The following is a 57671-nucleotide window of genomic DNA, read 5'->3' as shown; positions in this document are numbered from 1 at the left end:
CATTCGTGCCGGGCGGCATCCACCTGGGAGCGCACCCGCTGCACATGCCGGTGGTACTGGCCGGATGACAGAATCTGCTGAATCACGCGTTCGGGCAGTTCAGGGGTCGTGAGACCGGACAGCAGCTTGAGATCGGTGAGGTTGGCAATCAACTCCGGGGCGGCGGCCATGTAGGCCACCCGCATTCCGGCGGCCAGGGTCTTGGAGAAGCCGCCTGCGTGCAGCACGCGTTGCAGGCCATCCAGTGCGGCCAGCCGAATGGCTCCGCCGGGGTGCAGCTCGCCATAGGTATCGTCCTCGAAAACATGGAAGTCCAGCTCTTCGGCCAGCTTGAGTACCGCATAGGCCGAGCGGGCCGAGAGGCTGTGGCCGGTGGGGTTGTGCACCGCGCTGTTGATGATGAACAGGCGCGGGCGGTGCAGCCGTGCCAGGTTTTCCAGCACCTGCAAGTCCGGCCCTTCGGGGGTGCGCGGCACGCCCAGCACCCGCACTCCGGCAGCGGCCAGGCGGCCAAAAACCAGAAACCAGGCCGGGTCTTCGACCAGCACGGCATCGCCCGGACTGGTGAGCACGCGCAGCACCAGATCGACGGCGTGGGTGACACCGCTGGTCAGCAGCAGGTTGCGCTGGGGGTCAGCGGGAATGCCCAGGCTTTGCAGGTGCGCGGCCATGCTGGCACGCAGTGGCGCGTAGCCTTGCGGCTGGCCATAACCCAGCACCGAAGTGCAGGAGGAGCGTCCTACGCTGCGCATGGCAGCGGCCAGCAGGTCGGCATCCAGCCACTGGTGCGGCAGCAGGGCCGAGGAACCCGGCACGAAACCGCTGCTCTCAGTGCGGGGCGTGTGGTGGGTGCACACGGTCTGACAGGAGGCAGAGAGTCCCCCGCTGCCCACATCCCGCAGCGTATTGTTCAACAGCCATGCCACGTTCAACTGCTGGGGCATGTCCGGCACCAGCCGGTGCGAGCCAGCGCGGGGGTCCAGCACGCCCTGGTCGCTGGGCACGGCACGGGAACAGACGAAGTAGCCCGCACCCTGGCGCGCCTGCAACCAGCCCTGGGTCACCAGTTGTTCATAGGCTTCGATGACCGTGAAGCGGCTGACGCCCAGATGCTGTGCCATCGCCCGAATGGAAGGCAGGCGGCTGCCGGGGCGCAGACCCAATGTGCGCAGGCGGTGGATCATCATGGCGACGATCTGCTCGGTCAGGGTGCGGTCGCTGTCGCGTTGGGGTGGCTCAAAGGCATCGACCAGAAGACTTTTCATGAATTTTCACCAGTACAGTGCGGCAACTATCGCACAAATTGTATCGGTACTGTACTGGTTGTTTGCTCTACAGTGCGCAGAACGTTTCGCTTTCTGCCACTCTTTTTTCGGTCTTTACCATGAGCAGCACTTCCCTTCTGGTTCCGCTGGCCCTGTTTGCCTTCGCTTCCTCCATCACGCCCGGCCCCAACAACATCATGCTGGCCAGCTCCGGCCTGAACCACGGGTTTCGGCGCAGTGTGCCGCACATGCTGGGCATCAGCGTCGGGTTCATGCTGATGCTGGTAGTGATCGGGCTGGGGCTGGGCGCACTGTTTCGCACCTGGCCGGCACTGCACCAGATTCTGAAGATTGCCAGCGCGCTGTACCTGCTCTATCTGGCATGGCGCATTGCCACGGCCAGCCCGGTGAATGTCGATGCGCGGCCGCGCCGCCCATTCAGCTTCTGGGAGGCCGCGTTCTTCCAGTGGATCAACCCGAAGGCGTGGACGATGGCCCTGGGCGTGATTGCCGTGTACGTGCCACAGACGGATTTCCTGTTCAATTTGCTGCTGGGCGCGCTGATCTGCGGGCTGGTCAATCTGCCCAGCATTTCGGTCTGGACGCTGTTCGGCGTGGCACTGCGCCGCTACCTGCGCCAGCCCGCCGTGGTACGCGCCTTCAACATCGGCATGGCCCTGCTGCTGGTGGCCTCGCTGGTTCCGCTGGTCTGGCCGTGAGGGGCTAGGGCGTGTCCTCCATTAGATTCGCCCCCGCGTTGGAGTCCAAAAAGGCTGTGAGCAAGGCGCAAAACACAGCAAGGCTTTATGCCTTGCGAGGCTTTGCAACGCCGCGCACGGCCTTTTTGGGCCCAACCCTTCGGGCCAGTGTGCCCCGGCAGGCCACTCGTCGTTGCACACCTTGCCCGTATCGACATACGGGCGGCGGCGTGCGCCTAGATTGGCCTGCCGGGGCGCACTGGCGCGGGGGTGAATCTAATGGATGACACGCCCTAGCATCAGCCCATGTTCACTACGGCTGGCGTTCCAGCACCAGCAGCGGGTCGATGCGCACGTCCAGCCAGTTCATGCCCCAGTGCAGGTGCGGGCCGGTGGCGCGGCCGGTCGCGCCGACGGCGGCAATCACCTGCCCCTGTTCCACGCGGTCGCCCACTTTCACGTCGATGCGCGAGAGGTGCAGGAAGTTGGAGCTGATGCCGAAGCCGTGGTCGATCAGCAGGGTTCCGCCGGTCAGATAGAGGTTGGCGTTGGCAAAGGTGACGATGCCGCCAGCCGGTGCCTTGACCGGCGTGCCGGTGGGCGCGGCAATGTCCATGCCGGAGTGGCCGCTGCCGCTGGGCAGGCCGTTATAGACCCTGGCGTTGCCGAAGCGGCCACTGATGCGCCCCTTGACCGGCCAGATGAAGGGCTGGGCGAAGTCGGCACGGTCATCATCACGCTCGCGGGCGCGGGTGACTTGGGCCTGTTCGCGGCGGATGCGCTCGGCAATGGCTCCCTTGGGGCTGGCGGTCTGGGGTGGCACGCCATTGACGTATTCGGTGGGCCAGTCGCGCGGGCGCACGGCAATGCTGGCCTGGGTCTGCGTGCCATCCGGGCGGCGTACCTGCACGATGGCAGATTCGGTTTCGTTGCGCCCCACGCCGAAGACCACGGTGCCATAGTCGGTGGTGCGCAGGGTGCGGCCCCGGTACTGCACAGTGCTGCCCGGTGGCACGCGGCCAATAATCATCGAGCCTTGTTCCACGCTGGCCGGAAAGCGCACGGCGGCACTGTCGCTGGCCTGCTGCACCGGTTGCGCCAGAACGGCTGCGCTGCACAGCAGGCTGGCCGCGCCCCACAGACTCCACCGGCAGAGCTGGCGGCGCATGGCAGAGGCAGGCAGGGCGAGGGAGAGAACGGGGGAAGCGGTCATGGGCAGGGAGTCCATCGCGGGGATCAGGTCAGGGAGGCAAGCGGGTGGCCGCTGGCAGGCCAGGGGCTTTGGAAGAAGGCTTGCACTTCGGCGGCATCCACGTCTTCGATGCGGGCGGGCTTCCAGTGCGGGCTGTGGTCTTTGTCGATGGCCAGCGCGCGGATGCCTTCGAGGGTTTCGCTGTTGCACTGGCGGTCGGCACGGCCATGAAAACAGTGGCGCACGAGGTCGCGCTCCATGCGCAGGTCGTCAGCGAGGCTGAGGTTGCGGGCACGGCGCACCTGCTCCAGCACGATGTGCAGCATCAGCGGGGAGCGTTTGCGCAGGGTCTGCGCGGTGCTCTGGCTCCAGTCGTCGGTGGCGGCTTCGAGGGTGTCGATGATGGCCTGCACACTGGACAGGGAGAACACGCGGTCGATAGCCTCGCGCTGGGCAGTGGCCGGGGCGGGCGCGTCCTCGAAATGCGAACGCACGAAGGCGTCGAGTGCGGCGGCATCGGCAAAGTCACCGGCCAGTGCGTCCCACAGCGCGGCCTGCTGCGCCGAAGCGACCACGCCATCGGCCAGTCCGAAGGCCACGGCCTCGCCACCGCCGATGGTCTGGCCGGTCAGGCCCAGCCATTCGCCCACGGCACCGGGGCTGCGGCTGAGGAAGTAGCCGCCGCCCACGTCGGGGAACAGGCCGATGGCGGTTTCGGGCATGGCCATCTTGGTGCGTTCGGTCACCAGGCGCAGGCTGGCTCCCTGGGAGATGCCCATGCCACCGCCCATGACGATGCCATCCATGAAGGCAATGTAGGGCTTGCCCAGATGGTGGGTGAGGTGGTTGAGCTGGTATTCCTCGGTGAAGAAGTCTTCCAGTTGCGGGTCGCCGTCGCTGCCAGTCTGGTGCAGGAAGCGGATGTCGCCCCCGGCGCAGAACGCACCGAATACGCCATCCTTGTTGCTGCCCCGGATGGCAATGCCCAGAATGGCCGCATCGTCCTTCCACTGTTGCAAGGTGGCGGTGAGGGCACGCACCATCGGCAGGGACAGGGCATTGAGTGCCCGGGGGCGGTTGAGGGTGATGAAGCCCACGCGCCCGCGCACTTCGGCCAGCACGTCGGGGCTGCTGGAGAAGGCGGCGGGATTCGGTGGGGCAGCGGTCTGGTTCTGGGTCATGGCAGTCGTCTCCTGTGTGTAATGCTGCCGGGCATTATGCCAAGAACCAGCGGCGCATCCAGCTAGGGCGTGTCATCCATTAGATTCACCCCCGCGCCAGCGTGCCCCGACAGGCCACTCGTCGTTGCACACCTTGCCCGTATCGACATACGGGCGGCGGCGTGCGCCTAGATTGGCCTGCCGGGGCACACTGGCCCGAAGGGTTGGGCCCAAAAAGGCCGTGCGCGGCGTTGCAAAGCCTCGCAAGGCATAAAGCCTTGCTGCGTTTTGCGCCTTGCTCACAGCCTTTTTGGACTCCAACGCGGGGGTGAATCTAAATGATGACATGCCCTGCTCCCATCCCCTTGCCACCCCGAATTCGATGCCTTTTCTCAACGCCCAGCCCTATTCCAACCCCAGTCAGGATTCTCAAATTGTGCGCGCCTGGCGGGCGTTCCTGCGTGGTGAATACCATGCGGGTCTGGGCAACCTGAGGCCGGTGGTGGGGTTTTCGTGGCAGCGTTGCCACGATGCCCACGTCAATCCCAACCAGCAGAATGCCCCGATTCTGGGTGAGGGGGCAGACATGCTGTCGTCCATCCAGAAAGAGTTGCTGGATGCCAGCCTGCCGGTCATGAAGGAGGCGCGTGCCTATCTGGCCGAATCCGGCTCCATCATGGCTTTGGCCGATGCGCAGGCCCGGATATTGCGCACCGAAGGCGATACCCGCACATTGGGACTGGCAGAGAACATCCATTTCTTGCCGGGAGCCGGTTGGGGGGAACAGGATTGCGGCACCAATGCGATTGGCACGGCATTGGCGATTGGCCAGCCGATTCAGGTGCATTCGGCCGAGCATTATTGCGAAGGCATTCAACGCTGGACCTGTTCGGCAGCGGTGATTCGCAACCCGGTGGACAACGCGATTGCCGGGGCGGTGGATCTGTCCGGGCTGTCATCCAGCTACGTCAGACAGAATCTGGCCCTGGCGGTGCAGATGGCCGGGCGCATCGAAAGCCGCCTGATGGAAGCCGAACTCCAATGGCGTTATCGCCTGCTGGATGCGGCCATGGATCGACTCTCCGATGCAGGACGCGATGGTGTGTTGCTGTTCGACCGCCGAGGCCGTTTGCTCAAGGCGAATGACAAGGCCGGCCAGGTGCTCATGGACAGCAGTCTGACGGGGCGGCGGCTGGCTTCCCTGACGCTGGAGGCGGTGGCCCGGTTCGAGGGGCGCATCGATACGAGCTGCTCCAGCGTCCGGCTCGATTTCGATGCAGTCCGCCAGGAGGCTGTGGTGGTCAATGGCCATACGCTGGGCACCGTGGTGATTGTGCCTGCACGTTCGCGTTACCAGGCCGCAGAGGCCGTGCCCCATGCGGCACCAGCCATGCCGCGTGCCACGGCTTGGAATGCGCAGGCCAATCATGGCCCACAGGAACAGCAGCAGACAGGGGCGGGCAAGGGGGCTTTTGCCAGCGTGGTGGGCCGCAGTGCCGCCATTGCCCAGGCGATTGCCACGGCGCGGCAACTGGCTCCTTCGCGGGTCTCGGTGTTGCTGCTGGGCGATACAGGCGTTGGCAAGGAGGTGTTTGCCAAGGCATTGCACGATGAACACATGCTGGCCAGCGGCAAGACCGCTCCCTTTGTGGCCATCAACTGCGGCGGCATGTCCAGAGAGTTGCTCAGCAGTGAGTTGTTCGGCTATGCCGAGGGGGCATTCACCGGGGCACGGCGCGGCGGCATGGTTGGCAAGATCGAGGCGGCCGATGGTGGCACGCTGTTCCTCGATGAGATTGGCGAAATGCCGCTGGACTTGCAGCCGCATTTTCTGCGCGTGCTGGAAGAAAGCGAAGTGCATCGTCTGGGCGAAACCCGACCCCGCAAGGTGAATTTTCGGCTGGTGGCCGCCACGCACCGCAATTTGCAGGAAGAAGTGCGGGCGGGGCGTTTTCGCATGGATTTGTTCTATCGCATTGCCGTGACCACCATCCGTCTGCCTTCGTTGTGCGATCGACAGGGGGACATCTCCTTGCTGGTGATGCATTATTTGCAGCAACTGGCAGACATTCACCAAGTGGCCCGACCCGCCATCGCTCCGCAGGTTCTGGACGCGCTGCAAGCCTATGCCTGGCCGGGCAATGTGCGCGAACTGCGCAACGCCCTGGAAGCCATGGTGCTGACCTGCAAGGGCGGCATGATTGAACTGCCCGATCTGCCCCATACCCTGTTGCAGGCACTGGAGACATGCCAACTGCCCCGGCACGCAGAGGTTGCGGCCATGCCGCCTGTGGTTTCAGTGGCACCTGCTGCCACTCTGGCGGACGGGGAGCGCGATGCCTTGATGCGCTCCATACGCCTGTGCCATGGCAATCTCACCGCAGTGGCCAAGCAGTTGGGCATTGCCAAAAGCACCGTGTACCTCAAAGTGCAGCGTTATCAATTGCAAGGCGCGATTGATGCGATACGCCGCATTCCTGCCCGCAGGGAAGTGGGGTGATGGTTTGCGCATGATGCTGGCAACCATGCGGCAGGTTCAAGTCTGGGCTTCGCGTCGCAGCAGTTCGCGTTTGCGCTCCACGCCCCAGCGGTAGCCCGAAATGTCGCCGTCGCGCCGCACCACCCGATGGCAGGGAATGGCAACGGCAATCGGGTTGGCGGCACAGGCCTGGGCTACGGCACGCACGGCCTTGGGCGAGCCGATGCGTTCGGCGATCTCGGCATAGCTGACCGTCTGACCTGGTGGAATTTCGCGCAGGGCTTGCCATACGCGTTGCTGGAAGGCGGTGCCGCGCACGTCCAGCGGCAGGTTCAAGCCGATGCCGGGGGCTTCGACAAAGCCGATGACCTGTGCCACCAACTGCTCGAAATCGCAATCTCCGCCCCTCAACTCCGCCTGGGGGAACCGGTCTTGCAGCTCGCGCACCAGCCCATCGGGGTCGTCGCCCAGCAAGATGGTGCAGATGCCATGCTGGCTTTGCGCCACCAGAATCGCTCCCAGTGAAGATTCGGCCACTGCAAACCGAATCACGGCTCCCACACCACCTGCGCGATATTCCTTGGCCCGTATGCCCAGAACCTGCTGGGATGTTTCGTAGAAACGGCTGTTGGAATTGAAGCCGGCTCCATAGATGGCATCGGTGACAGTGCCGGGAGCGGTGTTCAATTCTTCCTGCATTCTGCGGGCGCGGCAAGCGGTGGCATAGGCCTTGGGTGTCAGGCCGGTTTCGGCCTTGAAGATGCGATGGAAGTGGTAGGGACTCATGCCTGCCTGTGCAGCCAGTTCTGCCAGATTCGGGGGCGTGTGTGCCGATTCGATCAGGCGGCAGGCCTGTGCCACCAGCGCGGTGCGGTCGCCCTGAATACGCCGACCGGGACGATAGCCTGCCGCTTCGGCTGCTTGTGCCGAGGCGAAAAATTCGATGTTCTCGCGCTGGGGTAAACGCGCCGCAGAACTGGGCTGGCAGTACCTTCCGGTGGTTCGCATGGCATAGACGAAATGGCCATCGGCTTGGGCATCCCGGTTGCGGATGGCCTTCCAGCGGGCATCGTCCGTGCCGTAGGGCGGGCAGGAGGGGGACTCGGTTGTCATGGCGTTACCCTGATTTTTCATGAGGATGAGCAGCTTACCCCTGGGTGTGATGACTGGCACTCCGTTTCTTGCGGTCGAAGTGCGCGCTCGGGTTTTCCAGAAGATTGGTTCGATATTGCGTTGCAGCACCTGCTGGGTATCGGACGTTCGAACGTCCGATTTTCAAACGGTTTGATTTGGTAATGTGTTATTGGTAAAAATATTATTAAAAATCAATGGTTTGAATTGATTTTTGATGAGCTGAAAAGTGGTATGCGATTTGCTTTGGGAAAAGGGCTGGCCACGCATTGGTGGGCCGCAGGGCATCTGTCTGTCGGGAATGCAATATCTCGATGGTGGGGCCAAGGGAACCATCCGCTGGCCTGGGCTGCGGGTGGCCTGACAACTATAGGAGACACGCATCTATGACACTGGAAATCAACATCGATAACGGTGGCACGCTCACCGATATCTGCATCCTCACCGATGAGGGGGTGCAGAAAACCAAGGTGCTCACGACCCCCTACGATCTGAGCAAATGCTTTTTTGAAGGTCTGCACAAGGCCTCTGGCGTTCTCTATGGCGAGGCGAACGTGGCACGGTTGCTGGAGGAGGTGGATTTGATCCGCTACTCCACCACACAGGGAACCAACGCCATCTGTGAACGCAAAGGCCCCAAGCTGGGCTTGATGACCGGCAAGGACAGTGCCGGATTGCCAGCGGTGCTGCGCCAGCACGATGCCGACGTGTACGACGCGCTGGTGGGCGATCGCGTGGCGGTGCTGGATCTGGCGCATTCCGACAGCGAGGCCGTCGAGATCGATATTGTCACGGCGATCAACCGCCTGACTGCGGCCGGGGCCAATCGGGTGGTGGTGAGTTTTGGTGGCAAGGATTTTGCCGCGCAGGAGGCTCTGGTGCGCAACGTGGTGCTGCGCAAGTATCCACGCCATCTGCTGGGGGCGGTGCCGGTGCTGTATGGCAGTGACCTGAGCACCGATGGTGACGTGTTGCGGCGTTCCTGGACGGCCCTGCTCAATTCGTTTCTGCACCCGGCGATGGAGCATTTCCTGTTCAATGCGGAAAACCGTCTGCGGGACTTCAAGACCAAGAATCCGCTGTTGATTTTCCGCAACGATGGCGATGCCTCCAGGGTGGCCAAGACGGTGGCGGTCAAGACCTACAGTTCCGGCCCGCGCGGGGGCATGGAAGGCATGAAGGCTTTTGCCCAACGCTATGGCATGCGGGATGTGGTGGCCATCGATGTGGGTGGCACCACCACCGACATTGGCCAGTGTCTGGATGGGCAGGTCAAGGAGGTGCGCCACGGCAATGTGGAAGGCATCCGTGTGTCCTTTCCGCTGAGCGAGATCAGTAGCGCGGGAGCCGGTGGCAGTTCGGTGTTCCGGGTGTCCGACGGGCGCATCACCATCGGCCCGGACAGCGTGGGGGCCGTGCCCGGCCCGGCGGCCTTCGGTCGTGGGGGCCAGCAGGCCACCATCACCGATGCCAGCGTGTTGGCGGGACTGTTCGATCCCAAGTCTTATTTCGGTGGAGGGCTGGCACTGGATCTGGAGCGTGCACGCCATGCGGTGGAGACGCATATTGCCAAGCCGTTGCAACTGTCGCTGGACGAGGCATTGCAAGCGATGGAAACCGGCTACGAACAGAAGATTGCATCAGAGATGCAGCGTTTCACAAAGGTGACACCAGACACCGTGCTGCTGGCCTTCGGAGGGGCCGGGCCACTCAATGCCTGTGGGGTGGCAGAGCAGGCGGGCATCACGTGCGTGGCCGTGCCGGGCATGGCGGCGGTGTTCAGTGCCTATGGGATTGGCCGTTGCGATATTTCGCAACGCTATGCGGTGGCCTTGCAGGGGGCGCAGCGCAGCAGGAACGGGCTGGAAGATGCCTTGGCCGAGCAGTTGCAGCGTGCCCGGCGCGACATGTTCGCCGAAGGGTTTGCACCGGGCGAGTACGCCATCCAGGCCCGGCTGGTGGGCACGGATGCCGACGGCCACGAGCAGGTGGTGGAGCTGGATCAGCAAGACCTGAACTTTCCCAGCGCGTTGGTGGGCCTGCCCACGGTGGAGCTGGAAGTGGCGGCCATCCGGCACCTGCGCCATCAGGACGGGCAGACCTCCGTGTTCGAGGCGCGACAGCCGGCCCAGGCCAGCACCAGCCGCCGCATCCTGACCCGCCACCATGGCCGCATCGATGTGCCGGTGTACCGCCTGGCAGAGCTGCAACCCGGCGACTTTGCACAAGGCCCGGCCATCCTGGAAGAGGACTTCTTCACCTGCCGCGTGCGCGACGGCTGGAGTTTCACGATCAGCGACCACAAAGACATTTTGCTCACCAGAAAGGATTGATGCCATGAAAGTACCCATGACCGAATACCTGCGCCTCGATCTCGATGCCGAGCAGTGGGAGTGCCGCGTGTGCAACCACACCATCGGCAGTGCGCACCGCAGCTACAAGGAAGGCATGCTGGTCTACAACCGCAACCCGCAGGAGATTCATCCGCCGGTGATCGATGCGCAGAAGTACCGCTACACGTTCAGCCCCGACCCGGAATGGGTGCGCATCCTGGAGTACTACTGCCCCTGCTGCGCGACGATGGTCGAGGCCGAATACGCCACGCCCGGCCATCCGCCCCTCTACGACATGGAAGTGAACTTGCCCGCATTGCGCCAGCAGTGGCAGGCGCGGGGGCAGGTGCCTGCCACCGCTGCCGGCCCGGCGGTCGAGCTGCGCGAGGAACACCGCCACTGAAGGCTTTTCGCGTCCCGGCGCGGCGGAGCCGCCCGGTGTGCGCACACCATTGGAAGGAAATTGACATGCGACGTGTATCTGTGGATATCGGTGGCACATTCACCGACTGTTTTGTGGTCTGGAACGGCCAGTACATCGAGACCAAGGCATTGACCACCCACCACAATCTGGCCCTGGGATTCAATGAGGCTCTGGGCAAAAGCTGCAAGACGCTGGGCATCGGGCTGGAGGACATTCTCTCCAGCGTGGACTCGGTGCGCTATGCCACCACCCTGGGGACGAATGCGCTGATCGAGCACAAGGGGCCGAAGATCGGCATGCTGGTCACGGCCGGTTACGAGGCCACCGTGCCGCTGAGCCGTGCCCGTGGCTATGGCGAGGGCCTGGACACGCTGGGGCAGACCGACCTGCCCAATGCCAGTCGCCCCGCGCCGCTGGTGGAGGCGAGCATGATTCGCGGCATTCGCGAGCGGCTGGACTTCGAGGGCAAGATGGTGATGCCGCTCGATGAGGAGGATGTGCGGCTGCAAATTCGCGAACTGGTGAACCGGGGCGCGCAGATCATCGTGGTGGCCTTGCTCAATTCGGTGGTGAACCCGGCGCACGAGCAGCGCATCGAGGAGATTCTGCTGGAGGAGTACCCTTCGCACCTGCTGGGGGCGATTCCTGTCATCCTGTCGCATCGCGTGGCCGGGCGCAAAGGCGAGTATGTGCGTGCCACGTCCGCGATTGTCGATGGCTACCTGCATTCGACCATGTACCACGCGCTTTCCACCCTGGAGCAGAACCTGCGGGCGCACCAGTACCGCCAGCCGATGCTGGTGATTCACAACTCGGGCGGCATGGCGCAGCTCAACTCTACGGACGCGCTGCAAACCATCCACTCTGGCCCGGTGTCCGGCATTGCTGCTTCCGAGCACCTGGCCGCTCAGGCCGCGCTGGGCAATGTGGTGGCCACCGATATGGGTGGCACCAGCTACGACATCGGCATCGTCGTCGAGGGTGGCATCAAGCACTACGACTTCAACCCGGTGATCGACCGCTGGCTGGTGTCCGTGCCGATGGTGCATCTGGTCACGCTGGGCGCGGGCGGTGGCTCCATTGCCAGCTACGACCGCATGTATGACACCGTCAAATGCGGCCCGCAATCGGCTGGCTCCGACCCCGGCCCGGCCTGCTACGACCGTGGGGGCATGCAGCCTACTGTCACCGATGCCGATCTGGTGCTGGGCTATCTGGATGCGGACAACTATGCGGGCGGCTCCATTCCGCTGAATCCACGCCGTGCCATCAGTGCCATCGAGAACACGCTGTGCGACGAACTGGACTGCGAAGTGACCGAAGCCGCGCTGCTGATTCGGGAAAAGGTGGATGCCAACATGGCCAACGGCCTGTTCACCGAACTGCGCGCGCGCGGCTATGACCCCAAGGACTTCACGATGCTGGCCTATGGCGGCAACGGCCCGCTGCACTGCTGCGGCATTGCGCAGAACCTGAGCATCGACCGCATTCTCGCGCCGCCGTACAGCTCGGTGTTCTCGGCTGTGGGGGCGGGCAATATCCACCAGTTGCACATTCATGAGAAGTCGCTGTACATGGTGCTCTACGACTCCAACATCAAGAAACTGATGGACGACTATGGGCGTTTCAATGGCATCGTTGAAGAACTCAAGGAGCGTGGCACACAGGACTTGCTGCGCCAGGGCGTGGCGCGCCACGAGATTCAGCACCGCCTGGAGCTGGACATGCGCTACGGCAACCAGTTGGTGCAGACCACCGCCGTGATCGACAAGCACACGATGGATGGCCCGGTGGATGTGCTGAACATGATCCAGCAGTTCTCCAGCGACTACGGCAAACGCTTTGGCGAAGGTTCACAGGCACCGGAGGCGGGCATCCGCATCAACACCATCCGCGTGGCGGCATTCGTGCACCACGAAACCGTGCAGTTCGAGAACCTCAAGCCCGTGCCTGAAGACGAACGCGCGGCTCCCCCGCCGCCCTCGGAGCACCGACGCTGCTGGTTCGTCGGGCACGAAAAACCGTTCGACACGCCGGTGTGGAGCCGGGCCGACATTCTGCCCGGAATGCAGGTTCCGGGGCCGGCCATCATTGCCTCGGAAGTGACCACCTTCCTGGTCAATCCCGGCTGGAACTTCGTGGCAGCGCGGCAGAACGCCTCCTGGTTCCTGCGCGAGCAGCCCACGCACTGATACCGGCAGCCACTGCGGCGGCGATTCCGTGGCAGTGGTTTTCCAGGCACCCATCACCATTCCTACAGACAAGAGACAAAGGACAAGCCATGAAAAACGATTTGCCCACCCAGGTTCAGAACCGCACGCCCAATGCAGAGGAAGTCACGCTCATCAAGCGTTTTATGGAAGACAACACGCTGTTTCTCGGCCCCGACCCCGAGATCATGCAGAACCACGACCTGATGCCCCGCACGGAACTCGAAGAAACCGCCATTGGCAAGGTGGCCGATTCGCACACCATTGCCCGCATCCGCGACCGTTTGCAATCGGGCTGCGACGAAGGCTACGAAATGCTGGAGCAGATGGGAGCCGCACCGGGGGCCAAATGGGGCGATGTGATTACCGGCGTGTACTCCGGCGCGGGTGATCTGGCGATTGCCTCGGCTGGTGGCGTGCTGCTGTTTTCCACCGTCGTGCATGCGCCGATCAAGTACATCAACAAATACTGGATCGACGAACCCACGGTGGGCGTGAACGAGGGCGATGGCTTCATCCACAACGACTCGCGCTATGGCAACGTCCACAACACCGACCAGAGCATGATCATGCCCATCTTCCATGAAGGCAGGCTGATCTGCTGGGTGGCCTCCACCGTACACGAGGGAGAGAACGGGGCCATTGAACCGGGCGGCATGCCCTCGATGGCCGAAAGTCGTTTTGACGAAGGGCTGAAAATGTCGCCGTTCAAAGTGGTGGAAAACTACCAGATCAAGCGCGATCTGCTCACCTTCCTGCAGAACTCGGTGCGTGAACCCAAGCTGCAACTGGAAGACATGAAGGTCAAGCTTTTTTCCTGCCTGCGCATCAAGCAGCGCATCGAGGAAGTGCTGCGCACCGACGGGCCAGATGCACTGGTGGCCACCCTGCGCCTGACGATGGAGAATGTGCGCGCCGAAGTCAAACGCCGCATCAGCGAATGGCCGGACATGAGCGTGCGCACCTACATCATTCAGGATTCCACGCTGCGCGAAAACTGCATTGCCAAGATCAACTGCACGCTCACCAAGACGGGCGACCGGCTGATTTTCGACTTCCGGGGTTCCGCACCGGAATTCACCAACCGGCCCACCAACACGATTGTGGGCAGCCTGAAGGGCATGCTTTCGCAGTTGTTCATGTGCTATGTGTGGCCCGACCTGCCGCGCGGGCAGGCGGCGTTCTCGCCCATTGAGGTGATTACCGACCCTTGTTCGATTGTCAATTCCTCCTACGACGCGCCCAACTCGCAGAGCCTGATGTCCATCTTCACCGGCTTCACGGCGGGGCAGCATGCGGTGGCCAAGTTCCTGTACTCCTGCCCGGAGAAGTACACCAAGGTGCAGGCACCGGCCTTCAACATGATCAACACGTTCATCTGGGGCGGCGTGAACCAGCACGGCGAAACACTGGGCAACCTCTGCGCCGACCTCAACGGCATGGGCGGCGGCGCGCGGGCCGACCGCGACGGCGAACCTGCGCTGGCCCCCATCTTCGCCACCATGGCGGATGTGGGCGAGCAGGAGGTCAATGAGGAGGAAGTGCCATTCCTGCAACTGGTCTCCAAGAAGATGACGCGCGATGCGATTGCCCCCGGCAAGTACCGGGGCGGCCAGGGCTATACGATGATCGTCGCCACCAAGGACAGCGAACAGTGGGGCTTCATGACCACTGCGCAGGGCGCGAAAGTGCCCCCCATTCAGGGCCTGTTCGGTGGCTATGCCTGTGGCACTTACCCGCTGGCCAAGGTACAGGGCGTGGACGTGTACGAAACCCTGCTCAACGAGCCGGAGAAATTCAGGCACTCCATCGAGGAGATCATGAACGAGCAGCCGTTCGAGGGGGCACGATACACCACCCACCACATGGGGTTGGGCTTCGAGATTTCGCGGCGCGGCGAGATGGTCATGATCTCGCAGGGGGCTGGCGGTGGCTATGGCGACCTGCTGGAGCGCGACCCGGCTGCCGTGGTGCGCGACATCGAGGACAGTCTGATCTCCCACGCCGTGGCCGAGCGTGTTTACAAGGTGAAGATCGACCCGGACACACTGGCCATCGACCATGAAACCACCAAGGCACTGCGCGATGCCGAGCGCAGGGATCGTCTCCAGCGCGGCAAGCCGTTTGCGGAATTCGTCAAGGAATGGAGCACCCCCAGGCCACCGGCCCACTTGCCATACTTCGGTGCCTGGGGCGACGATGTGGAGACGCTGTACATGGGCACACCAGACAAAACGCGCAAGGCCAGCGAGTTCCGGCCCAACTACATGCCGCATCCCAAGGATGTGCGCATTGCCGAGCTGGAGGCACGGTTGCAGGCGGCAGGCGTTCCCGACCGCGAGAAGCAGTAAGGAGTGCCGCATGACCACACCATTGACACAGCGGTTGCAGCAGGGAAGGGGGGGTGGCGGCATCCGCCTCTGGCTCAAGTCCTCTGCCTACACCCGCCAACTGCTCAAAGGCTCTGCCGATGCGGATGTATGGGACAGTGCCGCCAGCTATCTGGCCTGGTTCTCCCAGTCACAGGGCTTGCTGCGGCCTGATGTGGCCGTGATCGAAGTGGGCGAACTCTACGATGCCTGGGTGGCCCGCAGTGGCGGTCTGGAAGCCCTGCTGGGCAAGCGGCGCAACCCCACCATGGCATTGCGGCGTTTGCTGGAGGCCGATGCACCCAGGGCACTGCTGGCTGAAGTTCTGGATGCCGTGGCCGCACACTTGCGTGGACAGACCCCCATGGTGCTGGCCATGCCATCGCCCCGGCACTGGCTGCGCCATGCCAACCGGATGGCCCAGCAGCCCGATGATCCGCCCGATCCAGATACCGTGGACGATGCCAGCATGTACCTGGCCGACTTGCTGCGCAGTGTCAGTACCAAGGCGGTGGATGGCGTGCTGCTGGAGGAGGCCGCTGGAGATGCGGCATTCAGTGCCCAGGGACTGCAAGGCTATCGCTCGTTGGTGAACATTGCGCGGCATTACCGCTGGGCACTGGCACTCAGGCGGCCGCACGGAATGCCGGTTCCGCAACGCAGCGAACTGGCGGGCTTCGATGCGGTGATTGCCACTGCCACGCCCCACCATGTTGATGCGCCTGTGCCAGCGGCAATGGGAGACGATGCCAGCGAGGCTTTTGCCCGTGCCATGCCGGCACCGGCACTGGCGGCAGGGCATTTTTACTTTGCTGAAATCCCGGCGGACATGCGCCCGGAGGCGGTGCTGGAGACCTTGAAGGTCTGGCGCGAGGCGGCATGAATCCGCCATGAAATGGAGCCGGGGCGGGCGGATTCTGCCGGCCCCGGCCCGTCTTTTTTCCAATCTGTGACCTTGGAGGACAAAGCCATGCAAGCTTCCCATTTCAGCGATGCGACAGAGCGCATTCCCGTGACCGTGCTGACCGGATTTCTGGGGGCAGGAAAGACCACCTTGCTCAATCACTGGATGCAGCAGGCGGGCATGGAAGGCGTGGCCGTGCTGGTCAATGAATGGGGCGAGGTCGGCATCGACCACCATCTGGTCGAGCACAGCGAAGACAATATGGTGCTGCTGGATTCGGGCTGCCTGTGTTGCCAGACACGGGGCGATCTGGTCGGGGCATTCCAGACCCTGTTCGAGCGGTCTGCCCGAGGGGACATTGCCCCGCTGACACGGGTGATCGTCGAGACCAGCGGAATGGCCGACCCTGTGCCCGTGGTCTGCACGATCATGGATGAACGCTTTGTCCGTGCCCGCTACCACTGCGATGGCGTGGTGGCCGCCATTGCCGCCCCGCACGGGCTGGCACAACTGCAACGGCACCCCGAAACCCTGCGCCAGGTGGTGGCGGCCGACCGCCTGCTCATCACCCAGTGCGATCGGGCCAGCAGCAGCGACATACAGGCACTGGCCATGCGCTTGCAGGCCCTCAACCCACAGGCTGGCCAGGTATTGGTGCGCCACGGGCGTGCTCCCATCGATGTCGTGACAGGGGCAGGGCTGTACGCCGCACCCCATGCAAACCTTGCGGCTCCACTGCCGCGCTGGTTCGGCGCAGGGGGATTGTTCGGCAAGGTGCTGTCGGATGAGCCACAGCGCGTCCTGCCGGAGGAGGGACTGCCCTTGCATCGGGGGCATACGCTGGCGCAGTCCCGCGTGCACAGCCCATCGGTTGCCAGCTTCGTGGTGCCGCTGGAATCCGACATTCCCTGGTTTGGCCTGTCGCTGGCCATGGGCAGGATTCTGCAAGACCACGGCCATCGATTGTTGCGCGTCAAGGGGCTGGTGGGACTGGGCGAGCACGACCGCCCGCTGGCCGTGCATTGTGTGCAGAACGTTGCCTATCCTCCTGTGCGTCTGCACCGCTGGCCTGACGATCCGCGCTTTGCTCAGCGGCGAGGTTGTCTGGTTTTCATTGCACAGGGACTGGATGCCGCGCAGCAGCAAGACATCCGCGAGCGACTGGCACAGCCACCCTCCGACCGGGCGGCCTTGCGCACGGCAGCAGGCATGGCGGATTTGCCCACGCGCTGCTGGATGCAGCAGCGCGTGGCCATGCAACATGGCAGGCACATGCAGCACCAGAGCTGGGTGGTCGTGCCCCGTTGAATCTAGGGCCTTGCGCCGGAGCCTTCAATGCGACAGATCGATGCCGTACTGTTCTGCCAGATAGGCGGCAATGGCATCCTTGCCATCGATCAGGCTGCGGCCCTCGTACTCGCCGGTGACGTGGGCCGAATGGCTGATTGCGTCGAGCACCAGCAGGGGTGCGCTCTGGTTCTCGGCTCCAGCCAGGGCGATGATGGCCGCACGCGGGCGGGGAAAATCTACCCGCACGACCTGGAGTTGCTCCAGCAGTTGCGGGTAAGTGCCCAGCAGACCCTCCACATACACGCAGGATGGGCAGAAAAAGGTTTTGCCCGGTTGTGCGGCATCGGTGAAACCGGGCTTGAGCAGGAACAGGGTGGCTTGGGACATGGTGGTTTTTCCTGAAGAAATGAAGAAACGCTATCGCAGGGGAATGAAGCCGCGTCAGGCCGCCTGGCGCAGTGGCCGGGAATGTGGGTCAGTGGCTACTAAGCTGGTGCGGTGTTGATGGTCTTGCGCTGCATCGTCGTCGCGGCGGCGGGCATCGGGCTTGGGCACGGCGGCAATCAGGGACTGGGTGTAGGGGTGCTGGGGGTTTTCCCATATCTGGTGGTGGTCGCCGGACTCGACGATCTTGCCCTTGTGCATCACCAGCACATGGTCGGCGATGTAGCGCACCACCGACAGATCGTGCGAGATGAACAGGTAGGACAGGCCAAAATCCTCCTTCAGTTCCACCAGCAGGTTGAGAATCTGCGCCTGGATCGATACGTCCAGCGCGGACACCGGCTCGTCCAGAATCACCAGCGATGGCCGCACGATCAAGGCGCGTGCAATGCCGATGCGCTGGCGTTGGCCACCGGAGAATTCATGTGGAAAGCGCGCTGCCGCCGAGGCAGGCAGGCCCACGCGATCCAGTGTCGTGGCAATGCGCTGGCGGCGGCTCTGGCGGTCTTTCTCGCCATGCACGGACAGCACGGCATCCAGTGTGTCGTACACACTGCGGCGCGGATTGAGCGAGGCATAGGGGTCCTGAAACACCATCTGGATGCGCTTGCGCCAGGGCTTGAGCTGTTTCTCGTTCAGCGGGGCCAGATCGGTTCCCTCGAATTCGATGCGTCCGGCCGCTGGTTGAATCAGCTTCAGCAGCGTGCGCGACAGGGTGGATTTGCCGCAGCCCGACTCGCCCACCAGCCCCAGGGTTTCGCCCCGCGCAATGCGCAGGGACACACCATCGACGGCATGGAACAGCCCGCCTTCGCGGGTTGGGTAGCTGGTGCGCAGATCGTGCACGGCCAGCAGTGGTGGCGGGGAAGGCGCATCTGCCGTGGCTGCTACGGGCAATGGCCGCACGGGCAGGGCCGGGGTGCTGAGCTGGAAACTGCGCTCGCCACTGACCTGATCGACGATGCGGTGGATTTCCGGCAGACGGCTGCTGCTGTAGTGGACTTCCTTGCCCGCGTGCAGCGACGCGCCCAGCAGCCCCTGGGAGTAGGGGTGCTCCGGGTGGTGGAACAGTTGCAGGGCGGGGGCTTCTTCCACTTTTTCGCCATCGAACATCACCAGCACACGGTCGGCCCATTGCGACACCACACCGAGGTCGTGGGTGATGAGCAGCAGCCCCATCGAGAGGTCGCGGCGCAACTGGTCGAGCAGTTCCAGAATGCGTGCCTGTACGGTGACATCCAGTGCGGTGGTGGGTTCATCGGCAATCAGCAGCTTGGGCTGGCAGGCCACGGCCATTGCGATCATGACGCGCTGGCGTTGCCCGCCAGAGAGGTTGTGCGGGTAGTCGTGGATGCGTCGCTGCGGTTCTGGAATGCGCACCAGATCGAGCATTTCCAGAGTGCGCTGCCGTGCGGTTTCGCGCGACAGGCCCTGGTGCAGCCGCAGGGTTTCGGCAATCTGCGCCCCGATGGTGTGAACCGGGTTCAGCGAAGTCATCGGCTCCTGAAAGATCATCGAAATGTCGCTGCCGCGAAGCTGGCGCAACTGCGCGGCGGGCAACGTGGCAATATTGCGCTCGCCCAACAGAATCTGCCCGCTCACTTCGGCTTCGGGGGGCAGCAGGCGCAGCAGCGACAGCGCGGTGGTCGATTTGCCGCAGCCCGACTCGCCCACCAGAGCCAGGGTTTCGCCCTGCGCAATCGAGAAATTCAGGTTCCTGACCGCATGGTGGTTGCCATTGCGACTGCGAAAATGGATGTTGAGTCCCTGCACATCCAGCAGCGTGTTCCGGCTGGAGGGGTGGGGTGAGCGGTGTGGGGTCATGAACGGCCTCGCAGGCGGGGATTGAATGCGTCGTTGATGCCGTCGCCCACCAGATTGAGCGACAGCACCGTGAGGATGATGGCGGCACCGGGCACGGCGGTGAGGTACCAGGCGGTGCGCAGCAGTTCGCGGCCTTCGCCGATCATGCTGCCCCAGGAGACCACGTTGGGGTCGCCCATGCCCAGAAACGAGAGGGCGGATTCCATCAGGATGGCGGTGGCCACCAGCACCGAGGTGGTGACGACCACCGGCGGCAGGGCATTGGGCAGGATTTCGCGGAAGATGATCCAGCGGTCGCTGAAGCCCTGGCTGCGCGCGGCCTGCACGAATTCGGATTCGCGCAGGGTGCGGAATTCGGCCCGCACCAGCCGCGCGATCACCGGCCAGGATGCCGCACCGATGGCGAACACGATCACCTTCACCGAAGGCTGGCCAATGGCCACGATGACGATCACCAGCAGGAAGGTGGGAATGGTCTGCACCAGCTCGGTCAGGCGCACCAGCAGATCATCCAGCCAGCCGCCAAAGTACCCGGCGGTGGCTCCCACCAGCACACCAATCAGCAGGCTGATGGCCGCTGCAATGGCTCCCACCATCAGCGAGACACGCCCGCCGTGCGCCAGCCCGGCCAGCACATTGCGCCCCAGCGAGTCCGTGCCCAGCACGAACGGGGCTTCCTGCCCCGGCCAGAGCAGTGGCAGGGCCACCATGTCCAGCGGATCGCCCGGAAACAGCACATGCGCGAATACGGCCGCCAACGTCACGAATGCCAGCAGCAGCAAACCGGCGAGGGCGGAAGGGTTGCGCAAAAAGGCCTTCCAGGCGGCATGGCGGCTGGGGGCGGGCAACAGTGCGGCCTCTGCCAGTGGTTGGGGACTGAGCGCGTCGGCAGCCGTGCGCAGCGAGGGAATGCGACTGCTGGAGGCTTCGTCCAGCACCGGAGCACGGCGGGAAATGGAGGGTGCGAAGGTCATGGTGTGAATGCGCCTTGAGGGAATGTACGGGCTGAAGTCACGGGGTGGTTCATCAGCGCACCTGAATGCGTGGGTCCAGCCAGGCTTGCAGCAGATCGACCAGCATGTTCACCACGATGACCAGCAGGGACGAGAGGAACAGAATGCCCAGCAGCACGGCATAGTCGCGTGCCAGCACCGACTCCAGGGCCAGCCGCCCCAGCCCCGGCCAACTGAATACGGTCTCGATCACGGTGGCCCCGCCCAGCAGGGCACCGAAGTGCATCCCTGCCACCGTGGTGACGGGGATGAGGGCGTTGCGCAGCACATGCCGGAAGGTGACGGCGGTGGGCGAAAGCCCCTTCGACTGCGCGGTGCGCACATAGTCCTGACGGTTCACTTCCAGCATGGAAGAGCGCGTCAGGCGCGAGAAAATGGCCACGAAAAAGCCCGAGGTGGCCAGTGCGGGCAGAAAGAGGTGTCTGAGCTGGTCGGTAACGGATGCCCAGCCCGCCAGGTCTGCGCCGATGGTGTGGTTGCCCCCGGTGGGCAGCCAGCCGAGCTTGACCGAGAACAGCACGATGGCCATCAGCCCCAGCCAGAAGGTGGGCGTGGAGTACAGCAGCAATGCCAGCACCGACAGCACGCGATCCTGCCATTTGCCGGCATGCACCGACATCAGCACGCCCAGCAACACACCCGAGAGCACCGCAATGCCCAGGGCCGTGCCCATCAGCAGCAGGGTGTTGCCGAGCCGGTCGAAAATCAGCGAGGCCACGGGAGTGTTGTGGCGTGGCGAAACCCCCAGATCAAGCTGCACGATGTTCAGCAGGTAGCTGCCCAGCCGTTGCAGCATGGGCAAATCCAGCCCGAAGTGACTGCGCAACTGCGCCATGCTTTCTGCCGTGGCCGCCCCGGATTCGGCGGCAATCACATCGGCGGCATCACCCGGAACCAGCTCCATCAGGATGAAGTTCAGCACGATGATGCCCAGCACGGTGGGAACCGCCTGCCAGGCATTGCGCCGCAGCACCGCGCCGATGCGGCCCAGGTTGCTGGAAAAAGGGGAAATACGGGATGCGGACATATCGGTGCCAGATCGCAAAGAGCGGGAAAGCACCGATGGTAAGAACGCAGATGGCCTGCGTCAAAGACCGAATATTCATTTGAAAATGCGGTATTTGCAAATGAATGCCGGTTGTTTGCAGGTGCCGCTGGGCGCGGCATCTGGCGGATGGTCAGCCCGCGTCAGTCGTTGGCGACCCAGTCGATCAGCGCATCGAAGGAGGCACTGCGTGCGGCGTTGGCATTGGGGTGGTTGATGATGGCGACCAGGGCATAACGCTTGCCACTGCGGCCATGCACATAGCCGGCAATGGCCCCCACGTCGCGCAGGCTGCCGGTTTTCAGGTGGGCATCGGCCTGTGCCTTGCTGTTGCGCAGGGTGCCATCCACGCCGGCCACCGGCAGGGTGGCCAGCAGCTCGGGCATGACGGGGGAATCCCAGGCGTGGCGCAGCATGCTGCCCAGTGCCTTGGCACTGACGCGCCCGGTGCGGCTCAGGCCGGAGCCGTTGTCCACCACCAGGCTGCTGGCGGGGTTGCCCAGTCGGCTTTGCCACCATTGCTGCACGACCTGGCGCGAGCGTTCGTAGCTGGCCGTACCCTCGCGCTCGCGCCCGGTGCCGATGGCAAGGAATACATGGTCGGCCATGACGTTGTTGCTGTACTTGTTCACGTCACGCACGATTTCGGTCAGCGACTGCGAAGGCTCGGTGATGAGTGGGCGAAGGCCTGCGGGCACATTCCCTTGCCGCACGGAACCGGTGACACTGCCACCCAGTTCGCGCCAGATGCCTTCCACCACCTTGGCAGCATAGGCCTGCGGATTCGGGTACGCAATCGCCCACTGGCGTTCGCCACAACCGGCCGGATAGCTGCCCAGCAGTTGCCATGCGCCGGGCTGGTCGATTTGCAGCTTCAGGTTGTTGCGCCATTGGCCGGGGCAGCCGTTGCCTTGCTGCAAGGGCACGCTGGTGGGCAGTTGCATGTGGGCCATGGGCGGTGTGGCCAGCACGCGGGCAACGCTTTGCGCGGGGTCGGGCACGAACTGGAGCACCACGGACTTGAAGTTGATCAGCAGCGCGTCGGGCGCGGCGTTGTAGGGGCGCAGCGGTTCGCCGTCGAATTCACCGGGGTTGTGGGGCGGCAGGCTGTAGGCACTGTGGTCGAGCACGATGTCGCCCACGATGACCTGCACGCCGCGCTGGCGCAGCTCGCGCAGCAGCAGCCACAGCCGTTCCATCACCAGTTTGGGATCGCCCCCGCCTTGCAGGTACAGGTTGCCATGGAGCGTCTGGTTGGCCAGTCGGCCATCCAGGTACACGCGGGTGCGCCAAGTGTAGGCTGGCCCCAGTGTATCGAGTGCGGCATAGCTGGTGACCAGCTTCATCACCGAGGCTGGGTTGGACGGAACATCGGCACGGTGCGCCAGCCGGGGCGGCTCCTTGCCTTCCACGTCCTGCACCCATACCGAGATGGCATCCAGCGGCACCTTGGCCTGCCCCAGGGCTTGCGTCACGCGCTGGGGCAGCACCGGGTAGGCACTGGATTCACCGGTAGCGATGCGCGGCGAAGGGTCGGATGGTGTGCTGGGCAGTGCAGCGGTGAGGGTGGGCAAGGCGGCGGTGGCCACCGTTTGCGTCACGGGCGCAGGTTCGGGACTGCGGGGCTGTGCGGTGCTCTGGGTGCTGGTGCAGGCACACAGCAGCACCCCCAGACCGGCCGATGCCAGCCAGCCTGTGCGTGGACGGGCGCGAAAAGAACGAAGCAGGGAAGACCGGGAGGAGGGCATGGCAGAACCGCAGAAAAGAGGTGCAGGGAAAGAAGCAGGATGGGCAGGTGTTCAGACCGTGCCGCCCACGGTCAGGCCGTCGATGCGGAAGGTGGGCTGGCCCACGCCCACGGGCACGCTCTGGCCTTCCTTGCCGCAGGTGCCCACGCCGCTGTCGAGTTTCAGGTCGTGGCCGATCATGCTGATCTGCTTGAGGGATTCGGGGCCGTTGCCGACAATGGTCGCACCCTTGACCGGGTAGAGCAGCTTGCCGTTTTCCACCCACCATGCCTGGCTGGCACTGAAGACGAACTTGCCAGAGGTGATGTCCACCTGACCGCCGCCAAAGTTGGTCGCGTACAGGCCACGCTCGATGCTGGCGACGATTTCTTCCGGCTCATGGCTGCCGCCCAGCATGTAGGTGTTGGTCATGCGCGGCATCGGAATGTGCGCGTAGCTTTCGCGGCGACCATTGCCGGTGGGGGTGGTGTTCATCAGGCGGGCGTTGAGCGAATCCTGGATGTAGCCCACCAGAATGCCGTCCTCGATCAGCACATTGCGCTGGCTGGCATGGCCTTCATCGTCCACGTTGAGGGAGCCACGGCGGTCGGCCAGCGTGCCGTCGTCCAGCACCGTCACGCCCTTGGCTGCGACGCGCTCACCGATGCGGCCACTGAAGGCACTGGAGCCTTTGCGGTTGAAGTCGCCTTCCAGCCCGTGGCCGACGGCTTCGTGCAGCAGCACGCCGGGCCAGCCGGGGCCAAGCACCACGGTCATCTCGCCCGCAGGAGCCGGGCGCGACTCCAGGTTCAGCAGTGCAGCATCGACGGCCTCACTGATGTAGCCATCCAGCAGCGCGTCGTCGAAGTAGGCCAGCCCGAAACGGCCACCACCGCCCGCCGATCCCATCTCGCGTCTGCCATTCTGCTCGGCAATCACGGTCACCGACAGGCGCACCAGCGGGCGTACATCGGCGGCCAGCGTGCCATCGGCGCGGGAGACCAGCACCACATCGTATTCGCTCGCCAGCCCGGCCATCACCTGCACGATGCGCGGGTCGCGCGCGCGGGCATTGCGCTCCACCCGCCCCAGCAGTTCCACTTTCTCCTGGCTGTCCAGCGTGCCGATGGGATCCAGTGTCGGGTAGAGGCTGCGGCTGGCGGCCACGCGCCGCTGCGGCAGGGCCACGGTGCCCGCACCTGCGGCTGCACCAATGCTGCGCACGGTGCGGGCGGCATCCAGCAGCGATGCCTGGGAGATGTCGTCCGAGTAGGCGAAGGCGGTTTTCTCGCCAGCCACGGCACGCACGCCAAAACCCTGGTCGATGCTGAAGGAGCCGGTCTTCACGATGCCTTCTTCCAGACTCCAGCCCTCGCTGCGGGTGTACTGAAAGTAGATATCGGCATCGTCCACCTGGTGGGCACGGATTTCCGCCAGTGCCTGGTTCAGGTGCTGTTCCGTCAGGCCATAGGGGGTCAGCAGCAGGTCGCTGGCCAGCGTCAGCCGCGCCTGGGTATCCAGCAGGCTGGGCGCAATGGTGGAGGATTCAAGGTGAAGCGTGGAGGTAGAAATGGTCATATCGTGCGATTTTAATGATTTCCCTCTCGCACGGGTTCTGCACGGGCCTGCTTTGCCCAGAAAAAGCCCCGTGCCTGACCCCGCCCGCAATCATTGGCAGCCAAGGAGTGTGTGCTTTTGCGGGAGCAAAACGCATTCCTGTGGTTTTTTTGCAGAACTTGACGGAAAAAGGCAGCAGTTTCGAGATATTGCGCATCCCAATCCAGAACCAGATCGGTCGTCAAGGGGTTATCCATAGGGTCGAACCGGGGCAGCCAGCGTTATATTTTTTGCAGAAAAAAAGGTCGTTTCCCCGCATTGCTTTTCCATTCAAACACCACAGGAGGTTGTATGTCCGAATCGACGGTGATGGCGTTGCCGCCAAGGCAGAGGTTCCCTGGTCTGCGCTCCATGCTGGGCTGGGGCTTGCTGTGCTCTGGCTCGGCCCTTTGGGCGCAGGGTTATCTTCCGCCTGCCGATGTGTCGGTGGTGGGGCGCGACGGCTCCATCCGTGCGACGGCCGAAGCCGCCCTGATGGGGCTGGGGCAGGCCAGGGAGCCTGGGCATGAGGTGGATTTCAAGTTGCGTGTGGAGTTTCGCTGTGGCGACATCTTCAACCCGCGTACCGGTGCCTATGATCGCGTCTGGCTGCGCGCCTACAGCAATGCCAGCGATGTACGGCAGGTCGGCAGCAAGAGCGACTGTGCCACCTGGCGCGGGCCACAGGCTTCCAGCGGCAGCACCACCAGTGCCGGTGTGGCCACGCCGCACAGCCCTTTTGCCGCGCCCTGGGTGGAGATATGGCCCGGAGAGACCTTCCGCCTGCAATTGCAGAACCGCATGGTCAGCGAAGGCGGTGCAACGGTGGACGACAGTTGTCCGGCCGTCATTGACGACCACAACAGCCCACACTGCTTCAACAGCACGAATATGCACTTCCACGGCGGCTGGGTCAGCCCGTCGGGCAACAGCGACAATGTGCTGCTGAAGATCGATCCCGGCAAGGATTTCGAGTACGAATACAACATTCCGCTGGACCACCCGGCTGGCACGTTCTGGTACCACACCCACCTGCATGGCTCCACGGCCTTGCAGGTGTCCAGTGGCATGGCCGGGGCCATCGTGATTCGCGGTGACCGCCAGCCCCGGAAAGCGGCGGATGGAACCATCGGTGGCGGTGACATCGACATCCTGACCGTGAATGTCGAGCCAGGGACAGGCGGCCAGCCTGCGCAACTGGGAGAGCCGTTCCGCGAGCGTCTGGCACTGTTCCAGCAGATCGCCTATGCCTGCCGCGAGAATCAGGCTGCCGATGGCGCGGCACTGCCTGCCATCAAGCGCGATGGAGACAATGGCCCGTGGGTCTGTAATGCCGGTCAGGGACGCGGTGCTGCGCGCGACGTGGGCGGTGTGGAGGCCTATGGCGACCAGCTTGCGCCCAATTCCTGGGTGGATTCGGGTCGTTTCACTGGCATCAACGGTGAAGTGCACACGGTTTTCTCGGATGTGCGGGCCGGGGAAATCCAACGCTGGCGGCTGATTCATGCGGGTGTGCGCGATTCCATCCGCTTGCGCATCGTGCCATTCCGTGCGGATGCCAAACCCTTGCAGCAGGGGGCGGATGGCGTTTTCGCCAAGCCTGCTCTGGGTGGGCTGGCTCCGCGTGACTTTGCCAGCCAAACCTGTGATATGGACCATCCGGTGGCCGTGGTCAGCATTGCCGCCGATGGCCTGACCCGGCGCAATATGGTTCAGCGCACGGATGCCATGCTCCAGCCCGGTTATCGCGAGGACTGGCTGGTGGCCTTCCCGAAGGCAGGTGACTATTGCATCGTCGATGCCGACCGCTTGCTGACGCAGTCGGTGGTCACGCCAGAGGCCGATGGCAGCAATGTGGTGGGCAGCGAATCCGCCGCCACGCTGGGCGGGCAGATCGTCGGCTACATCCATGTGGACGCAGCCGGGCAGGGCGTGGAAACCGAGCGTGCGGCGGCATTGTCGGCCACCGACGCGCCTCGCACCACGCTGGATGCGGTGGTCGATGCACTGGTGGCTGCCGCCGAGCAGCGCATCAACACGTTTGCCCTGCGCGATGGCGTGCCCGTGACCGATACTGCAATCCGCGACCATGTGGTTGCCGCCCTCAAGGGTGAAGGTGAAGGCGGCGTGCGTGGCGCAATAGCCGCATTCACCAAGCACCAACCGGTGCAGGATGCCGAAATCACCGGCTACCAGTCGCTGGGTTTCCGCATTGTCTCCACTGGAGCGGGCGGGCCACTGGGAGCCGCTGCGGTGGCCGATGGAGCGAACACCCGCCAAACACCACGGCCTGCTGCCCGAGTCCTGTTTGAAGTGGGCGAAATCGGTCTGGACCTCGCCTCGCAACGCCCCATTCCGCTGCATTCGCAGGCCTACTCCGCAGACCGCATCGACCGACTGCTGACGCTGGGCGACGTGGAGGAGTGGGAGATCGGCTCGTTCTTCGCGGGGCACCCCTTCCATATTCACGTCAATCCATTCGAGGTCGTGGAAGTGCGCAAGCTGGATGCAGCGACCGGCCAGCTTGGCCCTGACCTGAGTGGCCCGGATTGGATATTCAGCCCGGACAATTCAGCGGAACTCAACCAGTACGCCAATCTGAAGGGCGTCTGGAAAGACACGCTGTTTCTGGAGCAGAACGTGTTCGCCCGAATCCGCACCCGCTATGAACGCTACATTGGCGACTTCGTATTGCACTGCCACATTCTCGATCATGAGGACAACGGCATGATGCAGAACGTGCGCATCGCCATGCCAGCCGGGGATGGGCAGGTGCCGGACGTGCCTACCGCCAGCCCGGCAACCAGCTACCGCGCCACAGGTGCACGGGCACACCGTTCGCACCATTGACCGCGCACGGGCATTCGCGGCAGAGCAAGCTGCTGCGAATGCCCTTCGCGCTGGAACCCCCTGCCATCTCAGCACAGGAGTTGTCGCCCATGCCCCACGGCAATCCATCATCCCCCGGCCTGACCCTGCTGCATGCCTTGACTGCACTGGTGGCCGACGTGGCATCCAGCCCCCAGCCAGCGTCAGGGCGTTTGCGTTTTGTGCTGGAACTGACCGACGACGCAGTGCCAGACCCCGAACCTGGGCTGCACGAAGCACTGGTGCAGATCAGCCAGTCGAAAGCATTCGATTTGACCGCCGTGCTCTGGGCCGGGAGAGAGACACAGGCGCAGGCGGACGCACCACCTTCGCGCTTCTGGCTCTACGCGCCGCATGGTCTGGGTGCCGACCTGCCGCCTTCTTTTCTGTACGACATGGCCGCTGGCTTGCGTGAGGCACTGCATCTGGCATCGTGCGAGCCCGAATCGCCCGTCACTGCCATAGGCCGTGAACCCGCACCGGATGAAGCCCCAGAAACCCCTGCCAACTTTCACCCCCGCATCACGGCGGCCACCGTGGACTGGACGCAGGCTGCCCCGACAGGCTCAGGCGAAGCGGCCATGCCGACGACCCTGCCCAGGCCCGTACACAGTCTGCATCTGCGAGGGGACACCACCACCGTGGCTTTGGCACAAGGCATTCTCTATGCCGTGGATGCAGGTGTGCAGGTGCTGGCGGTGCATGCCGAAGGGCCGTGCAGCCGGGTGCTGCACGCCGCCATCGGGCAGGCTGTGACCCGCAACCGGATTGTGCTGGCACTGGCCGGTTCCTGTACGGGGATGCCGGGCTGGCCTGCTGCCTACCCAGAGGTCATTGCCATTGGCTGTGTCGATGCGCAGGGCATTGGCGTGTGGCAACAATCGGCCAGTGGTACGGTGGTGGACGTGGCAGCGATGGCGGCTTTTTCCTGGCAGGCACAGCCGCTCGAATCTGCGAATGCCGAGCAAGGCTTCGGCCTTGCCATGCGGCTGGTTTCCCAGGCGGCCAGTCTCTGGCTGGCCCATTTCGGGCATGACGATGTCGCCGCCGAAGCGCGCCAGCGCAACACCACGGTGCAGGCCCTGTTCCGTGCCGCATTGCAGCAAACGGCCCGTCGGCCTGCCGGTTTTCCCTCTGGCTTGGGCGCGGGCATTCTGGACACGGGGTCGCTGCTGTCTTTGCCCTTGCATGCCATTCGGCAACCACTGCCACTGGCTCCCTCTGTTCCCGAGGCCATCGGCATCCGTGAGTTGTTGCACCATCTGTATGGATCACACCAGGGACAGGCAGGCGATGCCGCTGCTGCCCCGGCATTCGACTGGCAAGCCCATGCGTCGGAACTGTCGCACACCTTGCTGGAGAAAGGGCGCGCGCGCCTGGCGGCTCCCGATAACGTACACCAGTTATTCGGGCAACGCCCACTGTCGCAGACGCTCACAGCCGCACTGCAACAGGATGCGGGGCAGGCGACAGGGCTGAGCGGACTGCTTGCACCCGCCAACCCGCCAGAGCCGGAACGGCTGTTTGCCAGCCCCGCATCTTCCGTGCCATCTGCCGGAACTCCCCAGAACCTGGCGACATTGTTGCCCCGGCTGGCACGGCACACTCCCCGCGCCATCACGCTGGAGGCCAGTGGTGCGCTGCTGGATGTTCCGGGCAGCGCGGCCTTGCTGGATGCCGAGGGCAGGGCCGCAGTGCTGCACCCGTTGCGCGAACGCGCAGACCGGGTCGGCAACCGCGAGGAACTGTTGCAGGACATTGCCGGCCTCGATGCCAGCCTTGCCCTGCTGCACCGCGATGGCGCGCAGGCCGACTTGCACACGGGCGAATATCTGCTATTGGAATCGCTGGTGCGTCTGGCCGACCGTCCCGTGGTGGCAGTCACCGAACGCGATACCCCCAGCGGTCACCGGGTGCAAACCCTGGAAACCCGCCCCACCGGTCAGCCTGGCCATCCGCTGGGAGACTGGCAGGATCGCGTGGCCCTGCATCTGCGCGCCCTGGAAGGCGGCAACGGCAGTCAGGCCGGTTCCGTACTGGCCAGTGTCGGGCGCATTGATCTCAATGGCGTACACATTGGCACGGGCTTTGTCATCCGGCCCGGTGTGATTGCCACCAATCGCCATGTGCTTCAGTCCATCGGTTTCAACCCCTACAGCCCACAGCGGGAAAACGGCTGGTTTCTGCACAGCGAGATAGCGGGGCATACCCCTGCCCATCGGGTCACCATCAACTTCTCTCCTTCCGCGCAGGATGCGTCGCAGGCCTTCCGGCTGACCGGGGTGCGCTGGGCTGGCCCCAACCCGATTCTGGCGAACAGCTTTCGCCCCAGCGATCTTGACTTGGCATTCCTTATTGTGGAGCCAGTCAATGCTGCGGGCAGGCCTTTGCCTGCTCCGGTATCGTGGGGGGCATTGAATGCAGCTTCTGCCTCCTCTGCGATTGCGGGCAAGGGGTTTTTTCTGGTGGGTTACCCGGTGGCTCCCAGTGCGCAGGAGTTGCAAGGCATTGCCGCTGTCCGAAATCGCCTGCAAACCCTGTATGGCCTGCGTGGCTACGGCATCAAATATTTCAGCGTGGGAGAGATGGGCATGACCCTCACGCCGCTGACCTTTGTGCATGACATCACCAGCCTGCCTGGCAATTCCGGCTCGCCCATTGGCGTTTTCGATGACATCCCCCGGGTGGTGGGCGTGCATTTTCGGGGCCAGACCCTGGCGGCCAACTACGGCCACCATCTGGCTTCGGTATTTCAGTTGCACGCCGGTGCTGCCCGTGCCATCCAGACCTGACGCAAAGCCCCTGTAATGCCTCCCACCATCCCTACCCCGGCCCATGCTCCGATGCCTTCCACAGGATTTTCGGTGGCGGGGGCACTCCAGAACGCGGCACCGTTGCTGGCACGCCATGTCACGGCAGCCCGCCCGGCCTTTGCCGCCGTGTTCGACCCGCTGGCAGGCGGAATCCGTGCCGTGCAGTATGTGGATTTCAAGCTGCTGGCACTGGGGGCCGACAATCAGGAACAGGCACTGGAGCGCGCCTTCCAATATGCCGAGGAGACGGGTTTTCTGGAGCCATTGCTCCACGGCTTGCTGGCCATGGGAGGGCTGGACATGGAGGCGTGTCTGCGGGCAGCGCGTCCCCGCCAACTGGCTGCCACTCCTGCTACCCGCGCACCACAGGGCCAGACCCTCACGCTGGAGGCCTGGAGCCAGGACATGCCGGACTGGATTCGGATGAGCGATCTCTCTGCCGGGCTGATGCTGGCGCGCAGCCGCCTGTGCCTGATTCAGGTGGCGACCGAGCGCGGTGTGGCCAGAGGCACCGGGTTTCTGATTGGCCCGCAAACCGTCCTGACCAATTTTCACGTCATCCAGTCGCTCATCGACCCCCAGACGGGCCGGGCACTGCCCGACACTGCCCGGCGCATCTCCTGCCATTTCGAGCACGGGCTTGGGGCGGGCAAGGAGACCTGCCAGGCGGTGGATGACTGGCTGGTGGCCTATAGCCCCATGCGCCCGGATGCGTTGTCGGCCCATGACCCCTACCGTGACACCCCCAATCCGTTTGCCGCCGAAGTGCCGCTGGATTTCTGTGCCCTGCGGCTGTTGAATGCACCGGGGCGCAGGCGGGGCTGGTACGACCTGCGCGATACCGGTTCCATCCACCATGAACGCGACATCACCTTCGTGGTGCAGCACCCTGCCGATGCCGAACAGCATGTCGGCTTTGGCACCGGCAGCCGGGCTTTCGCTGCCGGTTCGCCCTATATGGAGCACCATGCCCCCACGGCCACCGGCTCCTCGGGCGGCCTGTGTCTCGATCACAGGCTCAAGCCTCTGGCTTTGCACTATGGCGCGGAACGGGATGCCGCAGGCACACTGCGTCGCAACTGTGCCACCTTTCTGCACCGTATCGTGGCCGTCGCACCGGACATCGATCAGGTCCAGCCTGCGCACGACTGGCTCTGGCGGCTCGACCCGCTGGATGGCCGTCTCGTCATTGGCCGTCGTGCCACCCAGCAGCGCGTGCTGCACATGGTGCAGAATGCCGAACGCCCCATTCTCGTCATACGCGGCGGCACGGGCAGTGGCAAGAGCTTTTCCTGCCAGATCATCCGCGCCTGCATGGCCCGCGACCGTGTGGCACTGGTGCCGCTGTCGGCGCGCACGCTGCCCACCAGCGCGCACCAACTGGCCGTCGAAATACTCACCCATGCCGGTGTCCCGCCTGCTGCCATTGCCACCCTGCCTGCCGGCAGACCCACCGATACCAGCCTGGCCGCCTGGCTCCACACCCAGTTTCTGCCGCAGTTCCAGACCCTGTTGCACACCCACCTGCACCCCATGCAGCGGCAACTCTGGCTGGTGCTGGACGACCTCGAACACATTGACATTCCGCAGACCGATGCACGGGAGCTGCTCGATGCCCTCTATGCCGCCGCCCCCCAGATGCCTTGCCTGCGCATCGTGCTCATTGGCCTGCGGCAACAGCCCATCGGCATCGACCCCGACCGTGTACAGCTTGAAACCCTGCCTGCTGCCGACAGCATCAGCCTGCAAGAACTGGTGGACAGCCTGTGCGCACTGTTCACCGAACACCGCATTGGGGTGCCGATGGAAGAAGTGACGCGCCATGCCCAACTGGCCCTGTCGCTGGCGCAAAGCCTGCCTTGGCACGGAGACTGGGGTGGACTGGCCACCAGCCACGTTCCTGCCTCCCCGCTGACGCTGCTGGGGCGGCTCTCACAACTCCTGCAGGCCGTGCATGCCAAGGTGGTACCGCAATGGCAGAACTGACACCCGATCTGGGATTGACACTGGCCCTGTGCGGGGTATTTCATCCGCTGGAAATCCCCGAACTTGCCCAGAACCCCGCCATGCTGGCCGAAGCCGCACGCCTGAGTGTGGAACAGCCCCACGAAGACCAGTGGCTCTGGACGCTGCGCCCTGAAGCGCGCCTGCTGTTTCTGGGGCATTTGCCGCCTCCGGGACTGTTGCGCAGAAGGCGGCTGGCTACCCAAGTGTCCAGCAAGGGAGACTGGCTGGCACATGCCATGCAACGCCTGCTGGCAGCAAGGCCCGACTCGGCGTTGCGCGGCATTCTGGCAGGCCGACCCAGCCCCGATACCCCTGCCGATGCCTTGCTGGCACTGTTTCAGACCATGCAGTTGCTGCTTCAGGCCCCGGTGCAACTGCCTGCCTGGAGTGCCCGCCCGCAGGTGCTCGACCGCCTCAAGGAGGCCGTGGAACACGGTCGCCAGTACCACGAACAACAGGCCCTGCTGGCCAATGCTGCCCATGCCCCTGCCGACGAACTGCTGCAAAAAATGCAGAATTTTGCCCTTGCGACCGCTGTATCCACTGCATCCGGTACGCTGAACCTGTTATGGGTCGCCGATTCCAGTCGTCCCGACCTGACCGTGCCACTGGGCCTGCTGCACCGCCAGTTGCTGGCCCAGCCCCAGGGGCAGACTCTGTGCATTCTGCTGGATTTGCAGCGCAGTGCCCTGCGAGGCGGCGCACCACGCGCCATCACCCACGAAATGCTGCGACAACTGGCCCAGCAGCAGCCCGCCATCGCTGGCCCGCTCGCAGCCATCCGCACCCAACTGCGTGCAACCGAAACCCAGGATGATGCGGCCACCGCCGATGCCCTCGCCGCCGTGCAACCCCTGCTGAAATCCCTCCCAGCCCGCACGCTGGTATTGCTTGTTCACGCATGGGAAAACGCCACAGCGCAAGGCCACGAGGGCGACATGGCTGCATGGCTGTTGAAGGCGAAGCAGATTTTCTGTGCAGCGGATGTTGCGCGCAGTGTAAGAGCGGTGGTCACAGTGCAAGCTGCCCATCAGGCCGTGGGCTGGAATTGGCCATGGGATGAGGCGCAGGTCCATGTGGAGTGCTGGGGTAGCGGCCCCTGTCCGTGAGGGAGTAAGCACACAACGCAAAACGGCTTGCAGTCTTGTGAACTGCAAGCCGTTGCTGTATTGGTCGGCGTGGCGGGATTCGAACTCGCGACCCCTTGCACCCCATGCAAGTGCGCTACCTGGCTGCGCTACACGCCGAAAGATGAAATTATATACCGGTTTTTATCCAGGATTTTAAAAATCCTGGATAAAGCATTTTTTCATGACTTCAGAAGCGCAAGGTCTGCACACCGGTTCCTGTGCCCAGCAGGCAAACCTGTGCCTTGTTGCGTGCGAAGATGCCGACGGTGACCACGCCGGGCCAGGCCGAGATTTCGCGCTCCAGTGCCAGCGGATCGGTGATTTGCAGGCCGCGTACATCCAGAATGTGCATGCCGTTGTCGGTGCTGATGGCGCGACCATCGGCGGCGTGGCGCAGGCGTGCCTGACCGCCCATGGCATCGAAGCGACGTGCCAGTTGTGCGGCTGCCATCGGGATGATTTCGACCGGCAGTGGAAAGGCTCCCAGGGTTTCCACCTGCTTGCTCTGGTCGGCAATGCAAACGAATTGTTCGGCCAGATCGGCCACGATTTTCTCGCGGGTGAGGGCACCGCCACCGCCTTTGAGCATGCAGCCCTGGGGATCGATTTCATCGGCTCCATCGATGTACACGCCCAGTTTCGTCACCTCGTGGGGTTCCAGCACGGTGATGCCAGCCTGTTGCAGCAGGCGGGTGCTGGCCACGGAGCTGGAGACGGCTCCCCGCAGTGGCAGGCGGGCTTCGGCCAGGGCTTCGATGAACTTGTTCACGGTGGAGCCGGTTCCCACGCCGACCACACTGTGGGGTTCGACAAAATCCAGCGCGGCGCGGCCTACGAGTTTTTTCAGAGCGTCCTGATCCATGACAATAACGGAGTTTTACGAGTTTTTCAGTCAAGAAAGCCGGGTTGGTCTGGCCTTGCAGCCATTGGGGCATGTCACCATGCACCATGCAGGCCGCACCGGCATCGGCGGTATGTTGGGATTATCACCATGTCCATGAACCTTTATCCGTTGATTCGCCCTTTTTTGTTTGCCATGGAGGCGGAAACCGCACATGAGCGGACGTTGGACTGGCTGCAACGCACCCAACAGGGGCAGGTGTTGAAGAAACTGTATGCACAGCCGCGTGTGGACGACCCTGTAGAGTTGGCCGGTTTGCGCTTTCCCAACCGGGTGGGTTTGGCGGCGGGGCTGGACAAGAACGCTGCTTGCATCGATGGCCTCGCAGCCATGGGGTTCGGGTTCATCGAGGTGGGTACGGTGACTCCCCTGCCGCAGCCCGGCAATGAGAAACCGCGCATGTTCCGTATCCCCGAGGCCAGTGCGGTCATCAACCGCATGGGTTTCAACAACCACGGTTTGCCGGCATTTCTGCACAATGTGCAAAATGCCAGAATTCGCCGGGAGCAGGGAAGTGGCAAGGGGATTTTGCTGGGGCTGAATATCGGCAAGAACGCGGTCACTCCCATTGAAAATGCTGCCAGTGACTATGTGGCCTGCCTGGAAGGCGTGTATCCGCATGCGGACTACATCACCATCAACATCAGTTCACCCAATACCAAGAATCTGCGGGCCTTGCAGTCTGACGAGGCTCTGGATGCCTTGCTCGATGCTGTGGCCCAGGCGCGTCGCCGATTGAATGCCCACCATCCGAACAAGCCGATTTTTCTGAAGATTGCCCCCGATCTGGAGGCAGAGCAGATTCGCGTGATTGCGGCAACCCTGCTGCGCCATGCGATTGATGGCGTGATTGCCACCAATACCACCATCAACCATGAGCGGGTGAAGGATTTTGCGCATGGTCAGGAGCAGGGGGGCGTGAGTGGTGCGCCGGTGCGCGAGGCCAGCAATGCCGTGATTCGCAGTCTGCGGGAATATCTGGGGCCGCACTATCCGATCATTGGCGCAGGCGGCATTCTGGATGCCGAGGATGCGCTGGAAAAAATCCAGGCCGGTGCCAATGTGGTACAGATTTATTCCGGTTTGGTGTATCGAGGCCCGGTGCTGGTGACGGAGGTGGCGCAAGCACTGCGGCAGACAGGCCAATATTAAAGAGAACCCCGCCATCCCTGGCTTCAGTAAACCAGGGATGGCGGGGTTCTCTTTGGGGTAAGGCTGCCTGAATGGGGCAGGCCGAGCGGCGGCTTAATTTGCAGCAGCACTGGGCTGCATACCACCCCGGTGCTCGCCACCACCGCCACGGCGACCGTCCTCTTCAGGGCCACCACCGCGCCTGCCAGAACGACCCTCTTCTTCAGGACCGCCACCACGTCTGCCATGGCGAGATCCGCCTTCGGCTGCTGTGCTGCTGTCGCCCCCAGCGGTTTCGGGTTCGGTGACGAAGCCGATCTTGCTCAGGCCAGTGCGCTGTGCCATGGCCATGGCCAGGGCGACACGCTCATAACGCACGTTTTTGTCGCCACTGATGTGGAGGCTGGGCTGCGGCTCTTTTTTTGCTTCTTCCGTCAGTTTCAATTCCAGATCGGTATCGGCGATCAGGGTGGTATCCAGGAAGTAATCGCCATTGGATGCAATGCTCAGGCTGATAGTCTCTGGCTCCACTTTTTCCTTTTCCGTGCTGACCTGGGGCAGATCGACGTTCACGGCATGCTTGATGACGGGCACGGTGATGATGAAGATAATCAGCAGCACCAGCATGATGTCGATGAGCGGAACCATGTTGATCTCGCTCATGACGTCGCCCTGTTCCTCCATATTTGAGAATGCCATGGTGCATCAGCCTTTCTTTTGCGGCAATTCCTTGGACGGTTTTGCGTTGTGGCTGACGCGCGCGCCAGTGACATAGTAGGCATGCAGGTCATGGGCGAAGCTATTGACGTGCAGCAGCAGGGATTTGTTGCCACGAATCAGCGCGTTGTAGCCCACCACGGCAGGAATGGCCACTGCCAGGCCCGCAGCGGTCATCACCAGGGCTTCGCCAATCGGGCCTGCCACGGTGTCCATGGATGCCTGACCGGATGCGCCAATGGCCAGCAGCGCGTGGATGATGCCCCAGACCGTGCCGAACAGGCCGACGAATGGCGCAATGGAGCCAACGGTGGCGAGAATCGACAGCCCCGATTGCAGGCGTGCGGTGAAGCCGTCGATGCGATAGCGCAGGTTGCGTGTGATCCAGTCGCTGATGTCCAGGCTGTCGTGCAGGTGCTCCTGGGTGTTGCGGTGGTGCGCAACGGCCTCGCGCCCTTCCAGGGTCAGCAGCAGGAACGGGTTGTCGGCACTGTGGCCCAGTTTCTGGATGCCAGACTCCAGGCTTTCGCTGTGCCAGAAGTCCTTGGATGGTTTGACCATGCGCTTGTAGCGCATCAGGCTCAGAGTTTTGATGATGATGACGATCCAGGTGGCGATGGACATCAGCAATAGCAGGATGGCTACGGTGCGGCCTATGCTGTCGGCCTGATTCCAGGCACCCAAGATTCCAAATTCAGAACCCATGAAAACTCCTCAAGATATTGAATACAAAAACATTGTCTGATGCCGAACCATGCAAATGCCGGATGGACGGTGCATGGGGGCGGGATGAAGGTGGCAAGATCAGTCGGTCAGTTTGAAGCGAACGGGGATGTCGTACCAGTCGTCAAACGGTACGCCACCGCGTTTGCTGGGGGTGAACCGCCAGGAGCGCAGGGCCGCGTCGCGGGCCGCATTGTCCAGGCGGGCATAGCCACTGGAGGTTTTGATCTGGACGTCCTTGGCGGCACCATTGGCCCCGACGAGAACCCGGAGCGTGACCAACCCTTCCTCGCGCATCCGCCGACTGATGGGCGGGTAGGGGATGCGGGGATTGTTCAGGGCTGCACGGCTGTTCGACGCTGCGCGCACCACTTCGCTGGAGCCAGATGACGATGTGCTGCTGCTGGAGCCTTGGCTGGCACTGCTGCTGGACGTTGAAGCCGAAGAACTGGTGGCCGACGTGGATGTGCTGGAGGCAGGGCCTGTCACGGGCGAGGCAACCGGTGTTGGAGCCGGAGCGGGTGCAGCTGGCTCTGGAGGCGGCTTGACAGGTTCTGGTGGTGGTTCGGGAGCCACAATCGGGGTGCGCTCGGTGATGGGGGCTGGACGCTCGATGGGCTTGGGTTGTGGCTTGGGCTTCGGTTTGGGGGGCGCAGGCTTGGGCTTGGGCTGTGGCTTGGGTTCCGGTGGCGGCGGTGGGGGGGGCGGAGCAGGCGGTGCCGGAGGCGCAGGGGCCGCAGCAGGCTCTTCGGCTTCAGCACTGGAAAAAATCAGCTCGGTCAGCAAGACGGCTGGTTCCACCTCTTCCTTGACGGGACGATTGTCCATGGCGTACTGAACCGCCCACAGGCTGGCAACGTGCAGGAGCACAACCGCACCAACGGCAGAAACCGTGCGGTGCAGCGAGGTGTCGGGCTCAAGGGGATAGTATGACGAAGACGACATGAAGAAAAGGTAGCCTGTTGCCCCAGTCGCAAGCAACCAGGTAGACAGGGGAATGTATTTATTTACGCAGTACCCACCAGGTGGATCCGAGAACCAACATCAGGCTGGCGACGAGCGTTGCGACAAGTTCCATGAAGTCACTCCTGTAGAACCGGTGGCAGGCTGGTTTGAGCAACGATGGCTTTCATGGTGCAGTGCAGCCATGGGCTGCATGGGACTGCATTGCCTCATGATTTCGTGTACACAGCTTTCACAGTTGCCGCATTGGGTGGCAACCCCGAGTTCAAACTGGATTTCGTCGAAATTCATGCCTGCATGTGCATGGCGAACGATTTCGCGATCGGAAACACGGTGGCATACACAAACAATCATTGGCGTGGCTCAATACGTGGCTGGCTGGTTGATGATTGCTGGATTATAAATACGAATTTTTCTTATTAGTAGTCTATAGGGTTAAATCCTATTTTTCTCGTGGTTTTTTCTTTCAATCGCTGCGATGCTCTCGCAAAAACAATGGCTTGATGTTGTGCGTTGTGGCACGGTGCCCAATGCAATCAGCCTCTGCAAATGCTGCGCTTGCAGAGGCTGTCGCATGGGCGCGTCAGATCACGTTACTGAGCCGGGATACGCAGTTTCTGACCGGGATAAATCTTGTCTGGATGGCTCAGCAGAGGGCGGTTGGCCTCGAAGATTCGTGGATATTCGTTGGCATTGCCGTAGTATTTCTTAGCGATGGCCGAGAGGGTTTCACCTTTGGCCACATCGTGGTATTGGGCTTCCGGTTCGGGGCGATTGACGCTCAGGCGGTTTTCCACCGCCGTGACGTTGGCGATGTTGCCGGCAGACAGTGCGGCTTTTTCCGCATCTCCCTGGGTTTCGGCCACGCCTTCGAGGATGACGGTGCTGGTAGCTCCATCGAACGTCACCTGGAGGCTGGGCAGGTTCAGCCCCTGTGTCTGGATGAACGCGGCAATGGCGGTCGCGGCCTTGGCATTGCGTTCTTCCTGGGATGGCACCGGGGCCGATGCAGCGGCTGTGGGTGCGTCGCTGGCGGGGGGGGCAGCCTGCGCTTCGCTGCCACCGAACAGTTTTTCACCCGCACCTTTGATAAAGTTGAGAATTCCCATCATGATCTCCAGAAGGTTGTAAGAAAAGCACACTGTGGCACGATCATGCTCATGCCATACCGTCTTGACATCCTCCCCTGCCTAAAGTCAGGGGATTCCTACGGTGCTCACACCAGCACCTGGCTGGGTTGAGTCGCTTCGGCGGGTTCCTGCTTCACCGAGGCTGCGCGCCTTGCCTTTGCAGGCTTGGCATGACTTACGTCCTCTCCACAGGCTTTACATCCGGCATGCCCTGCCGTAGCCCTTGCGGGACATTCACATGACCGTCATTGAGAAGCCGACAGCGTTCCCTGGTAGCCGCTATGTCAGTTTAACACCCGAACCCTGCGGGTTCCGCGCTTTCCTTCCCCGCCCTCAAGGACGGGGGGTGTCGCGCTTTCCGATCAACGGTGATGGAACCTGCACACCATCGTGCTGGTGCTGGCCGGAATATACGATGATTTCTTGCCACAGATGGATTCTTCGCTGACCATAGGCCGCCAGTCTGTGAGTTTCCTGCCCGTGCCGGATGCTTTGGACATGGCGAGGTCGCCTTGGCAACCCCATTCCCATGCCCAGCAAAATTACGGCATCGACGGTATGATGCAAAGATGTTCAGCTACATCCTCAAACGCCTCGCATTGATGCTGCCGACCCTGTTAGGGGTGCTGCTGATTACCTTCACGATTGTGCAGTTTGTGCCTGGCGGGCCAGTGGAGCAGTACCTGGCCGAATCGCGTGCCGGGCTGGGGGGGGTGGATGGGGCAGGGCTTAGCTACCGGGGGCATGAAGGCATCGATGCGCAGCGGCTGGAAACCATCAAGGCACTGTATGGTTTCGACCAGCCCGCCCATGTGCGTTTCTGGAACATGCTGACGGGTTTTGCCCGCTTCGACCTGGGCGACAGCTTCATGCACAACAAGGCGGTGTGGGAACTCATCAAGGAAAAACTGCCTGTATCCATCAGCCTGGGGCTGTGGACGTTTTTCATCAGCTACGCGATTGCCATTCCACTGGGTGTGGCCAAGGCGGTGCGGGCGGGAACCCGCTTCGATCTGCTCTCCAGCCTGCTGGTGCTGGCCGGTTATGCGGTGCCGGGCTTTGTGCTGGGAGTGGCCCTGCTGGTACTGCTGGGCGGGCAGCTGGAGTGGTTTCCGTTGCGCGGACTGGTATCGCCGGGCTGGAGCGAAATGCCGCTGGGCCAGAAAATACTGGATTACCTCTGGCACATCACGTTGCCGGTGGCCTCGATGGTGGCGGGCAGTTTTGCCGTCACCACGCTGCTGACGAAGAACGCCGTGCTGGAGGAAATCCGCAAGCAGTATGTGCTCACCGCCCATGCCAAGGGCTTGAGCCAGCGGCAGGTGCTGTGGAAGCATGTATTCCGCAACGCGCTCATTCCGATTGTCACGGGCTTTCCGGCTGCTTTCATCGGCGCGTTCTTTGCGGGTGCGCTGCTCATCGAAACCCTGTTCACACTCGATGGCCTGGGACTGCTGGGCTACGAGAGCATCATCCGGCGTGATTATCCGGTGGTGCTGGGAACCCTCTACCTGTTCACCCTGATAGGGCTGCTGACCAAGCTCATCAGCGACCTGTGCTATGTCTGGGTCGATCCACGGGTGAAATTCGACTGAATCCATGCCAGACGACCTGTCCAGCCATCTGACGAAAACCGTCGCCCTTGCATCACGGCCTTCTGGGAGCGAGGCTTGCAACGAGGGTGGGCTTCCTGCCCCACAGCGTTTCTGGTCTGTGCTGGTGATTCTGCTGGCACTGGGCATGGTGGTGCTGGATGGCTCCCTCATCACGATGGCATTGCCCACGATTGCGCGCGATCTGGGCATTGCCGAATCCTCCATCATCTGGCTCATCAGCAGCTACCAGATTGCCGTACTGTGTCTGTTGCTGCCCGCAGCCTCGCTGGGCGACCGGCTGGGGCACAAGCGGCTGTACCTGTGGGGCATTGCCGCTTTTGGGACGGCGGCGATCCTGTGTGTGCTGGCAGAAAGCCTCTGGATGCTGGTGCTGGGGCGCACGCTTCAGGGTGCTTTTTCGGCGGCGGTGATGACAGCCAACACCGTGCTGCTGCGGCGCACCTATCCGCTCAGCCAGTTGGGGCGCGGCATCTCACTCAATGCCCTGGTGGTGGGGACGGCTGCCGTGGCCGGGCCATCGTTTGCCGCGCTGATGCTCTCGGTTTTTTCTTGGCACTGGCTGTTTGGCATCACCATTCCATTGTCGGTGCTGGTGGTCTGGCTGGGGCTGCGCTTTCTGCCGCCTGATCCACCACCCCAGCCCCACGAAACCGTGCGCTGGCTGGACGTACTGCTGAACATCAGCATGTTTGCCCTGCTGTTCTGGGGCTTCAAGGTGCTGGCCGAAGAAGTGGCGGTGCAGGGCATGGGGGCGCACTGGCTCACACCGGGGCTGCTGATGCTGGTCGGCACGGTGGTCGGAATCGTGTATGTGCGCCGCCAGCGCAGTCTACACGAACCACTGCTGCCGCTGGATTTGCTGCGCATCCCGGTGTTTGCGCTGTCGGTAGGCAGTTCCCTCACAGCCTTTGCCGCGCAGATGATGGGCTTCATCGCCCTGCCATTCCTGCTGCTGGTGATTCTGGAGCGTGGCGCGCTGGAGGCGGGCATTCTGGTCAGTGTCTGGCCACTGGCCAGCGTGGCGACCGCCCCCATTTCCGGTCGCCTGATTGGCCGCTACTCCAGCGCGACCCTGGGCGGCATTGGCATGGTGCTGTTCGCGCTGGGCTTGCTGATGCTGGCACTGATGCCTGCACAGGTGAGTTTCTGGAACATGGCCTGGCGGCTTGCCTTGTGTGGTGTCGGGTTCGCGCTGTTCCAGTCGCCCAACAATCACACTATTGTCACCAGCGCACCGGCACACCGTGCTGGCGCGGCAGGTGGAATGCTCAGCGGGGCACGGCTCACAGGGCAATCCCTGGGGGCAGCTCTGGCTGCTGGCATATTCGCACTCTTTCCGCCCACCAGCAGTGCCCTGGGTTCCCCCTGGAGCTTTGCCATTGCCACGGCTTTCGCGCTGCTGGCCGCCGCATTGAGCATGGCCCGCAAATCGCAGATGCAGACGATCAAGACCATTTGATCCATCTGATGCACCGCGAGCTTCGGGGGTGTTGCTGCGCATGAAATGCTCATTTTGATTAAAAGTATCGATGCTGGTGGTATATTCCCATTCGCATTCTTTGTTTTTATCCAGAGGCACGGCCATGTCCCTTCAGACCTTCCTGAAAAAACGCGACATTGAATTTTCGTTGCGCCGCTACGGCATCGAAGCCCTGAACTACATGACGCTGGGGCTGTTTGGCTCCCTGGTGATTGGCCTGATTCTCAAAACTGTGGGCGGTTGGGTCGATGCACCGTGGCTGATCGAGGCCGGAGCCATGGCACAGGGCAGCATGGGCGCGGCCATCGGCGTGGGGGTGGCTTATGGCCTGAAGGCACCGCCCATCGTCATCTTCGCCAGTGCCGCCATTGGAGCGATGGGCGCGAAGCTGGGCGGCCCGGTGGGCTGCTTTGTGGCCGTAGCCGTGGCCACCGAAATGAGCAAACTGGTGAGCAAGACCACGCCCATCGACATCATCCTCACCCCGGCCACGGCACTGGTCAGCGGCTTTCTGGTGGCACAGTGGCTATCACCACTGATTGGCAGTGTATTTGAAATCACGGGCCAGACCATTCAATGGGCGATGGGCTTGCAGCCATTGCTGATGAGCGTGATTCTGGCCGTCGTCATGGGCATGATTCTCACCGGCCCCACTTCCAGCGCGGCACTGGCCATCTCGCTCAACCTGGGCGGGTTGGCCGGTGGAGCCGCCACCGTCGGTTGTGCCTGCCAGATGATCGGCTTTGCCGTCATGAGCTTCCGCGAGAACGGCCTGTCGGGCCTGCTCAGTCAAGGCCTGGGAACCAGCATGCTGCAACTGCCCAATATTGTGCGCAACCCACGCATCTGGATTCCACCCACACTGGCTGCGGCCATCCTGGGGCCGGTGGCCACGCTGGGCTTTGGCATGCAGAACATTCCCACCGGCTCCGGCATGGGAACCAGCGGCTTCGTCGGGCAGGTGGGCACACTGGCAGCCATGGGGGATGGGCGCGAAGTCTGGCTCTCCATCGGCCTGCTGCACTTTCTGTTGCCAGCGGCCCTGACGTTGTTATTTGCTGCGGTACTGCGCCGTTGGGGTTGGATACGCCAGGGCGACTTGAAAGTGAACGCGCGTATCTGAGCCGTTCACCGCTCCTGGTTGAGCCGGTTCTGGATGTTCTGTGCACGTTTGCCCGAAGGTGGGTGGCTGCTCAGGAAAGGCAGACCACTACCGCCTCCGCTGAGGGCCGACAGCTTCTGGAAGCCCGTCACCAGACCCTGGCGGTTCAACTGCAATTGAGTCAGCAGATCGTAGGCATAGTTGTCGGCAGCCGTCTCCTGCACCTGGGAGAACTGTGCATTGATGAACGTCTCCGCCAGATCGCCCGCCATCGACTGCGACAGTGCCGCCGCTACTGAACTACCGCTGGCTGCAATCGCCTGCCGTGCCGCCGAAGTGGCATACACCGTGCGCATCCGTGCGGTGGAATGCCCCAATGCAACGTGGCCGATCTCATGACCGACCACCCCGCGCAGCTCATCGTCATTCATCAAATCCATCAACCCGGAATACACCCGCACACAGCCATTGGCCATCGCCCAGGCATTCGGCTCCTTGTTCTGGTACACCCGATATTGCAATGCCTGTCCATTCACATCGCGGGGAAACTGCGTCACCAGCCGTTGCAGCCGCTGGCCATAGGCACTGTTGCTGGGCAGCACCTGGCTTTGTGCATCCATCGCTTCACACGACTGCGCTGACAGCACCGCCACTTCCGTCTGCGTCAGTGTTGCGGCGCGAACCAGACCGGCTCCGGCGGTCACCATATCGGGGTTTTCCAGCACATTGCAGCCTGACAGTGACAGACTCAAAGCCAAGGCCGCCGAAGCAGCCAGCCAGCGTGAGCGAAAGTGGAAGAACGGAACAAAAGGTGTGTGTGACGGGTGCGGCATGGATGTGGCCTCCTCGTGTGGCAGGGATGGGGAATCGGAACACAGCGGCTATTGTAGAACTGCATTCCAAAATGGGAGGTACGGTGTGCGGCCACTGCCGCCAATCGCATTCAAAACAGCCTCTGCGCCTCCAGCCGTCGTTCCACATCGGCCATCACATCGGTGGCGCGTACATCCAGAGCCATGCACAGCCGCACCAGCATCCGCACACTCGGGCTGTTTCGACCCAGCTCGATCAACGACAAATAATTGCGATCCATCTGAACGCGCAGGGCCAATTCCGACTGACTCCAGCCGCGTTCCGTGCGCAGCTTGCGCAACGCCTGCCCCAGTGCCTGATCGACCATATCGCCCATACAGAAATGGTGCGACAGGGCTTGTCGGAAATTCCGTATATATGCTGCAAATTGCGCATACAATCAATTTGGTACAAATTTTTCTGAATCCATCCATACCACGACAAAACCTGTCGGAAGCATTGTCTATAGTCGGCTGATCGACCCCATTCAACCCATTTCACTGACTGCTTCATGACAAAACCTTCCGATTCTTCATCCACTTCCAGAGGAGAAAAACTGGCCCAGCGGCTCTCGCACATCCTGGCCCTGCTGCACCAGGGCGACAACATCGACAAGCACCAGTTGGCGCGCCAATTCCAGGTGGATGTGCGCACCATCGAGCGCGACCTGGGCGAACGCCTGTGTGGCATCATTGAGCGCAATGCCGAAGGCCAGTGGCAACTGTTGAACAGTTCTCGCAGCACGGTTCCGACCAAATTCCTGCATGGCTATGCCCGCATGGCAGGCACCGAACACCTGTTCCCTGACACCAGCCTGCGCTACCTGCTGGAGCAACTCGACACCCCCCAGCCGCGCCGCGCCACCCAGGTACAGCCCGTACCGCACGAAGACCTGGGCGAACACAGCAACGCCTTTGCCGAACTGCAAGCCGCCATCGAACACCGACATGAATGCCGTTTTGGCTACAAGGACAAACCGCGCCACGCCCAGCCCTACCGGCTCATCCACAAAAACGGCATCTGGTACCTGACCGCACTCGAAGGCGGGCTGCTCAAGAACTTCAGCGTCGCCCTCATCACCGCACTGGAAGTGGACGAAGCCAGCCGCTTCACTCCCGACCCCCAGCACCACGCCTACATCAACAGCAAGGACGACGTGTGGTTTACCCCCAAAACCACCGAAGTGCTGCTGCGCGTGACCCCCGAAGTGGCGCATTACTTCACCCGCCGCCCGCTGCTGCCCCAACAGAGGCAAAACGCCGAAACCGACGGCTCGCTGTGGGTCAGCACCGCCATCAACCACCCCAATCAGTTGCTGCCCGTGGTGCAGTACTGGCTACCCAACGTCCGCATCGTCCAGCCCGTGGAATGGCACGAACTGCTGATGGAGCGTTTGCGGCAGGCGTTGGGGAGGTGGGAGGAAAAGTGAGTTTATATAACTTCTTACTGGGCCTATTGGATGGGCTATCACTGGGGCTTGGACTGCAATTGACCTTTCTGGAGCCGCTTATCGTGTCACCATTCCAGCAGTGATTCAAGTTGCCGTACTTCGCCAGAAGCACCTTTATGGCGACAAGGCTGAAGGAGATGTTTTCCGCTAGTATTTAAAGTGGAATTCTTGTTTTTTCGATAATTTTTCAAAGGAGTATTTTCATGCCATTACCTCTTATTCCTCTCATTCTCGGAGGAGCCTCTTTAGTTGCTGGGGCTTACGGCGTCAAGAAAGGATTTGATGCCAAAGAGAATTTTGATAAAGCTGAATCTATAGGTAATTCTGCAAAGAATCGCCATGAAAAAGCATTAAAAGAGTTGAATATTGAAAGAGAAAGATCGAATAAAAAATTATCAGACCTTGGGGAGTTGAAGGCAAATGTATTTGCGGATCAAATTAAATATTTGATTGATCAAATCAAGAAAAGAAAAGCTGCAAAATCATCCTTGAAAGGATTTGAGCAAATAATTGAAAAGCTTGATTTGCCGAAAATGGAAAAAATGGTAATCGGCAGTTTGGCCATTGAGAAAGGCCTTGCATCGGGTACTGTAAGTGGTGCTCTGATGGGTTTGGGCGCGTATGGTTCTGTAGGTATGCTTGCGACAGCTTCAACTGGAACGGCAATTGCGAGTTTGAGCGGTGTTGCAGCTAGCAATGCTACATTAGCATGGCTTGGAGGTGGTGCGTTGTCTGCTGGAGGGCTGGGAATGGCAGGAGGGACTGCTGTACTGGGGGGAGTTGTAGCTGGGCCTGCTATTGCGATTACGGGATTTGTTATAGCATCTAAAGCAGAAGAGGCTTTGACGAAAGCCAGGGAATATGAATCACAAGCAGATGAGGCCATTGCAAAAATTGATATCATGAAAATCGCCCTCCAAGGCTTGCAGACTAATACAGGAGAGATGGAGCGAACTATTATTAAATTGGCCAATGTGTTTGATAAGTGTAAGCCAGAGGTAGAGTGCGGCTGGGATGAAGCATTTGAAAGAATGCTGGTTGTTGGCAAGGCTTTGAAAGAAGTATTGGATACGCCCATTCTCGAATCTGATGGAAGTGCTGTAAAAAATTTGAAAAGCAAGCTAAATATTGTAACCTCTGGGCTAATTGAATACGAGGGATGATTTTCATGATCCTATCTGAATAATAAATTCAGATAGGATTTTTTTGAAAGGAAAATTTTATGTCTAAAAAAGATTTGGTGGTTCATTCTGTGAAAGCAACAGAAAATCTTGTTTCTGCAAATTTATCTAAAACAAGTGCTGTTTTGAATTATGCAGATGGCTTTGGATCTCTGGTTACTGCGTGGCAGGATTATCAGAATACACGTGAAGTGGAGATTACTCGCAGAGAGCAGATTGCAGCGAATCGAGATGTTAAGTTATCAGCAATAAGAGAGCAGGCGGCTATATTGCAAATGATGATAAAAGAGACTTTTAAAGAAAGAGAAAGAAATTTTGATAAATACTTTTCCTTATTGAACGATGGTTTTGTCAATGGAAATGAAATGCAAATCAATGCTGCATTAAATATGCTTGTAGAACAAACAAAAATAAACCCAATGGTACAAACTATGCAGCTAATCAATAGTATTAATGATCCAGATGTCAAAGTTATTGAAATTTAATCCGTCTTTTCAATGTACATGCTGTGGTGCATGTTGTCGCAGTGTAGCACAATCATCTTTGACTGCATGGCTTGATGATGGTGATGGAGTTTGTCGAAATCTTGATAGGAAAACTGAATTATGCCTAATTTATGAGGAACGACCAGATGTTTGTCGAGTGGATTTACAGTATGTGATGCATTATCAACAAGATATTTCCTGGAAGGATTTTTGCGAATTAAATCAAAAATGTTGTGAAGATTTGCAAAAAATTATCAATTCATAACATTTTAAATTTTGTAAAAAAGTTGTAATTTACATAATTATCGATACCATAAAGAATCCATGTCATGGCCTTTGACCAAACGCTGGGTCTGGTCAAGGGTATTGACTGGAATGCGCTAAACTTCAGTACATACACAAAAAGAGCAGCAAATACAAGAGAGACTACCAAACCAGCAAAGATACGCTGAACCTGAACTGCACTGGCATCCAGTTCTTGAGCTAGTGATGGCGTGCAGGAAAAGTAGAGAGTTTTTTGGAAGGTAATCGCTATTCCAAAATATTTATTGAAGGCCATACCGACAACCTTCCGGTCAGACATCCTGTGACGGACATTGTCAGGTTTTGCACTGTGTATGACGACAATTACACACTATCTGCTGCTCGTGCAAGGGAAGCAAGAAAAGCATTGATTGGCAACCTTGACTCGGATACTGCCCGTCGCATCATCGTCGCTGGTTATGGAGACTCCAGCCCGTTGGCAGGAATTGATCCAGCTGATGCAAGAAATCGGCGTGTCGAAGTGCAGCTGACAATTGGTCAATCTGAATAAATTCCGAATACAAGTACCTCTTTGAGAGAAGCTATTACACATAAGTGTGTCGGTATCGAATTGATCTTTATTGATTCTTGCTGCGTCGCTTGTGTATTTTCAGTTGCATTCCCACATTTTGTGAACTTACCCGGCCTCGTCATTCCGGCGCAGGCCGGAATCCAGTGACGACATTGAAAAAACACCGCTATTGCCCAATCGCACAGGGGGTTACTGGATTCCGGCCTGCGCCGGAATGACGGTAGGTTGAGGGGCAAGGGCGGTTGAAATGCTCACCTTCTCAAACACTTGATCCGGCTCCAGAGACGAGGCTGGCAATCGCCCCCGGTGGCCAAGACTGGCCTTGCAACCGGATGCTGTATCAACAAAGTCAGCCCCGTACTTGATACGGGGCTGAGAGCTGCTGCAATCGCAGCCATGCGCGCTCCTTCCCCAGTATTTCGGTCGGTATTGGGGCAATTCCAACATGAGGCTGCTTTCCCTGATGCAACTCAGGGGCAGTGACACAACATCGAGCCATTTTGCCAACGTTCAGGTAAAAATTTTTCGATTATCAAAATTATCATAAATTTTATGGATAAATCGTTATAGAAATAACGTTATACTTATGTATATGATATTTTTAAAGGATGCAGATATGGGGCGTACCAGTGATACACGTATGCGCACACGCGAGGCTGCTGCCAATCTGGTGGCAGAAGGGCGTAGTCCGCATGAGCTGACGGTGGATTTGATTCATGCCGAGATTCGGCAAGGCAGTCGCACGACCATCAATGACGAGCTAAAGCTGTGGAAAGGCGAGCAGGCCAAATTCCACGCACTGCACAGCGGGATTCCGCCGGTGATTGTTCAGGCCATGACTTCGTTGTGGACGCTGGCCGTGAAGGAGGGTGAAAAAACCTTCGAGCAGCAGCGGGAGAACATCGAAGCGGAACGCGACGCTGCGGTGCAGCAGGCGCAAACGCTGGAGTCGGCTTTAGCGAGTGAGCGCGACCGAGGGGCTGGGCTGGAGGCGCAATGGCAGGCGCAGAAGGTGGTTGGTGAGCGGCTGCGGGAGGAGTTGCTTCAGTTGCAAGGCAATCTGGAGATGGCGCAATCACGCCAGCAGACTCTGGAGCAGCAGTTGGTTCAGGCACAGGCCGAGGCGCGGCGGCAGCTTGCCGATGAGCGGGCGGCAGCGGAAGTCCGACTGGCCGCGCTTCAGGCTTCGATGGTGGCGCAGGAGAGGGAGTTCCGCACCGAGATGGGCAAGGCTACGGAACGCCTGGAGGGGGTCAGGAAGCATGTGATGCTTCAGGTTGCGGAGGCGCGGGAAGAAACCCGCCATGCCGAAGCCTTGTTGGCCAAGACACGCGAGCAGGCCGAACGTTTGCAGCGTGAGCGCGAGGATGGTATTGGGCAACTGGCCACGGTACAGGGCAGGCTGGAGGCAGAGCTTGCCCAGAGTGGGGTGCTGGAGCGCAGGGCGTTGGTGGCGGAACAGCGGCTGGAGGAGTGGCTGAAGGCAACCAATAAGCCTGCGCGCCTCATCCGAAAAACGCCCGCCAGACCGAGTGCCATCCAACACCGGTCCGGTGGCCGTGACTGACGGCCATGGTCTGACGGTTTATCAGGGCAGGTCGGCAATGGCCACGGGTTCGCCGCTTTGGCGTGGGCCGATGGTCTGGCCCAGACGGCTGGGCAGTGACTGGGGCTGGCCGGTCAGGATGGCGGAGTACACGGTGGCGTTGGCCAGTACCTTTTGCACATAGTCGCGGGTTTCGTTGAACGGGATGTTTTCCGCCCAGATGGCTGCTTCGAGTTCCGGGCCGTTGCGCCAGGCGCGGGGTCTGCCGGGGCCGGCGTTGTAGGCGGCGGCGGCCAGTGGCATGGAGCCGGAGAATTCATCGAGTGCCAGCTTCAGGTAGGCGGTGCCAATGGCGATATTGGTTTCCTTGTGGTTGATGTCGCTGGGGCGGAAGTCGGTCATGCCGATTTTGTTGGCCGTCCATTTGGCGGTGGCGGGCATGACCTGCATCAAGCCAGAGGCCCCCACGCCGGAGCGGGCATCCATGATGAAGCGGCTTTCCTGGCGGATCAGGCCATAGACGTAGGCCGGGTCGAGGTCGATGCTGCGGGTGCGTTGCACCACGGCTTCGCGGAAGGGCATGGGGTAACGCTGTGCCAGGCTGGTGGTGGTGCGGGTGCGTTCGCTGGTGTTGATGCAGCGATCCCAGACCTGGTGCTGGCAGGCGAGGTCGGCAGCGGCGAGCAGGTCGCGGTCGTTCATGCCGCCGGGAATGTGCAGGTTGATCGCGTAGTTCCATTCCCGCACACCTTCGCTGCGCAGGCCATTCTGGATGGCGGCAATGCCGCGTTGCAGGCTGGGGTTGGTGCGGGCGCGGGCTTTTTCGTCGGCGGTCAGTGGCGGGGGTTCGGGTATGACGCTGACTTTGCCGCCCAGCCAGTGCTGGGCCAGTTGTTCATAGTAGCCACTGTTTCCGGCAATGCTTTGCATGAGGTTGCGGGCCTGGAGCTGGGCGTTGGCATCGGCACTGGCCGCTTGCAGGGCACGGGCCTGCCAGTACACCCAGGTGCTGTTTTGCTGCATGGCAGGCGGCATGGCCTGGATGCTGCGGCTGACCTGCGCCCAGTCGCCGTGGCGCAGGGCGGTGCGCACTTTCCATTCCAGGTGCTCGCCGTGCAGGTTGCGTTCGTCACGCACCTGGCGGAAGTGGCTGATGGCATCGTCGGAGCGACGGATGGCCGCCCAGCGGCCAATGCTGCCCCAGACCCAGTCCTGATCGGCCCTGTCCATCTGCGCCGCCCATTGGCTGCGCAGTTGCTGGGCGGCCTGGCTGAAGTCGCTGCTGGCCAGCCGTGTCAGTGCCAGTGGCACGAGTGCGCGGCGGGCGGGATTCGTGGCGGTGTCGCGGTGGGCCAGAAAGGCTGCGGGCTTGCCGATGGCGTCATTGACAAAGGGCAGGGAGTCGGGCGCGGCCAGCAGGATGGCACTGCGCACCACGGCGGGGCGGTTGTGGTGTGCCCCGATGCGGGCGCGTTGCCAGAGGTCGGCCTGCTTGATGATGCCAGCGGCCGACAGCTCGGAGGCGGCATGCGTGCAGCCATCGTCGGCATTGCGCTGGTTGTGCCAGAGATCGCGTACTTGTGCGCCGACATCGGCAGGGGCCTTGTCTTGCACCCAGTCGATCAGCAGGCTATAGCACTGCACCTGCGGGTCGTCGTGCATGCGGTAGCCGCTGAGGTAGTGGCTGAATTCCGACCAGGCGCGGCGTTCGCCCAGCAGCAGCAGCCAGTCGTTGCGCAGGCGGTCTTCGTAGTAGGTGCCGCGCCATTGTGCGAGAAAGGCATCCACTTCATGGCGCGGGGCATCGCGCAGTCGGGCGGTGAGTTCCCAGTAGGCTCCCCAACCTTCCAGCGCGTGGCCGCGCACATTGGGCAGCAGGCGGGTGAGGGTGGCGCGATCCTTGGCGGCGAAGGCGGTTTTCATGCTCAGCAGGGCTTGCTGGGCCTGGGCGGTGGAGGGGGCATTCTGCGCCTGGGCGGGCAGACAGAACAGGCTGGCGGTCAGGCCGAGCGCGGCGCAAAGTGGTGTCAGAATGTGGGTCGGTTGCATAACAGAGGATTATGAGATGGACAAAGCCGCCCTGCGAAAATTCCTTGTGAATCAACGGGTCAATATGACCGATCGCGTGCAGAAGAACGATCAGCTCCAGCAGGTGCTGCGCATGTGGCTGGTGACGCGCCCGGAGACGGTCATCGGTGCGTACTGGCCGATCAAGGGCGAGTTCGACCCGTTGCCCGCGCTGCATCGCTGGAAGGAAGATGGCGAACTGCTGGAGGAGCCGGCACTGCGCCGCATTGGCCTGCCGGTAGTGGACAAGGTGCATCGCACACTGCGTTTTCAGGCATGGTATCCGGGTTGTCCGATGGAAGAAGATGCCTATGGTATCCCCAAACCCAAGGATACGGAACTGCTGGAGCCGACCTTGCTGTTCGTGCCGTGCGTGGGCTATGGTGCAGGCGGCTACCGGCTGGGCTATGGCGGGGGCTTTTATGATCGCACGCTGGCCGATCTGCAACCTCGGCCCTATACGGTCGGGCTGGGATATACGGATGGATTCATTGAAGATTTTGAACCGCAGCCGCACGATGTGCCGCTGGAGACGATTCTGAACAACCACGGGGTGGTCTGGCCGGTGATGTGAACCAATACGGAAAGGAACAGGGAATGCAGATTTACAAGGTGGGCGGAGCGGTGCGCGACCAGTTGCTGGGTATTCCCGTTCACGACCGTGACTGGCTGGTGGTGGGAGCCAGCCCGCAGCAGATGCTGGCGCAGGGCTTCTTGCCGGTGGGCAAGGATTTTCCGGTGTTTCTGCATCCGCAGACCCACGAAGAATATGCCCTGGCGCGCACCGAGCGCAAGAGCGGCCACGGTTACAAGGGCTTTGCCGTGTATGCCGCCCCGGATGTCACGCTGGAGCAGGACCTGGCGCGGCGCGACCTGACCATCAATGCCATGGCCATCGGCACAGATGCACAGGGGCAGGAGGTGCTGCACGACCCGTATCGGGGGCAGCAGGATTTGCAGGACAGGGTTCTGCGCCACGTCACCGGGGCGTTCCGCGAAGACCCGGTGCGGATTCTGCGCGTGGCACGTTTTGCCGCGCGTTTCGATGGCTTTTCGGTGGCTGCCGAGACCATGCTGCTGATGCAGGAGATGGTGCAGGCGGGCGAGGTGGATCATCTGGTGCCGGAGCGGGTCTGGCAGGAACTGGCACGCGGGCTGATGGAGGCGCGGCCCTCGCGCATGGTGGATGTGTTGCGTGCCTGCGGTGCCCTGAAGGTACTGCTGCCCGAGCTGGATTGTCTGTGGGGGGTGGCCCAGCGTGCCGATTACCACCCGGAAGTGGATGCGGGCATCCACACCATGCTGGTGCTGGACATGGCCGTGCAACTGGATGCTCCGCTGGCCGTGCGCTATGCTGCCCTGTTGCACGATCTGGGCAAGGGCAACACGCCTGCTGAGGTGCTGCCGCGCCACACCGGCCACGAGCAGCGCAGCCATCTGCTGGAGGCCGAGGTGTCGCAACGGCTCAAGGTGCCTGCCGATGTGCATTCCCTGGCCAGTCTGGTGGCTCTGGAGCATGCCAATATCCACCGCAGTCTGGAGACGGATGCCGAGGCCATCGTGCAGTTGCTGGAGCGTTGCGATGCGTTCCGGCGGCCGGAGCGTTTCGCGCTGGCTTTGTGGGCCTGTGAGTGCGATGTGCGCGGCAGGCTGGGTTGGCAGGACAAGTCTTATCCCCAGCGGCCCTTGCTGCAAGCGGCCTTGCAGCAGGCCCAGGGCATCGATACCGCACACGTTGCGGCGGCAGCCGCCCGGCAGGGGTTGCGGGGCGAACAGATCGGCCAGCAGATTCATGTTGCGCGGGTGGCTGCCGTGGGGCAGTGGCAGGCTGGGTCAGGGGCGCAGTAGCTGCATGTAGCGGGCATCTGCTCCATAGCCACTGATCTGGTGATGCAGGGCCGGGGCCAGAGGCAGAACAGGCTCGAAGCCGTGCTTTTGCCAGTAGGTGCGTGCCCCCTGAATGGCAATCAGGCAGGCTTTGTCGAATGGGCTGTCACGGAAGACTGCCAACATTTTTTGTACCAGCGCATGGCCTGCACCGGTGCTGCGGCGGGCGGGGGCGACGGCCAGATCATGCAGGTACAGGCAATCGGGTTCGGCAGGCAGGGTGCAGTGGGCCTGATCTAGACTGGGCGGGCTGTCGAATCGCCACGGCACTGCCAAGAAGTAGGCGCACAGATCGGCATCCGTGCCTGCACTGGCCACCAGGCAGGTGTCGGGCGAGGCCTGGATTTTCGCGCCCATCGAGGCCGCCGATTCGGGCACGATGGCCGTATAGCACTGTGCCTGAATGCGCATGATGGCAGGCAGGTCGGCCATCCGTGCTGGGCGAATGTGCAGCATGGCTGCTTTCAGGCCGCAGTCTGCCGTACAGCCGCGCTGCGTTCGGCCGATTGCAGGGTGTTGTCCAGCAGCATGGTGATGGTCATGGGGCCGACACCGCCGGGCACAGGGGTAATCCAGCCTGCGACTTCGCGCACGCCATCAAAATCCACGTCGCCGCAGAGCTTGCCTTCGGCGTTGCGGTTCATGCCGACATCGATGACGATTGCGCCGGGCTTGACCATGTCGGCTGTGATGAGGTTTTGCTTGCCTACGGCAGCGACGATGACATCGGCCTGGCGGGTGAAGGCGGCCAGGTTCTGCGTGGCACTGTGGCAGATGGTGACGGTGGCACTGCGCGAGAGCAGCATCAGGGCCATTGGCTTGCCGACGATGTTGCTGCGCCCGACCACCACGGCGTGCTTGCCGCGCAGATCGTAGCCAATGTCGTCGAGCATTTTCAGGCAGCCATGCGGGGTGCAGGGCCAGAAGCCGGGCAGGCCGGTCATCAGCGCGCCCGCACTGCTGACGTGAAAGCCGTCCACGTCTTTCTGCGCCGAGATGGCTTCCAGCACCTTCTGCTCATTGATGTGGGCGGGCAGGGGCAGTTGCACCAGGATGCCGTGGATGGCGGGGTCGTGGTTCAGGGCTTCGATGCGGGCCAGCAGATCGGCCTCGCTGAAGTCGGCTTCGTATTTCTCCAGCACCGAGTGGATGCCTGCATCCTCGCATGCCTTGATCTTGTTGCGCACATACACCTGCGAGGCGGGGTTGTCGCCCACCAGCACCACGGCCAGACCGGGCTGAATGCCCCGCTGTTTCAGGGAGGTCACTTGGTCTGCAATGGCGAGGCGGAGTTTCTTGGACAGCGCGAGGCCGTCGATGATTTGGGCTGGCATGGTGTGAGGCAGTGGGCAGGAACGCGAAAAACCACCCGAACGGTGCTCTTTTTGCGGGCCGTTCGCGTTCGGGTGGCAGGCAGGGATGCGGGGCGGTCAGAGTCCCAGTTGTTGCAGGCTGCTCTGGGCGGGCATCACGCCTTTTTCCACCTGCTTCTTGATGATTTCCGACTGGGTGGTCTGCTGGTTCTTGGTGATTTCGGTCTGGTTCTTGTTGAAATCTTTGTTGAAGCTGGTGTTTTGTTCGAACTGGGAGATTTCCAGGTCGGCATACTTTTCGATCAGGCGCGTGTAGGCCTGCACCAGCGAGGTGTTGCTGGGGTCGTCCTGAATCAGGCGTTCCAGAAACTGGCGGCTGTTTTCAAAAAAGTAGGTGTTCATGGGAGATCCTTCGGGGGTGGGTGGGGAAAGGAAACAGGAACGCTGCGGGAGACTTGGCTCAGGCGGGTTTGCCGGACATGCCACTGCTGCCCAATGCCACTTTCAGCAAGTCGGCCACGGTGTTGGCATCGAGTTTTTCCATGATGTTGGCGCGGTGGGCCTCCACGGTCTTGATGCTGATGTTCAGGTCGTCGGCGATCTGCTTGTTCAGGCGACCGGCGACGATGCGCTCCAGCACCTGCGATTCACGGGCCGTCAGGCGACCCAGCAGGGCTTCGCGGTTGGCCGCTTCCTGCTGGCCGCTGAAGGTGATTTCGGCCTGTTCCAGCATCCGGGTCACCAGCGAGGTGATGGCAGCTTCCTCGAAGGGCTTCTGGATGAAATCGACCGCGCCCTTTTTCATGGTGCTGACGGCCAGTGGCACGTCGCCGTGGCCGGTGATGATGGCAATGGGCAGGGGTGAGCCGCGCTCGATGAGCTTTTCCTGCAACTCCGGGCCGGACATGCCGTTCATGCGCACGTCGGTGATGAGACAGGCCACGACCTTGGGGTCATAGTGTCGGAGGAACGATTCCGCGCTGTCGAAACTGCGTACATGGAACTGGCGGCCTTCGAGCAGCCATTGGAGGGAGTCCCGGATGGCCTCGTCGTCATCGACGATATAGACAGTGCCTTTTTTGGAATCAGTGTTCATGGTGTGTGGTTTGTCTCTTGGATAGTGGCGGGAAAGGCGGTTCCATGTCAGGGCGTTGCCGGTGCGCTGCCGGCTCCCTCGGAACTGGCCGGAAGCCAGAAGGAGAATTCGCAGCCTGTCAATACCCCGTCATTGTAAAGGTTGCGAACCCGGATTTTCCCTTGATGGGATTCCACGATACTGCGGCACAGGTTCAGGCCGATGCCCAGGCCGTCGCTCTTGGTGGAGTAGAACGCATCGAACAGGTGGGCGATCTGGTCTTCCGCAATGCCTGGCCCGTGGTCGGCAATGGCGAACTCAATGCCGTGCTCATGCGCACTGGCAGTGAGGGTGATCTGCCGCTGCTGCTGGCGTGTCTGTGCGGTGCTCATGGCTTCGGCGGCGTTTTTCAGCAGGTTGATGAGCACCTGTTCGATCAGGATGGCATCGGCCAGCAGCGGGGGCAGGTTGTCGCCGAGGTGGATGTCCAGCCTTGTGTCGCGTCGGCGCAGTTCGATGCTGGCGATTTCCACCGCTTCGGTGACGATGCGCGTGGCATGGCAGTGTTCGCGCTTGGGCGCGCTGCGCTTGACGAATTCGCGGATGCGCAGAATCACCTGCCCAGCCCGCACCGCCTGATGGGCGGTTTTCTCCAGCGGTGGCAACAGGTTTTCCAGGCTGATGCTGCGGTTCTCGATGCGGGCAATCATGCCGTTCGTGTAGTTGCTGATGGCCGCCAGCGGCTGGTTCAGTTCGTGCGCAACGCTGGATGCCATCTCGCCCATGGTGATGAGGCGGCTGACATTCTGCACCTGCTCGGCCTGGCGGGCTGCGAGTTCCTCGGTGTGCTTGCGGGCGGTGATGTCGGTGGCGATGACCATCTGCGCGAGTCGGCCATCCACCCAGTCCAGGTAGCGCGAGCGCACTTCCACCCATTTGTCCAGCCGTTCGATGTAGATTTCCGCGTGTTCCAGGTTGGGTTTGGTGGTCGGCTCGGCGTGGGCGGCTGGCTCTGCCGGTGTGCCACTAGGGAAGGTCTGCAAAACCCGTTGCGCCGCCCGCATCCCGCCACTGGGCGCATCGCGGCGTTGGCTTTTGTGGTCAATAGCCCCGCTATTGACCACAAAATCCGCCTTGCGCTGCATCCCAGTGGCGGGCGCGGGCTTACCGCAAGAGTTTTGCAGACCTTCCCTAGGCGCAGTATCGGCCTGCCGGGCCTTGGTGACACCGGCCTTGGCAATGAGCTTGAGGTGGCCGCTGCTGTGCGTGCCGAACCATTGGCGGTAGAGGCGGTT

The 57671-nt window shown here is 61.8% G+C and carries 48 protein-coding genes, 1 tRNA gene and 1 pseudogene (1 of these 50 only partly in view); 23 read left to right on the top strand and 27 right to left on the bottom strand.

Annotated features, from left to right (window positions below):
- Positions 1–1265 carry the 5' portion of an aminotransferase-like domain-containing protein gene (locus BUE21_RS05445; protein ID WP_073355481.1) on the bottom strand. It extends 244 nt beyond the left edge of the window, so 1265 of the gene's 1509 nt are visible here — the first part of the coding sequence; its start codon is at positions 1263–1265; its stop codon lies beyond the left edge, outside the window.
- 119 nt (positions 1266–1384) lie between these two features.
- On the opposite strand from BUE21_RS05445, the gene BUE21_RS05440 reads away from it, so the two are divergent.
- Positions 1385–1984: a LysE family translocator gene (locus BUE21_RS05440; protein ID WP_073355480.1), complete on the top strand. Its 600-nt coding sequence runs from the start codon at positions 1385–1387 to the stop codon at positions 1982–1984.
- A 292-nt stretch (positions 1985–2276) separates the two neighbouring features.
- On the opposite strand, the gene BUE21_RS05435 is transcribed toward BUE21_RS05440, so the two are convergent.
- On the bottom strand, positions 2277–3176 hold the full coding sequence (locus BUE21_RS05435) for a M23 family metallopeptidase (protein WP_143164431.1): 900 nt from the start codon (positions 3174–3176) through the stop codon (positions 2277–2279).
- 23 nt (positions 3177–3199) lie between these two features.
- Positions 3200–4336, bottom strand: a complete 1137-nt coding sequence (locus tag BUE21_RS05430) for an enoyl-CoA hydratase/isomerase family protein (protein ID WP_073355479.1) — start codon at positions 4334–4336, stop codon at positions 3200–3202.
- 361 nt (positions 4337–4697) lie between these two features.
- On the opposite strand from BUE21_RS05430, the gene BUE21_RS05425 reads away from it, so the two are divergent.
- The gene (locus BUE21_RS05425) at positions 4698–6815 is read left to right on the top strand and encodes a sigma-54-dependent Fis family transcriptional regulator (protein WP_073355478.1); all 2118 of its coding nucleotides are present in this window, start codon (positions 4698–4700) and stop codon (positions 6813–6815) included.
- Between the two features lie 36 nt (positions 6816–6851).
- Here the strand turns inward: BUE21_RS05425 and ada are convergent, their stop codons facing one another.
- Entirely contained in the window at positions 6852–7907 is a 1056-nt protein-coding gene (ada, locus tag BUE21_RS05420) for a bifunctional DNA-binding transcriptional regulator/O6-methylguanine-DNA methyltransferase Ada (protein ID WP_073355476.1), read from the bottom strand.
- Positions 7908–8311: 404 nt separating this feature from the next.
- Here ada and BUE21_RS05415 point away from each other — a divergent pair, with 404 nt between their 5' ends.
- The 6 genes from BUE21_RS05415 (at position 8312) to BUE21_RS05390 (ending at position 17473) form a co-directional block, all read left to right on the top strand.
- Positions 8312–10258 carry a hydantoinase/oxoprolinase family protein gene (locus tag BUE21_RS05415; protein ID WP_073355474.1) on the top strand — a complete coding sequence of 649 codons (1947 nt, stop codon included), beginning with the start codon at positions 8312–8314 and terminating at the stop codon, positions 10256–10258.
- A 4-nt stretch (positions 10259–10262) separates the two neighbouring features.
- Positions 10263–10661: an acetone carboxylase subunit gamma gene (locus BUE21_RS05410; RefSeq protein ID WP_200796690.1), complete on the top strand. Its 399-nt coding sequence runs from the start codon at positions 10263–10265 to the stop codon at positions 10659–10661.
- A 65-nt stretch (positions 10662–10726) separates the two neighbouring features.
- Complete coding sequence (locus BUE21_RS05405; protein ID WP_073355537.1) at positions 10727–12874, top strand: hydantoinase/oxoprolinase family protein; 2148 nt, start codon at positions 10727–10729, stop codon at positions 12872–12874.
- Positions 12875–12963: 89 nt separating this feature from the next.
- Complete coding sequence (locus BUE21_RS05400; RefSeq protein WP_073355472.1) at positions 12964–15243, top strand: hydantoinase B/oxoprolinase family protein; 2280 nt, start codon at positions 12964–12966, stop codon at positions 15241–15243.
- 10 nt (positions 15244–15253) lie between these two features.
- Positions 15254–16144: a hypothetical protein gene (locus BUE21_RS05395; protein WP_073355470.1), complete on the top strand. Its 891-nt coding sequence runs from the start codon at positions 15254–15256 to the stop codon at positions 16142–16144.
- 87 nt (positions 16145–16231) lie between these two features.
- Entirely contained in the window at positions 16232–17473 is a 1242-nt protein-coding gene (locus BUE21_RS05390; protein ID WP_073355535.1) for a CobW family GTP-binding protein, read from the top strand.
- A 24-nt stretch (positions 17474–17497) separates the two neighbouring features.
- Here BUE21_RS05390 and BUE21_RS05385 read toward each other — a convergent pair whose 3' ends face one another.
- The 7 genes from BUE21_RS05385 to BUE21_RS14425 form a co-directional block, all read right to left on the bottom strand.
- Positions 17498–17842, bottom strand: coding sequence for a DUF3088 domain-containing protein (locus tag BUE21_RS05385; RefSeq protein WP_073355468.1), 345 nt, complete (start codon positions 17840–17842; stop codon positions 17498–17500).
- Positions 17843–17896: 54 nt separating this feature from the next.
- Entirely contained in the window at positions 17897–19723 is a 1827-nt protein-coding gene (locus BUE21_RS05380; protein WP_084522905.1) for an ABC transporter ATP-binding protein, read from the bottom strand.
- Positions 19720–20697 carry an ABC transporter permease gene (locus tag BUE21_RS05375; RefSeq protein WP_084522903.1) on the bottom strand — a complete coding sequence of 326 codons (978 nt, stop codon included), beginning with the start codon at positions 20695–20697 and terminating at the stop codon, positions 19720–19722. The genes BUE21_RS05380 and BUE21_RS05375 overlap by 4 nt, the downstream gene beginning before the upstream one ends.
- Before the next feature lie 52 nt (positions 20698–20749).
- Positions 20750–21763 carry an ABC transporter permease gene (locus BUE21_RS05370; protein ID WP_073355466.1) on the bottom strand — a complete coding sequence of 338 codons (1014 nt, stop codon included), beginning with the start codon at positions 21761–21763 and terminating at the stop codon, positions 20750–20752.
- Between the two features lie 161 nt (positions 21764–21924).
- Entirely contained in the window at positions 21925–23529 is a 1605-nt protein-coding gene (gene dacB, locus BUE21_RS05365) for a D-alanyl-D-alanine carboxypeptidase/D-alanyl-D-alanine endopeptidase (RefSeq protein WP_084522901.1), read from the bottom strand.
- 51 nt (positions 23530–23580) lie between these two features.
- Positions 23581–25086 carry a metalloprotease TldD gene (tldD, locus tag BUE21_RS05360; RefSeq protein ID WP_084522899.1) on the bottom strand — a complete coding sequence of 502 codons (1506 nt, stop codon included), beginning with the start codon at positions 25084–25086 and terminating at the stop codon, positions 23581–23583.
- Positions 25087–25097: 11 nt separating this feature from the next.
- Entirely contained in the window at positions 25098–25310 is a 213-nt protein-coding gene (locus BUE21_RS14425) for a hypothetical protein (protein WP_143164430.1), read from the bottom strand.
- 106 nt (positions 25311–25416) lie between these two features.
- Here BUE21_RS14425 and BUE21_RS05355 point away from each other — a divergent pair, with 106 nt between their 5' ends.
- The 4 genes from BUE21_RS05355 to BUE21_RS05340 all read left to right on the top strand — a co-directional run bounded on the left by BUE21_RS05355 (position 25417) and on the right by BUE21_RS05340 (position 33901).
- On the top strand, positions 25417–27954 hold the full coding sequence (locus BUE21_RS05355) for a multicopper oxidase domain-containing protein (protein WP_084522897.1): 2538 nt from the start codon (positions 25417–25419) through the stop codon (positions 27952–27954).
- Positions 27955–28043: 89 nt separating this feature from the next.
- Positions 28044–30764 carry a trypsin-like peptidase domain-containing protein gene (locus BUE21_RS05350; protein ID WP_159435804.1) on the top strand — a complete coding sequence of 907 codons (2721 nt, stop codon included), beginning with the start codon at positions 28044–28046 and terminating at the stop codon, positions 30762–30764.
- Positions 30765–30779: 15 nt separating this feature from the next.
- Positions 30780–32771 (top strand): serine protease, encoded by a 1992-nt coding sequence (locus BUE21_RS05345; protein WP_084522895.1) that lies wholly within the window; start codon positions 30780–30782, stop codon positions 32769–32771.
- On the top strand, positions 32759–33901 hold the full coding sequence (locus BUE21_RS05340; RefSeq protein ID WP_073355458.1) for a hypothetical protein: 1143 nt from the start codon (positions 32759–32761) through the stop codon (positions 33899–33901). The genes BUE21_RS05345 and BUE21_RS05340 overlap by 13 nt, the downstream gene beginning before the upstream one ends.
- Before the next feature lie 61 nt (positions 33902–33962).
- Here the strand turns inward: BUE21_RS05340 and BUE21_RS05335 are convergent.
- Positions 33963–34039: transfer RNA gene (locus tag BUE21_RS05335), tRNA-Pro, on the bottom strand.
- Positions 34040–34109: 70 nt separating this feature from the next.
- Entirely contained in the window at positions 34110–34784 is a 675-nt protein-coding gene (rpiA, locus tag BUE21_RS05330; protein WP_073355456.1) for a ribose-5-phosphate isomerase RpiA, read from the bottom strand.
- 129 nt (positions 34785–34913) lie between these two features.
- Here rpiA and BUE21_RS05325 point away from each other — a divergent pair, with 129 nt between their 5' ends.
- Positions 34914–35975 (top strand): quinone-dependent dihydroorotate dehydrogenase, encoded by a 1062-nt coding sequence (locus tag BUE21_RS05325; protein WP_073355454.1) that lies wholly within the window; start codon positions 34914–34916, stop codon positions 35973–35975.
- Between the two features lie 273 nt (positions 35976–36248).
- Here the strand turns inward: BUE21_RS05325 and BUE21_RS05320 are convergent.
- The 5 genes and pseudogenes from BUE21_RS05320 to lysM form a co-directional block, all read right to left on the bottom strand.
- Positions 36249–36653 (bottom strand): annotated as a pseudogene (locus tag BUE21_RS05320) (ExbD/TolR family protein); the annotation flags it as partial.
- A gap of 6 nt (positions 36654–36659) precedes the next feature.
- A complete protein-coding gene (locus BUE21_RS05315; protein WP_073355448.1) occupies positions 36660–37376 on the bottom strand; it encodes a MotA/TolQ/ExbB proton channel family protein in 717 nt (238 codons plus the stop codon).
- 99 nt (positions 37377–37475) lie between these two features.
- Positions 37476–38339: an energy transducer TonB gene (locus BUE21_RS05310; RefSeq protein WP_084522891.1), complete on the bottom strand. Its 864-nt coding sequence runs from the start codon at positions 38337–38339 to the stop codon at positions 37476–37478.
- Positions 38340–38438: 99 nt separating this feature from the next.
- Positions 38439–38711 (bottom strand): (2Fe-2S)-binding protein, encoded by a 273-nt coding sequence (locus BUE21_RS05305; RefSeq protein WP_073355445.1) that lies wholly within the window; start codon positions 38709–38711, stop codon positions 38439–38441.
- Positions 38712–38950: 239 nt separating this feature from the next.
- Positions 38951–39466 carry a peptidoglycan-binding protein LysM gene (gene lysM / locus BUE21_RS05300; protein WP_073355523.1) on the bottom strand — a complete coding sequence of 172 codons (516 nt, stop codon included), beginning with the start codon at positions 39464–39466 and terminating at the stop codon, positions 38951–38953.
- Positions 39467–40056: 590 nt separating this feature from the next.
- On the opposite strand from lysM, the gene BUE21_RS05295 reads away from it, so the two are divergent.
- The 3 genes from BUE21_RS05295 (at position 40057) to BUE21_RS05285 (ending at position 43706) form a co-directional block, all read left to right on the top strand.
- Entirely contained in the window at positions 40057–41082 is a 1026-nt protein-coding gene (locus BUE21_RS05295; protein WP_073355444.1) for an ABC transporter permease subunit, read from the top strand.
- Positions 41083–41086: 4 nt separating this feature from the next.
- Entirely contained in the window at positions 41087–42562 is a 1476-nt protein-coding gene (locus BUE21_RS05290) for an MFS transporter (RefSeq protein WP_073355441.1), read from the top strand.
- Between the two features lie 124 nt (positions 42563–42686).
- Positions 42687–43706, top strand: a complete 1020-nt coding sequence (locus BUE21_RS05285; RefSeq protein WP_073355438.1) for a PTS sugar transporter subunit IIC — start codon at positions 42687–42689, stop codon at positions 43704–43706.
- Positions 43707–43711: 5 nt separating this feature from the next.
- Here the strand turns inward: BUE21_RS05285 and BUE21_RS05280 are convergent, their stop codons facing one another.
- Positions 43712–44518: a M48 family metalloprotease gene (locus BUE21_RS05280; RefSeq protein ID WP_084522889.1), complete on the bottom strand. Its 807-nt coding sequence runs from the start codon at positions 44516–44518 to the stop codon at positions 43712–43714.
- Between the two features lie 110 nt (positions 44519–44628).
- Complete coding sequence (locus BUE21_RS05275; protein ID WP_073355436.1) at positions 44629–44874, bottom strand: helix-turn-helix domain-containing protein; 246 nt, start codon at positions 44872–44874, stop codon at positions 44629–44631.
- A 174-nt stretch (positions 44875–45048) separates the two neighbouring features.
- On the opposite strand from BUE21_RS05275, the gene BUE21_RS05270 reads away from it, so the two are divergent.
- From BUE21_RS05270 to BUE21_RS14415, 3 genes are all read left to right on the top strand, one after another.
- Positions 45049–45966: a helix-turn-helix transcriptional regulator gene (locus BUE21_RS05270; RefSeq protein ID WP_073355434.1), complete on the top strand. Its 918-nt coding sequence runs from the start codon at positions 45049–45051 to the stop codon at positions 45964–45966.
- 224 nt (positions 45967–46190) lie between these two features.
- A complete protein-coding gene (locus BUE21_RS05265; protein WP_073355432.1) occupies positions 46191–47150 on the top strand; it encodes a hypothetical protein in 960 nt (319 codons plus the stop codon).
- A 59-nt stretch (positions 47151–47209) separates the two neighbouring features.
- Positions 47210–47653, top strand: a complete 444-nt coding sequence (locus BUE21_RS14415) for a hypothetical protein (RefSeq protein WP_143164429.1) — start codon at positions 47210–47212, stop codon at positions 47651–47653.
- Between the two features lie 259 nt (positions 47654–47912).
- On the opposite strand, the gene BUE21_RS14795 is transcribed toward BUE21_RS14415, so the two are convergent.
- On the bottom strand, positions 47913–48212 hold the full coding sequence (locus tag BUE21_RS14795; protein WP_200796692.1) for a hypothetical protein: 300 nt from the start codon (positions 48210–48212) through the stop codon (positions 47913–47915).
- On the opposite strand from BUE21_RS14795, the gene BUE21_RS05255 reads away from it, so the two are divergent.
- Together BUE21_RS05255 and BUE21_RS05250 are read left to right on the top strand one after the other, a co-directional pair.
- Entirely contained in the window at positions 48171–48467 is a 297-nt protein-coding gene (locus BUE21_RS05255; protein ID WP_084522887.1) for an OmpA family protein, read from the top strand. The genes BUE21_RS14795 and BUE21_RS05255 overlap by 42 nt on opposite strands.
- A 661-nt stretch (positions 48468–49128) precedes the next feature.
- Positions 49129–50055, top strand: coding sequence for a DNA-binding protein (locus tag BUE21_RS05250; protein WP_159435802.1), 927 nt, complete (start codon positions 49129–49131; stop codon positions 50053–50055).
- Positions 50056–50076: 21 nt separating this feature from the next.
- Here the strand turns inward: BUE21_RS05250 and BUE21_RS05245 are convergent, their stop codons facing one another.
- The gene (locus BUE21_RS05245) at positions 50077–52083 is read right to left on the bottom strand and encodes a lytic transglycosylase domain-containing protein (protein WP_073355430.1); all 2007 of its coding nucleotides are present in this window, start codon (positions 52081–52083) and stop codon (positions 50077–50079) included.
- Positions 52084–52099: 16 nt separating this feature from the next.
- Between BUE21_RS05245 and BUE21_RS05240 the strand changes: the two genes are divergently transcribed.
- Both BUE21_RS05240 and BUE21_RS05235 read left to right on the top strand, forming a co-directional pair.
- Complete coding sequence (locus BUE21_RS05240; RefSeq protein ID WP_073355427.1) at positions 52100–52675, top strand: 5-formyltetrahydrofolate cyclo-ligase; 576 nt, start codon at positions 52100–52102, stop codon at positions 52673–52675.
- Positions 52676–52698: 23 nt separating this feature from the next.
- Positions 52699–53949: a multifunctional CCA addition/repair protein gene (locus BUE21_RS05235; RefSeq protein WP_073355511.1), complete on the top strand. Its 1251-nt coding sequence runs from the start codon at positions 52699–52701 to the stop codon at positions 53947–53949.
- On the opposite strand, the gene BUE21_RS05230 is transcribed toward BUE21_RS05235, so the two are convergent.
- The 5 genes from BUE21_RS05230 to BUE21_RS05210 form a co-directional block, all read right to left on the bottom strand.
- Positions 53935–54444, bottom strand: a complete 510-nt coding sequence (locus BUE21_RS05230; protein WP_073355425.1) for a GNAT family N-acetyltransferase — start codon at positions 54442–54444, stop codon at positions 53935–53937. The genes BUE21_RS05235 and BUE21_RS05230 overlap by 15 nt on opposite strands.
- 8 nt (positions 54445–54452) lie before the next feature.
- On the bottom strand, positions 54453–55322 hold the full coding sequence (folD, locus tag BUE21_RS05225; RefSeq protein WP_073355423.1) for a bifunctional methylenetetrahydrofolate dehydrogenase/methenyltetrahydrofolate cyclohydrolase FolD: 870 nt from the start codon (positions 55320–55322) through the stop codon (positions 54453–54455).
- Positions 55323–55418: 96 nt separating this feature from the next.
- On the bottom strand, positions 55419–55703 hold the full coding sequence (locus BUE21_RS05220) for a hypothetical protein (protein ID WP_073355421.1): 285 nt from the start codon (positions 55701–55703) through the stop codon (positions 55419–55421).
- Positions 55704–55761: 58 nt separating this feature from the next.
- The gene (locus tag BUE21_RS05215; RefSeq protein ID WP_073355419.1) at positions 55762–56397 is read right to left on the bottom strand and encodes a response regulator transcription factor; all 636 of its coding nucleotides are present in this window, start codon (positions 56395–56397) and stop codon (positions 55762–55764) included.
- Positions 56398–56444: 47 nt separating this feature from the next.
- Positions 56445–57671 (bottom strand): sensor histidine kinase (locus tag BUE21_RS05210; RefSeq protein WP_143164432.1); only part of this gene is annotated, 1227 nt, incomplete at its 5' end.

The sequence above is a fragment of the Lampropedia hyalina DSM 16112 genome (assembly GCF_900129055.1).
Taxonomy (GTDB): domain Bacteria; phylum Pseudomonadota; class Gammaproteobacteria; order Burkholderiales; family Burkholderiaceae_C; genus Lampropedia; species Lampropedia hyalina.
Note: the sequence above shows the minus strand (reverse complement) of the source record. Positions and strands in the feature narration are given on the sequence as shown.

What these genes read in the sequence shown, in the direction of transcription:
- BUE21_RS05440 (WP_073355480.1), top strand. Translation starts at nt 1,385, where the DNA reads ATGAGCAGCACTTCCCTTCTGGTTCCGCTGGCCCTGTTTGCCTTCGCT.
- BUE21_RS05435 (WP_143164431.1), bottom strand. Translation starts at nt 3,176, where the DNA reads ATGACCGCTTCCCCCGTTCTCTCCCTCGCCCTGCCTGCCTCTGCCATG.
- BUE21_RS05430 (WP_073355479.1), bottom strand. Translation starts at nt 4,336, where the DNA reads ATGACCCAGAACCAGACCGCTGCCCCACCGAATCCCGCCGCCTTCTCC.
- BUE21_RS05425 (WP_073355478.1), top strand. Translation starts at nt 4,698, where the DNA reads ATGCCTTTTCTCAACGCCCAGCCCTATTCCAACCCCAGTCAGGATTCT.
- ada (WP_073355476.1), bottom strand. Translation starts at nt 7,907, where the DNA reads ATGACAACCGAGTCCCCCTCCTGCCCGCCCTACGGCACGGACGATGCC.
- BUE21_RS05415 (WP_073355474.1), top strand. Translation starts at nt 8,312, where the DNA reads ATGACACTGGAAATCAACATCGATAACGGTGGCACGCTCACCGATATC.
- BUE21_RS05410 (WP_200796690.1), top strand. Translation starts at nt 10,263, where the DNA reads ATGAAAGTACCCATGACCGAATACCTGCGCCTCGATCTCGATGCCGAG.
- BUE21_RS05405 (WP_073355537.1), top strand. Translation starts at nt 10,727, where the DNA reads ATGCGACGTGTATCTGTGGATATCGGTGGCACATTCACCGACTGTTTT.
- BUE21_RS05400 (WP_073355472.1), top strand. Translation starts at nt 12,964, where the DNA reads ATGAAAAACGATTTGCCCACCCAGGTTCAGAACCGCACGCCCAATGCA.
- BUE21_RS05395 (WP_073355470.1), top strand. Translation starts at nt 15,254, where the DNA reads ATGACCACACCATTGACACAGCGGTTGCAGCAGGGAAGGGGGGGTGGC.
- BUE21_RS05390 (WP_073355535.1), top strand. Translation starts at nt 16,232, where the DNA reads ATGCAAGCTTCCCATTTCAGCGATGCGACAGAGCGCATTCCCGTGACC.
- BUE21_RS05385 (WP_073355468.1), bottom strand. Translation starts at nt 17,842, where the DNA reads ATGTCCCAAGCCACCCTGTTCCTGCTCAAGCCCGGTTTCACCGATGCC.
- BUE21_RS05380 (WP_084522905.1), bottom strand. Translation starts at nt 19,723, where the DNA reads ATGACCCCACACCGCTCACCCCACCCCTCCAGCCGGAACACGCTGCTG.
- BUE21_RS05375 (WP_084522903.1), bottom strand. Translation starts at nt 20,697, where the DNA reads ATGACCTTCGCACCCTCCATTTCCCGCCGTGCTCCGGTGCTGGACGAA.
- BUE21_RS05370 (WP_073355466.1), bottom strand. Translation starts at nt 21,763, where the DNA reads ATGTCCGCATCCCGTATTTCCCCTTTTTCCAGCAACCTGGGCCGCATC.
- dacB (WP_084522901.1), bottom strand. Translation starts at nt 23,529, where the DNA reads ATGCCCTCCTCCCGGTCTTCCCTGCTTCGTTCTTTTCGCGCCCGTCCA.
- tldD (WP_084522899.1), bottom strand. Translation starts at nt 25,086, where the DNA reads ATGACCATTTCTACCTCCACGCTTCACCTTGAATCCTCCACCATTGCG.
- BUE21_RS05355 (WP_084522897.1), top strand. Translation starts at nt 25,417, where the DNA reads ATGTCCGAATCGACGGTGATGGCGTTGCCGCCAAGGCAGAGGTTCCCT.
- BUE21_RS05350 (WP_159435804.1), top strand. Translation starts at nt 28,044, where the DNA reads ATGCCCCACGGCAATCCATCATCCCCCGGCCTGACCCTGCTGCATGCC.
- BUE21_RS05345 (WP_084522895.1), top strand. Translation starts at nt 30,780, where the DNA reads ATGCCTCCCACCATCCCTACCCCGGCCCATGCTCCGATGCCTTCCACA.
- BUE21_RS05340 (WP_073355458.1), top strand. Translation starts at nt 32,759, where the DNA reads ATGGCAGAACTGACACCCGATCTGGGATTGACACTGGCCCTGTGCGGG.
- rpiA (WP_073355456.1), bottom strand. Translation starts at nt 34,784, where the DNA reads ATGGATCAGGACGCTCTGAAAAAACTCGTAGGCCGCGCCGCGCTGGAT.
- BUE21_RS05325 (WP_073355454.1), top strand. Translation starts at nt 34,914, where the DNA reads ATGTCCATGAACCTTTATCCGTTGATTCGCCCTTTTTTGTTTGCCATG.
- BUE21_RS05315 (WP_073355448.1), bottom strand. Translation starts at nt 37,376, where the DNA reads ATGGGTTCTGAATTTGGAATCTTGGGTGCCTGGAATCAGGCCGACAGC.
- BUE21_RS05310 (WP_084522891.1), bottom strand. Translation starts at nt 38,339, where the DNA reads ATGTCGTCTTCGTCATACTATCCCCTTGAGCCCGACACCTCGCTGCAC.
- BUE21_RS05305 (WP_073355445.1), bottom strand. Translation starts at nt 38,711, where the DNA reads ATGATTGTTTGTGTATGCCACCGTGTTTCCGATCGCGAAATCGTTCGC.
- lysM (WP_073355523.1), bottom strand. Translation starts at nt 39,466, where the DNA reads ATGGGAATTCTCAACTTTATCAAAGGTGCGGGTGAAAAACTGTTCGGT.
- BUE21_RS05295 (WP_073355444.1), top strand. Translation starts at nt 40,057, where the DNA reads ATGTTCAGCTACATCCTCAAACGCCTCGCATTGATGCTGCCGACCCTG.
- BUE21_RS05290 (WP_073355441.1), top strand. Translation starts at nt 41,087, where the DNA reads ATGCCAGACGACCTGTCCAGCCATCTGACGAAAACCGTCGCCCTTGCA.
- BUE21_RS05285 (WP_073355438.1), top strand. Translation starts at nt 42,687, where the DNA reads ATGTCCCTTCAGACCTTCCTGAAAAAACGCGACATTGAATTTTCGTTG.
- BUE21_RS05280 (WP_084522889.1), bottom strand. Translation starts at nt 44,518, where the DNA reads ATGCCGCACCCGTCACACACACCTTTTGTTCCGTTCTTCCACTTTCGC.
- BUE21_RS05275 (WP_073355436.1), bottom strand. Translation starts at nt 44,874, where the DNA reads ATGGGCGATATGGTCGATCAGGCACTGGGGCAGGCGTTGCGCAAGCTG.
- BUE21_RS05270 (WP_073355434.1), top strand. Translation starts at nt 45,049, where the DNA reads ATGACAAAACCTTCCGATTCTTCATCCACTTCCAGAGGAGAAAAACTG.
- BUE21_RS05265 (WP_073355432.1), top strand. Translation starts at nt 46,191, where the DNA reads ATGCCATTACCTCTTATTCCTCTCATTCTCGGAGGAGCCTCTTTAGTT.
- BUE21_RS14415 (WP_143164429.1), top strand. Translation starts at nt 47,210, where the DNA reads ATGTCTAAAAAAGATTTGGTGGTTCATTCTGTGAAAGCAACAGAAAAT.
- BUE21_RS14795 (WP_200796692.1), bottom strand. Translation starts at nt 48,212, where the DNA reads ATGGCCTTCAATAAATATTTTGGAATAGCGATTACCTTCCAAAAAACT.
- BUE21_RS05250 (WP_159435802.1), top strand. Translation starts at nt 49,129, where the DNA reads ATGCGCACACGCGAGGCTGCTGCCAATCTGGTGGCAGAAGGGCGTAGT.
- BUE21_RS05245 (WP_073355430.1), bottom strand. Translation starts at nt 52,083, where the DNA reads ATGCAACCGACCCACATTCTGACACCACTTTGCGCCGCGCTCGGCCTG.
- BUE21_RS05240 (WP_073355427.1), top strand. Translation starts at nt 52,100, where the DNA reads ATGGACAAAGCCGCCCTGCGAAAATTCCTTGTGAATCAACGGGTCAAT.
- BUE21_RS05235 (WP_073355511.1), top strand. Translation starts at nt 52,699, where the DNA reads ATGCAGATTTACAAGGTGGGCGGAGCGGTGCGCGACCAGTTGCTGGGT.
- BUE21_RS05230 (WP_073355425.1), bottom strand. Translation starts at nt 54,444, where the DNA reads ATGCTGCACATTCGCCCAGCACGGATGGCCGACCTGCCTGCCATCATG.
- folD (WP_073355423.1), bottom strand. Translation starts at nt 55,322, where the DNA reads ATGCCAGCCCAAATCATCGACGGCCTCGCGCTGTCCAAGAAACTCCGC.
- BUE21_RS05220 (WP_073355421.1), bottom strand. Translation starts at nt 55,703, where the DNA reads ATGAACACCTACTTTTTTGAAAACAGCCGCCAGTTTCTGGAACGCCTG.
- BUE21_RS05215 (WP_073355419.1), bottom strand. Translation starts at nt 56,397, where the DNA reads ATGAACACTGATTCCAAAAAAGGCACTGTCTATATCGTCGATGACGAC.